Raw genomic sequence first — 56,288 nt, 5'->3', positions numbered from 1 at the left:
GGCAGCCAAGCGGACACTGACCCGCAAGTCACCGCTGGTCGAGACGGTGCTCGCCGCGATGGCCGAGCACATCGGCGTGCTGCAGCACCGCGAGCAGGACGTCGCCGTCGACGCCCCGGATGCCGTGCACAAGGCCCGGGTGGCCTCCCGTCGGCTGCGCAGCATCCTCAAGACCTTCGCCCCGCTCTTCGACGCCAACTCCGTCACCCGGCTGCGCGAGGAGCTCAAATGGTTCGCCACCCGGCTCGGCTACGCCCGCGATGCCGAAGTGCAGCTCGAACGGCTCCCGCGCCTTCTCGACGACCTGCCTGCCGAGGCGATCACCGACGGGGTGGCCGAGCACATGACGCAGATGCTCACCGCCCATCACCGCAAATCGGTCTCCAACGTCAAGCGCACCCTGTCGACAGCGCGCTACCGCAAGCTGCTCGCCTCCCTCCAGCACTGGCTGGAGGACCCGCCGTTCAACCCCGGCTGGGACGCGACCGCACCGACCGGCAAGGCCTATCGGCCGATGCTCGACGAGGCGATCGCCAAGGTGCGCCGACAGCAGCGCAAGGTGCGCTCCACCTCGGGCGCGGAGCAGCTCGTCCACCGGCACGAAGTGCGCAAGAAGGCCAAGGTCGTCCGCTACGTCTGCGAGGCGCTGTCACTGGCACTCGGCACACCTGCCGCCGAGGCAGCCGAGGCGTGGGAGGCGGTCACCGAGCACTACGGTGAGCTCAACGACGCCGCCGTCGCCCGCGAATGGATCCAGCAGCTGGGGAGCCGGGCCGAGGAGGACGGGCATCCGTCATTCACCTATGGGGTGCTGTTCGGCACTCAGCTGCACCACACCGAGGCATCGCTCAAGGACGCCGACCGGGTGCTCAAGAGGGCATTCGAGACGAAGCTGTGAGCGCTGCGTCCCGGTTCTCGGCAGCCGGTGCCGCAGGCTCGGCGTCGCGGAGTGCTGGGCGGCGGTAGAGGGAGTCGACGGCGACTGTTGTGGCGGCGACCATGAAGCACACGCCGAGCAGGTGGGCTGCGACGAGCAGCTCGGGCAGGCCGGTGAAGTACTGGATGTAGCCGATGACGCCCTGGGCGAGTTCGATGACGAGCAGCACCGTGAAGGCCTTGGCCGGGAAGGTCAGGCCCTGGCGACGGGCCATGAGCACGGCTGCGATCGTGGCCGCCACGAGGATCCAGACCGGGATCGCGTGGAGGCGGGAGATGATGACGGTGTCGAAGCCGTTGCGGGCGCTGAGCGCATCGCCGGCATGCGGGCCGGCACCGGTGACGAGCACGCCGAGGATGACGACGAGGGCGGTGAGCCCGCCGATCGCCCAGCCGATCATCCGCAGACCGGGTGTGCCCAGCGGTGTCGCCGGCCGGCCGGCATCACCGGTGCGCCTGAGCAGGAACGCTGAGATCGCCACGGCGATCGCCGAGGGCACGAAGTGGCTGGCGACGATCCACGGATTGAGCTGCATGCGCACGCTGATGCCGCCGACGACCGCCTGCGAGACGACGATGAGGGCAAGAGCGATGACCGACCAGAAGATCTCCGGGCGGGTTCGGCGCATCCGCCACACCGCGATGAGGGTGAAGATGCAGTACAGGCCGAGGAAGATCGCCAGCACCCGGTTGCCGAACTCGATGTAACCGTGGATGCCCATCTCCGGGGTGTTCGTCAGCGAGTCCTCGGTGCAGCGCGGCCACGTCGGGCAGCCGAGCCCGGAGCCGGTGAGCCTGACCGTGCCGCCGGTCATGATGATCCCGGACTGGGCCAGCAGCATGATCCACGCAACGGCGCGGATGAATCGGTTGGGCTGGCGGGGCATGAACCGGGAGGCGAAGCTGGTGCGCTCTGCCGCCGGCTGTGAGGTCGTGGCGGTCATGTGCCGATTATCTCATTTGGCATCGAAGGAGAAGAACCGGACCCCTGTGACAATACCCACGAGTGTCCAGGCGGCCATGACCGCCAGCGCGGTGACGTCGATACCGCTGGTGAGCACGGCCGTGCGCATCGCATCGCCCAGGGCCCCGGAGGGCAGCCAGGACACGATCGCACCCCAGGTGCCGGGGTGAGTGAGCAGCAGCCCGCCGAGTGAGGCCATGAGCACCCACAGCAGGTTCGCCAGCGCCAGAGTCGCCTCCGCGCGGATGGTTCCGGCCATGACGAGTCCCCACACGAGGAACATCGCCGTGCCGAGGAACGCGGTGAGCACAACACCGAGGATGTGCACCCCACCGCTGGCTCCGAGCACGAGTGCGAGCACGGCGATGAGGGCGAACTGGATGACGACGACGCAGCAGGTGGCGATGAACTTCCCGGCGATGAGCCCGCGCACACCCAGGGGAGTGGTCGCCAGCTGCCGCAGCACCCCATAGCGGCGGTCGAAGGCGGTGGCGATCGCCTGCCCGGTGAACGCACTTGAGCCGATCGCCAGGCTCAGCACCCCGGCGGTGGCGACGTCGACAGGCCGGCGGCCGCCCAGGTCGACGCCGAGCGCCTCGAGGATCGAGGTGGTCGCCAGGCCGAAGAAGATGATCGCTGGCAGGATGATCGAGACGAGCAGCTGTTCACCGTTCTGCAGGAACGTGCGGATCTCGAAAACGGCCTGCGCCCGGACCCGCGCGCTGGCCGGTGCCGGGCCCGAGGCGGTCGTCACCGGGCCCGAGGTGGTGGTCTGGGGTGTCGGATCGGTCACCGCAGGCTCCTTCCGGTCAGGTCGAGGAAGACGTCGTTGAGGGTGCGGCCGGTGACGGCGAACTCCTCGCAGGCGACATCGTGGTCTGCCAGCAGCCTGGTGATCGCAGCGAGGTCGGCAGGTGTGATGTCCCCGCGCAGCAGCGTGGTCGCTGTATCCCCGGGAGCCTGGTCGACGGTGCCGTGGGCTGCGAGTCCGCAGCGCACCTCAGCAGGCAGGGGAGTCTCGGTGACGATGCGCAGCATCCGGTTGCCGCCGCCGTTCATGAGCTGACGCGGTGTGCCGGCGGCGATGACGCGGCCGTGGTCGATGATGGTGATCTCATCGGCCAGCTGCTGGGCGTCGTCCATGTCGTGAGTGGTGAGGACGACGCAGGCACCGGCTCGGCGCTGCTCGTCGATGACTTCGTGGACGACGAGCGCGGCCTGCGGGTCGAGGCCGGCGGTCGGCTCGTCGAGGAACAGCAGGCGCGGCCGGCCGATGAGGGCTGCGGCCAGCCCGACGCGCTGGCGCTGCCCTCCGGATAGGCGCCGGATCGACCGGTCGGAAAACGAGGTGATGCCCAGCCGCTCGGCAAGCTCTGTGACGTCGAGAGGGGAGGCGTACAGGCGTGAGAGGTGCGTGAGCACCGCCAGCGGGCGGGCGGCCATCGGCAGGCCGCCGTCTTGGAGCATGACGCCGGTCAGCCCTGCGGTGAAGGTGTGTTCGGCGACGGGATCGCGGCCGAAGATGCGCACCGTGCCGGCACTCGGCCGGTGCAGTCCGACGGCACAGGCGATGGTCGTCGACTTCCCCGCGCCGTTGGGTCCGAGGATCGCGTGGACGGTCCCGGCATCGGCACGCAGGGAGACCTCGTCGACGGCGCGCTGGCCGGTGCGGTAGGAGAAGGCCAGGCCGTCGATGGTGAGCGGCGCAGGCGATGCAGGGGTGTCAGACACGCGTACCATCGTAGCCGTGCCCGCATGCCGGCACTTTAGGGTGCCCTTTGTTTACATGGAACAATTTAGAACACAATACTGTTGTCTAAAGCAGAGTCACTGGTATCGTCGGCGGAAAGCGGGGTGAAACTCATGGCTGCCCAGCATGCTCCACAGCGCAAGTCGCGCACACACGAAGACGTCAAAACCCGGCACCGGGTGCTGGCCGCTGTCCTCGACCAGGGGCCCGTCAGCGCCTCAGCGGTGGCGAAGTCCATGGATCTCACCGCCGCCGCGATCCGCCGGCACCTCGACGCCCTGGCTGATGAGGGCCTCGTCGAGGTCCGCGACCTGGCCGGGACGAAGATCGGCCGTGGCCGGCCGGCACGCCAGTACGTGGTGACCGCCGAAGGCCACGCTGAGATCAGCCACAGCTACGACGACCTCGCCGTCGACGTGCTCGACTTCCTCGCCCGCAAGGACGGCCGTGAGGCAGTCGCCGAGTACGCCGCCGAATACGTCGAAGGGCTGCGGGCGCGTCTGCGCTCGAGGCTGTCGCAGAACGCCGAGACGATTCCCAGCCGCTCCCGCGAACTGGCCCAAGCGCTCTCCGCCGAGGGATTCGCCGCCTCGGCCACCCCGGTGGCCGTCGGCACCCCGCTGGAGGCGATGCAGCTGTGCCAGGGACACTGCCCGATCCAGAACGTCGCCGAGGCCTACCCCGAGTTCTGCGAACAGGAACTCGAGATGTTCTCCGACTACCTCGGGGTCGATGTCCGCCGCCTGTCGACACTGGCCGGTGGCGGCCACGTCTGCACGACCCACATTCCCACCTCTGTCGTCAACCGCCCGTTGATCGACCAGAACGATCGCACACAAGGAGGCTCAAGGTGACTGACACCACCGAGACCAATCCGATTCTTGAGGCCAATCCTGAGCTTCACGACATCGGCAACTACGCCTACGGCTGGCACGATGAGAACGATGCCGGCGCCACCGCCGAACGCGGCCTGAGCGAAGAGGTCGTCCGCCGGATCTCGGCTCTGAAGGAGGAGCCGGAGTGGATGCTCAACCGCCGCCTCAAGGCCCTGCGCCTGTTCGACAAGAAGCCGATGCCGCACTGGGGTGCTGACCTCACCGACATCAACTTCGACGACATCAAGTACTTCGTCCGCTCCACCGAGGGCCAGGTGCAGTCCTGGGAGGACCTCCCCGAGGACATCAAGAACACCTACGACCGCCTCGGCATCCCCGAGGCTGAGAAGCAGCGCCTGGTGGCAGGCGTGGCAGCCCAGTACGAGTCCGAGGTCGTCTACCACAAGATCAACGAGGAGCTGGAGCGCCAGGGCGTCATCTTCCTCGACACCGACACCGGCCTGCGCGAGCACCCGGAGATCTTCGAAGAGTACTTCGGCTCGGTCATCCCGGCCGGTGACAACAAGTTCTCGGCCCTCAACACCGCAGTGTGGTCCGGTGGATCGTTCATCTACGTGCCCAAGGGCGTCCACGTCGAGATCCCGCTGCAGGCCTACTTCCGCATCAACACCGAGAACATGGGCCAGTTCGAGCGCACGCTCATCATCGCCGACGAAGGCTCCTACGTGCACTACGTCGAGGGCTGCACCGCACCGATCTACAAGTCCGACTCGCTGCACTCGGCTGTCGTCGAGATCATCGCGAAGAAGGACGCCCGCGTGCGCTACACGACCATCCAGAACTGGTCGAACAACGTGTACAACCTCGTCACCAAGCGTGCGATCGCCGAAGAGGGCGCGACGATGGAATGGGTTGACGGCAACATCGGCTCGAAGGTCACCATGAAGTACCCGGCGATCTGGCTGACCGGCCAGCACGCCCGCGGTGAGACCCTGTCGGTGGCATTCGCCGGCGGCGGCCAGCACCAGGACACCGGTGCCAAGATGGTCCACGCCGCACCGAACACCCACTCGTCGATCGTGTCGAAGTCCGTGGCCCGCAACGGCGGCCGCGCCGGCTACCGCGGCCTCGTGCACGTCCACCCGAAGGCCAAGGGCTCGTCGAACACCGTGCTGTGCGACGCCCTGCTCGTCGACAACATCTCACGCTCGGACACCTACCCCTACATCGACATCCGCGAAGACGATGTCTCCCTCGGCCACGAGGCCACCGTCTCCAAGGTCAGCGAGGATCAGCTGTTCTACCTCATGAGCCGCGGCCTCGACGAGACCGAGGCGATGGCGATGATCGTGCGCGGCTTCGTCGAGCCGATCGCCCGTGAGCTGCCGATGGAGTACGCCCTCGAGCTCAACCGCCTCATCGAGCTGCAGATGGAGGGCGCGGTCGGCTGATCGAGCCACCGCACCCATCCAGGCACCCACGTCTCACACAGGAGAGAACACTCAATGACACAGACTCTTGAGAACCCGAGCGAGGTCCAGGTTCCGGCGAAATCCCGCAGTGAACGGACCCGCAGCTTCTCAGTCGCCGACTTCCCGCAGATCACCGGACGGGAAGAGGAATGGCGCTTCACCCCGGTGCGCAAGCTCACCGACCTCCTCGACGACGCCGGCACCGGCCAGTCGCTCAACCTCAGCCAGGATCTGCCGGCAGGGGTCACCCAGGAGGTCATCGACCTGGAGGCCGCCCGCATGATGGGCGTGCTCGAGCCTGAGGATCGCCCGGCTGCGATCGCCGCGAACCAGGCACCCGGCGTGCTCCACTACGATCTGCCCGCCGGCGCCGAGCTCGACAAGCCGGTCATCATCCACGCTGACGGCGTGGACGGCCAGACCGTCCACGGCCACGTCGTCGTCACCGTCGGCGCCAACGCCAAGGCCACCATCGTCGTCGAACACGAGGGCAAGGCCCGCTACTCCGAGCTCGTCTCGCTGCTCATCGGTGAGGGTGCAGAGGTCACCTTCGCTTCCATCCAGCTGTGGGAGGACGGATCGGTCCACCTCGGCCAGCACGACGCGCTCGTCGGCAAGGACGCTCAGTTCAAGCACATCGCCATCTCGCTTGGCGGAGACATCGTGCGCCTGAACTCCAACGTCCGCTACGACGGCCCCGGCGGCGAGGCCGAGCTGCTCGGCCTGTACTTCGCCGACGCCGGCCAGCACCTGGAGCACCGCACCTACATCGACCACAACACGCCGAAGGCGACCTCCAACGTGCTGTACAAGGGCGCGCTGCAGGGCATCGACGCACACAGCGTGTGGATCGGCGATGTGCTCATCCGTCCCGAGGCCCTGGGCATCGACACCTACGAGCTCAACCGCAACCTCATCCTCACCGAGGGCGCACGAGCCGATTCGGTGCCGAACCTGGAGATCGAGACCGGTGACATCGAAGGCGCCGGCCACGCATCGTCGACTGGTCGCTTCGATGAGGAGCACCTGTTCTACCTCATGAGCCGCGGCATCCCGGAGACCGTCGCCCGACGCCTGGTGGTGCGTGGCTTCTTCAACGAGGTCATCCAGCAGATCCGCGTGCCCGAGATCGAGGAAGTCCTCACCGAGCAGATCGAGGACGAGCTGTCGCGGAGCATGATGTGAGTCTGCACGAAGCCTGCAAGGCCAGTGCTGTCCCGGCCGGCGAAGCGCTGCGCGTCGTCATCGACGAACGCGAGATCTGCATCGCCCGCACCGAGGACGGCACCGTCCACGCGATCGACGACCTGTGCACCCACGGCGAGGTCTCACTCGCCGAAGGGGAGATCATGGACTGCTCGATCGAGTGCTGGCTGCACGGCTCCGCCTTCTCACTGACCACCGGACAGCCGCTGACCCCGCCGGCCTTCGAACCGGTCGCCGTGTATCCGTGCGAAGAGCGCGACGGCGTCGTCTACGTCGACCTCACCCCGGCAGCGGCCAACTGATCCTCACCGAACGAACAACACCAAAGGACTGAAACCATGGCAACTCTTTCCATCCGCGACCTGCACGTCAGCGTCCAGACCGAATCCGGCCCCAAGGAGATCCTCAAGGGCGTCGACCTGGAGCTCAACTCCAACGAGACCCACGCGATCATGGGCCCCAACGGCTCGGGCAAGTCGACCCTGGCCTACGCCCTGGCCGGCCACCCGAAGTACGAGATCACCTCCGGCACCGTCACCCTCGACGGAGAGGACATCACCGAGATGTCCCCGGACGAGCGCGCCCGCGCCGGCCTGTTCCTGGCCATGCAGTACCCCGTCGAGGTTCCCGGCGTGACCGTGACGAACTTCCTGCGCTCGGCCAAGACCGCCATCGACGGCGAGGCCCCGAAGCTGCGCACCTGGACCAAGGAGCTCTCCGGCGCGATGAAGGACCTGCGCGTCGACCCGGCGTTCGCCGCCCGCAACGTCAACGAGGGCTTCTCCGGTGGTGAGAAGAAGCGCCACGAGATCCTCCAGATGGAGATGCTCAAGCCGCGCTTCGCGATCCTCGACGAGACCGACTCCGGCCTCGACGTCGACGCCCTGCGCATCGTCTCCGAAGGCGTCAACCGCGCCAAGGAGAAGACCGATGTCGGCATCATGCTCATCACCCACTACACCCGCATCCTGCAGTACATCACCCCGGATCGCGTGCACGTGCTCTACAACGGCCGCGTGGCTGAGTCCGGCGGACCGGAGCTGGCCGAGCGCCTCGAGAACGAGGGCTACGACCGCCTCGCCCTGCAGGACGCCTGATCACCACGCTCACCTCAATGCTCCGCCCTGCTGACATCGACCGCATACGCAACGACTTCCCGATCCTCGATCGGGAAGTCGGCGGGCAGCGGCTGGTGTATCTCGACTCCGGTGCCACCGCGCAGAAGCCGCGCCAGGTCATCGATGCGATCGATGAGTTCTACCAGCGGCGCAACGCCGCGGTGCACCGGGGTGCGCATCAGCTGGCCGTCGAAGCCACTGATGCGTTCGAGGCCGGGCGCGAGGCGGTGGCGGCCTTCGTCGGGGCCGCCGCCGACGAGGTGTGCTGGACGAAGAACGCCACGGAGGCGCTCAACGTCGTCGCCCTCGGCATGGCGCATGCCTCAGCAGGGCTCGGGGGAGCAGAAGCGCAGCGCTTCCGGCTCGGTCCCGGCGACTCGATCGTCGTGACCGAGATGGAGCACCACGCCAATCTCATCCCGTGGCAGCAGACCGCAGCGCTCACCGGCGCCCAGCTGCGCTGGCTGCCGCTGACCGACGACGGCCAGCTCGACCTCACTGAGCTCGACACCATCGTCGATGAGACGACGAAGGTGCTGGCCTTCACCCACGTCTCGAACGTGCTCGGCACCATCAATCCCGTCGAGCGGCTCGTCGAGCGCGCCCGCGCCGTCGGCGCCTACACGGTGCTCGATGCCTGCCAGTCGGTGCCGCACCTGCCGGTCAACCTGCACGACCTCGACGTCGACTTCGCAGCCTTCTCCGGTCACAAGATGCTGGGACCCACCGGCATCGGCGCACTCTACGGCCGCTCTGAGCTGCTCAACGCTCTCCCGCCGGTCATCACCGGCGGCTCGATGATCACGACCGTCGACATGGAATCGGCTGCGTTCATGCCCGCCCCGCAGCGGTTCGAAGCCGGCACCCAGCCGATCGCCGAGATCGTCGGCCTGCATGCCGCAGTCGACTTCCTCGGCTACTACGGCATGGAAGAGCTCGCCGCCCACGAGGCGCAGATCGCCGCCCGGCTCATCGACGGCATTGCCCAGATCCCGGGAATCCGGCGGATCGGCCCGCCAGCTGACGAGGCGAGCATCGCTGCGGTGTCTTTCGACGTCGACGGCGTGCACGCCCACGACGTCGGCCAGGTGCTCGACAGCCGCGGCATCGCCGTGCGCGTCGGCCACCACTGCGCCCAGCCGCTGCACCGCCGCTACGGCCTGACCGCCACTACCCGGGCCAGCGCCTCGGTCTTCACCACGGAGGCCGACTGCGATGCCTTCCTGGCAGCGCTGGCAGAGGTGCGGCCCTTCTTCGGACTGGCATGAGAGAAGCGAGGACACCATGAGCGATCTGCAGCAGCTGTACCAAGAGGTCATTCTCGACCACGCCAAGCGCCGCTGCGGCAATCTGCCGCTGGCCGGCGCACCCGAGAACGGCGACGCACTGTTCGGCTCCTCCCACCAGGTCAACCCGACCTGCGGAGACGAGATCACCGTCGAGGCGCTCTACGACCCTGCCGCCGAGAGCCTGCACATGCGCTGGGACGGCGCCGGCTGCTCGATCTCGATGGCCTCGGCCTCAGTGCTGGCCGAGATGCTCGACGAGCTGGCACCGGACCGGTTCGCCGAGGTGGAAGCCAGCTTCCACGAGCTCATGCACTCCCGTGGGCGCGGGCACGCCGACGAGGATCTCCTCGGCGATGCTGCCGCGTTCGAGGGAGTCTCGAAGTTTCCTGCGCGCATCAAGTGCGCGCTGCTGGCCTGGATGGCATTCAAGGATGCCTTCGTGCAGGCGCAGGCGGCCGCCGAGGGCCGCTGACCCGTATGCTGACAGTACGAGGAGGACACTATGCCTGAAGTGATCGACCAACCGACCAACGCCACACCCGAAGAGGTCATCGACGCGCTCATGGACGTCGTCGACCCGGAGCTCGGCGTCAACATCGTCGACCTGGGACTCGTCTACGGCGCGTCCGTTGAGGACGACGGCACTGCCGTCGTCGAGATGACCCTGACCTCGGCGGCCTGCCCGCTGACCGACGTCATCGAGGACCAGTGCGCCCAGCAGCTCGAGGGCATCGTGCCGGCCTACCGCATCAACTGGGTGTGGATGCCGCCATGGGGCCCCGAGCGCATCACCGAGGACGGCAAGGAGCAGATGCGCGCCCTCGGCTTCAACATCTGAGCCCACCACACGCAAAAGGGGCCGGTGAGCAGTCAGACTGCTCACCGGCCCCCATTTCTGGGCTGATCAGATCCGGCCAGCGGAGAACGTATCGCACGCGGCGGGATCGCCGTCCTCATACCCGCGCATGAACCAGGTCTCGCGCTGTTCGGAGGACCCGTGTGTGAAGTTCTCCGGTGTCACCCGGCCCTGCGCCTTCTCCTGGATCCGGTCATCGCCGACCGCCTCGGCAGCCGAGACCGCCGAGCGGATGTCCGAGGCCGTCAGCGGCTGCAGGTACGGTTCACCAGTCCCGGCGTCCTTCGTCTTCGAGGCATTCGACGCCCACACTCCGGCATAGCAGTCGGCCTGCAGCTCCAGGCGCACCGCCGAAAACTGCGGGCCTGTGTCACCCTGCTGGGCACGGTTGATGTCACCGGTCAGGCGCTGGATGTGGTGGCCGAACTCATGGGCGATGACATACTCCTCAGCCAGCGGACCCTGACCGGCGCCGTACTGGCTGCGCAGCTGGTCGAAGAACCCGACGTCGAAGTAGGCTGTCTCATCAGCCGGGCAGTAGAACGGGCCCATCGCCGAACTGGCCGCGCCGCAGCCGGTCTGCCACGAACCAGACGTCAGTACCACCTCGGGCCGGTGATACCGCACCCCGAGCCGGGAGGCGCCGCCGTCCCAATAGGTGTTGAGCGAATTCACGGTGCCCACGACACGGCACTCGATGTTGCGGTTGGCGTCCTCACCGGTCTGGCACTGCTCGGCCAGTGACTGTCCGCCGTCCTGCTCACCGACCTGCGAGTAGTCGTAACTTGAGCCCTCGCCGAGGCCCTGGTTGATGAAACCGGGGCCGAAGAGAATGACGCCGAGGATGAGCACGGCGATCGAGCCGATGCCACCGCCGACCTTGATGGGACCGCCCATGCCGCCGCCGGAGCGGCGGGAGACCTGGGAGGTGTCGAGCTGACTGCCGGGATTGAAGGTCATGGCAGTAGCATAGTGTGGGCATCGCGCGCCGGGAATAGGCGCTTTCTGGCCTGACCAGCAATTTCGGAAGGACACATACGTGACGATCACTGTCGCCGTCGACGGTTCCGCCCTCGGCAACCCTGGGCCCGCTGGCTGGGCCTGGTACATCGACGACGACTGCTGGGATGCCGGCGGCTGGAAGAAGGCGACGAACAATCGCGGTGAGCTGCAGGCGGTCATCGAGATCCTCAACGCAACTGCGGATGCCGACACGCCGCTGCACATCCTGTGCGACAGCCAGTACGTCATCAACTCGGTGACGAAGTGGATGCCGAACTGGAAGCGCCGCGGCTGGAAGAAGGCCGACGGCAAGGACGTGCAGAACCGCGACCTCATGGAGGCCCTCGACGCCGCGCTGGCTGGCCGGAGTGTCGAGTTCGAATGGGTCAAAGGTCACAGCAACCACACCCTCAACGATGCCGCCGACGAGCGCGCCCGAGCTGCCGCTGCTGCGTATAAAGACGACACGCCCGTGCCCACCGGCCCCGGCTTCACCGGTGCCGCACGTAAGTCACCGGCTGCCCCTGATACTGCGCCTGCCGCTCCCGAGGCGGTGGCCGCCGCGCCTGCGACCGTCCAGGTCTCATGTGAGCTCGAGCGCGATCTCGCTGACCGCATCGTCGCCGCCGCCCGGGCAGCCGAGCGCAGCCCGCAGGACGAACTCGCCCGGCTCATCCGCTCAGGCGCCGAAGCAGCCTACGGAGAGGACACGCGATGATCTCCGTGCACGATCTTGAGGTGATGGTCGGTGCCCGCACGCTCATGACCGAGGTGAGTTTCCGGGTCGACAAGGGCGACCGTGTCGGCCTCGTCGGCCGCAACGGTGCCGGCAAAACCACCCTGACGAAGGTGCTCATGGACGAAGTGCAGCCCAGCGCCGGCACCGTCTCACGCACCGGCACCGTCGGATACCTGCCGCAGGACCCGCGCACCGGCAATCCGAAGGCCACCGCCATCGAACGGATCCTCGCCGCCCGCGAACTCGACGTCATCGCCCGCCGGATGCGCAAAGCCGAAGCGCAGATGTCGGATCCGGACCCCGATGTCATGTCCAAGGCGATTGAGAAGTACCCGCGCATCGAAGCCGAATTCATCGCCGCCGGCGGGTACGCCGCCGAATCGGAGGCGCTGAGCATCGCCGCGAACCTCGGGCTCGAAGAGTCCACCATCCGCCAGGAGCTGCAGACACTCTCGGGCGGTCAGCGCCGCCGCGTCGAACTCGCCCGGATCCTCTTCGAGGCACCGGACACGATGATCCTCGACGAGCCGACCAACCACCTCGACGCCGAATCGGTTGCCTGGCTGCGCGGCTACCTCAAAACGTACTCCGGTGGGCTCATCATCATCTCCCACGACCTCGACCTCATCGACGAAGTCGTCAACACCGTCTTCTTCCTCGACGCCACCCGGCAGTGCATCGACATCTACTCGATGACCTACCAGCAGTACCTCAAGCAGCGCGAAGCCGATGAGCGGCGCCGGCGCCGCGAACGGGCCAATGTCGAGAAGAAAGCCGCGGCACTGTCCGCGCAGGCCGACAAGATGCGAGCCAAGGCCACGAAGGCCGTCGCCGCCCAGCAGATGGCCAAGCGCGCCGAGCGGATGCTCTCGGGTCTGGAGTCCGAACGCCAATCGGAGAAGGTCGCGCATCTGCGCTTCCCGGCACCGACTGCCTGCGGCAGGGTGCCGCTGACGGCTGAGGGACTGTCGAAGAGCTACGGATCGACCGAGGTGTTCACCGGCGTCGACCTGGCCATCGACCGCGGCTCACGGGTCGTCGTGCTCGGCTTCAACGGTGCCGGCAAGACGACCCTGCTGACCCTGCTGGCCGGGCTTGAGAAGCCGGACTCCGGTGAGGTCATCGCCGGCCACGGCCTCAAGCTCGGCTACTACGCCCAGGAGCACGAAACCCTCGATGTCAACAAGACCGTGCTGGAGAACATGGTCGCCCACGCCGATCACCTCGATGACACGGCGGTGCGCAATGTGCTCGGCTCGTTCCTGTTCTCCGGCGACGACGTCTACAAGCCGGCCGGCGTTCTCTCCGGTGGTGAGAAGACCCGCCTGGCGCTGGCCACCCTCGTCGTCTCGAGCGCGAACGTGCTGCTGCTCGATGAGCCGACGAACAACCTCGATCCGGCCAGCCGCGAGGAGATCCTCTCAGCGATCCGCCGCTATGAGGGTGCGATCGTGCTCGTCACCCACGACGTCGGTGCTGTCGAGGCGCTGAATCCCGATCGGGTGCTCCTGCTGCCGGATGGCGATGAGGATCACTGGAGTGCCGACTACCTCGACCTCGTCACCCTCGCCTGAGGCGATCAGAACAGCCGCTCAGAAGCCCTGCTCGTCGAGCAGCGCGTCCTCAGCATCTTCAGCCGAGCCCTGCTTGCGACGCGCTGACACGGTTGTCGCTCCGGCCCGCAGACTGGCGGCTGCTGCGCTGCGGCGGGCAGCAGCTCTGGGCGGGCCGGCGCTGCCATAGCGCGAGGCACGGCCGGCTGGGGTGCTGGCACGCCCGCGGGAACGGCCGGCGGCAATCGTGTCCTTGTCGACGACGACGTACTCCGTGCGCGGAGCCCGGCCAGCCTGCTCGGCGGCTTCGAGATCACGGCTGATGCGCTCCCGGCGAGCGGCGTAGATGACACCGCCGAGAATCATGATCCCGAAGACGATCCACTGGAACGTATACGACAGGTGGGAACCGGGATCGGTGCTCGGCGGAGGCAGGGCTGTCAGGCGCTCAGCCGGGGCCGGGTCCTCGCCTTCGAGCTGGGCATAGGCCCCGGTGTACGGTGCGCTCATGCCCGGCACGATCGCCGGGTCGATGCTGCGGATCGTGTTCTCAGAGGCTGTCTCTCCCGAAGCGTCCTGCGGTGTGCGCAGCCAGCCGGTGATGGTGACTTCCCCAGCTGGGGGAGCAGGCAGGGCTGAGATGTCCGGGGCCTCACCCGTCTGGCCGGTGGGCACCCAGCCGCGCACGACAGCCAGCTCGCCTCCGGCCTCGGTGACCAGCGGCACGAGCACATAGAAACCGGCCTGCCCATCGAGGCTGCGGTTGCGCACGAGGATCGTCGAGGAGGCATCGTAGGTGCCGCGGGTCTCGAAGCGCTTCCAGTCGAGCTCATCGGGCAGTGCGGCATCACGCTGAGGCAGGATCGCTGCCAGCGGTTCGGCCTCGCCGTGGTAGTTCGCATTGATGTGGGCGATCTCAGCGTCGCGGGCCTCACGGCGGTTGTTCTGCCAGTTGGCGAGGAATCCGCAGGCGATCGCAGCGACAACCGCCAAGGCGATGTAGCGCAGCCAGCGGGAGGAGAGGATGAAGCGGTAGGAGCTAGCAGCCATCAGCCAGCCCCTGCTGGGATCTCATCGACCGGCACGTCGTCCTTAAGCAGGCCGCGCAGCTGCAGGTACTCGTGCAGGTAGGTCCGGTGATCATCACAGGCCAACCATACTTTTCGCCTCTCCGGGGTGTGAACCCGGGGGTTGTTCCACAGCATCGCGAAGGCCGCCGGGCGACTGCAGGCCCGGGCAGAGCAGCGCAGCTCACTCACGGGTCTCACCGTCCTCCTCACCGGCAGGCGGAGGAGTACCATCCGCATCGGGTTCGACCACGGTGCCCTCTACAACATCGAGCGCTTCCTCGTCGTCGACCTGCCCGCTGTCATGTGCGGGTGCGGAGGCGCTGCCGGGCGAGACCGTGTATCCGCCGATGACCTCCGCGTCGACGACGTCGGACTCGGCACGCCAGGCGCCTGCCGCCTCGGGACCGGAACCAGCGGCAGCCTCGCTGCGTCCTGCCTGCAGCTCCGGCAGCGGCGGCGCGTCGATCTGCGCCGTCTTCGTCCGGGTGATGTTCTCCTTGCCGGCATTGGCGATCTGCACCGCGATCCACGGGAGGAACACCGCACCGGCCACACACGCCCAGCGCACCCAGCCGGTCGTGACGATGGCCAGGACGAAGCAGGTGATGCGGATGGCCATGGACAGCAGATAGCGGCGGGAGCGGGCGCGGGTGTCGGCTTCGTGAGACTCGTCGGCATCCGTGATGTGCGTGCGTGGTCTCTTCTGTGCCATAGCCTTCCATGACTCGTGCTTTCAGATACAAAAGCCTACCGCCCTATTGTCTCCCAGATACTTAAGGACTTCATCTGTACGTTAGGTTGGAGACATCACACTGCCCGCGCCGTTCCCACGCGGCGATCGCACGAAGAAGGAGCCCCCACACGTGTCTGAATCACGCGTCGTCCTCGTCACCGGCGGCAACCGCGGCATCGGCCGCACCATCGCCGAGGAATTCATCGCCGCAGGCCACAAGGTCGCCGTGACCTCCCGCAACGGCGAGGCGCCCGAGGGTGCGCTGGCCGTTGCCGCCGATGTCACCGACACTGCCTCGATCGACGCGGCCTTCACCAAGGTCGAAGACGAGCTCGGCCCGGTCGAGATCGTCGTCGCCAACGCCGGCATCACCAAGGACAACCTGCTCATGCGCATGGACGACGAGGAGTTCGGTGCCGTCATCGACACCAACCTCACCGGCGCGTTCCGCACCGTCAAGCGCGGCATCACCTCGATGATCCGGGCGAAGTACGGCCGCATCGTCCTCATCTCCTCGGTCTCCGGCCTCCTCGGCGTGGCCGGGCAGGCGAACTACTCGTCCTCGAAGGCCGGCCTGGTCGGCCTGGCCCGCTCGATCACCCGAGAGCTCGGCTCCCGCGGCATCACCGCCAACGTCGTCGCGCCGGGCTTCATCCGCACCGACATGACCGACGAACTGCCGGAGAAGCAGCAGAAGGAATACCTCGCGCAGATCCCGGCCAAGCGGTTCGCCGAGGCCGAGGAGGTCGCTCGCGTGGTGCGCTGGGTCGCCTCCGATGAGGCCGCCTACATCTCCGGGGCCGTCATTCCGGTTGACGGCGGCCTGGGTATGGGACACTGAACAACGGACTGACCACGGCAGCCCGGCGGCAGGACGCGGGCTGCGAGATCTTGAGAAGGATTGGGGAACATGGGAATTCTTGACGGCAAGCGCATTCTCGTCACCGGCGTGCTGACGGAGGCGTCGATCGCCTTCGCCGCCGCCCGCCTGGCACAGGAACAGGGCGCAGAGGTCATCCTGTCGTCGTTCGGACGGCAGATGAAGATCACCTCGATCATCGCCGAACGGCTGCCGAAGCCGGCTGAGGTCATCGAACTCGACGCCACCAACGACGAGGACCTGGCCGCACTGCCCGAGCGCCTCGGCGGCAGCATCGACGGCATCGTCCATGCGATCGCCTTCGCACCGAAGGACGCCCTCGGCGGCGTCTTCCTCGACACCCCGTTCGAGTCGGTCGCCAACGCCATGCAGGTCTCGGCGTTCTCGCTCAAGTCGATCGTGATGGCCGCCAAGCCGGTCATGAACCCCGGCGCCGGCGTCGTCGGCCTGACCTTCGACGCGACCGTCGCATGGCCGGCCTACGACTGGATGGGCGTGTGCAAGGCGGCCCTCGAGTCGACCAGCCGGTACCTCGCCAAGTACCTCGGTGCGGACCAGATCCGCTGCAACCTCGTCTCGGCCGGACCGCTCAAGACCACGGCTGCCAAGTCGATCCCCGGCTTCGACGCCTTCGAAGACGTCTGGGGCGACCGCGCACCGCTCGGTTGGGACCAGACCGACACCGAACCGGCGGGCAAGGCGATCGTCGCACTGCTCTCCGACTGGTTCCCCGCCACCACCGGCGAGATGGTCCACGTCGACGGCGGTCTCCACTCGACCGGCGCCTGATCACACGCTGGCCGGCCGACTGCAACCGGCTCAACGGCAGCGCCCGGAAGGCTCGTGCTCTCCGGGCGCTGTCGCGTGCACAGGCGAGGAGAACTCGCGTACCGTAGGTATCACCTGTTCGTCTGTGAAAGGACACCATGCCGTATCTGGTGATCGGCCGACATGCCAAGGCCGACCGGCCGCCGGTGGACGACTTCGACCGGCCGCTGACCGACGGAGGCTTCGCCGAAGCCGCGCGACTCGGTGAGTTCCTCACCGATTATCCTCTCGACTGCCTCATCAGCTCCGCTGCTCTGCGCACCATGCAGACCGCGCAGGGGGTTGCCGACGCCTTCGCACAGGCCGGCACCCCGCTGGAGGTCCGTGCCGACCGGGCACTCTACGACTCCGACGTCGATGACTGGGTGGAGGTCATCAGCACGATCCCGGCCGATTCGACCGGCGCCTACATCGTCGGGCATGAGCCGACGGTCTCGGAGGTCATCACCGAGCTGTGCGCGGACTTCGAACTGGAGACCAAGTTCCGGCCGTCCTCGATCGCGGTCTTCGATCTTCCGGCCTGGGGAGTGGCCGCCGGCGGCTTCCCGCAGCCGGAGATCCACTGCTTCCGCGACTGAACGGGACCCGGTTCAGTTCATCCGGCCGGTGACCGCTGCCCAGACGGCGTCGAGCCGGCGCACGGACACGGTCGCATCAGCCACCTCGGCCAGGGCCGGTTTGGGGCAGAACGCGATGCCGAGGCCGGCCTGCTGAACCATGAGGGCATCGTTGGCGCCGTCGCCGATCGCCACCGACGCCTCGACCGGCACTCCGGTCTCCTCGCAGAGCAGCCGGAGGAAGCGGCGCTTGAACTTCGCGTCGACGATGCGGCCGTCGACCCTGCCGGTGAGCTTGCCGTTGGAGATATCCAAGGTGTTGGCGGCATAGTCGGTGATCCCGAACTGCTCGGCCAGCGGGGCCAGGATCTGGGTGAAGCCGCCGGAGACCAACCCGACCCGGCCGCCGTTCGACTGCACGAGGCTGACGAGTTCGGCCGCCCCGCCGGTCGGGGTGATGGCTGCTCGGACGTCGTCGAGGACCTTCTCCGGCAGGCCCTTGAGCGTCTTGACGCGGGCGCGCAGGCTGTCCTCGAAGTCGAGTTCGCCGCGCATTGCCTTCTCGGTGACCTTGGCGACTTCCTTCGCCGCCCCGGCCTCGGCGGCCAGCAGATCGATGACCTCGTCTTCGATGAATGTCGAGTCGACGTCCATGACGACGACCTTGGGTGTGGTGCGCGCCAGGGGAGCCGGGACGACAACGACATCAGCGCCGTCGGCGATCTCATGTGCGCGGCTGAGCTGGGCGGGCAGCTGGTCGTCGGTCACAAGCTTGGAGGCAACGGAGAAGGCCGGCTGTGAGCCGCCTGCGACCGTGCGCACGATGCTGATCCTGTGCATGCGCACCAGTCTACGCACGTCACCAGCTCCGCTGTCAGGGAGCCGACCCTTGCCTGGGGGCAGCAGGCTCGGCCGTCACCGCAGTCACCACGTCGACAGCGGCGGCGTGGACGCCGGCCAGTGCGGCACCGAGCTGCGGAGGCTGCACGGCAGCCGGGACGAGCACGCTGCGCATCGCCTCATGGATCTCGAGCGCGGTGATGAGCTGCTGGGCATCGGCCGGGTCGGGTACGAACGTCGCCACCGCCTCGGCGGCGGCCGGTGGGCCGGTGAGCTCGGCCTGCCAGTCCCGCCACTGCCAGTCACCGATCCCAGCCGGCACCTCCGGCAGGGACTCGACGGTCGCCAGCGCCTCCATCGTCGCCTGCCGCAGCTGCCGGGACGCCTCAGCGGAACTGACCGCCCCGAGCCCGGCGGCGCGCACCGGGGCGCACGGGATCACGCGCATCGCCGCCTCAGCGTCGATGACGATGAGCGCGCGTGCCTGACCCGCTGCTTCGGCCACCGCCACCGACTGCGCACCGGCCAGCAGGCGGCGGTGGGCCCGGTCGACCTTCGGGACGGTGATCGGCAGGCTCGGATGGATGAGCACACAGCGGATCCGGTCGATGCCAGCCGCCCGCAGCCGCGGCAGGGTCAGCAGCATCCCAGCCGGCACCTCGGCGCCGGGATCGAGGGCGTCATCGGCGATCAGCAGCGGCACCGGGTGCCCAGATGTGAGGAACGCCTCAGCACAGTCATCAGGGCTCGCCCGCCCGGCCAGCCACGCGCTGGCCGTGAGCGCGAACAGCAGGCTCGGCAGGGTCGCATCGAGTGCGGTGCGGGGGTGAGCGGACATTGTGCACACTGTAGAACATGCCCCTGCAGAGGCGAGGAACGGCAGTGTGTTCTGTACTAAGGTTTGGTCTATGAGCGATGTTCTGGTCCTTGACGATGTCCGTGTCCGCCGTGGGGAGAACCTCCTTCTCGACGGTCTGTCCCTGCACGTGAGCGAAGGGCAGCATTGGACGATCCTCGGCCCCAACGGAGCCGGCAAGACCACCCTGCTCGAACTGGCCTCCGGGCGCATGCACCCCAGCTCGGGCTCTGTCGACATCCTCAGCCACCGCCTCGGGCGCGTCGACGTCTTCGAACTGCGTCCGCGCATCGGGTATGCCTCCCAGCATCTGGCGGCGCGCATGCCCAACTCGGAGAAGGTCATCGACATCATCCTCACCGCCGCCTACGGCGTCCTCGGCCGTTGGACCGAGGCCTATGACGAGGTCGACACCTCCCGGGCCGAGGATCTGCTCGGGGCCTTCGGGATGGAGCGGATGAGCGAGCGTCGCTTCGGCAGCCTGTCCGAAGGTGAGCGCAAGCGCGTGCAGATCGCCCGGGCGCTCATGACCGACCCTGAGCTGCTGCTGCTCGACGAGCCGGCCAGCGGCCTCGACCTGGGCGGGCGCGAGGAGCTGCTCCAGGCGCTGACCGAGATCCTCTCCGCCCGCTACGCCCCGACGACTCTCATGGTCACCCACCATGTCGAGGAGATCCCGCAGGGCATCACGCATGCCCTCCTGCTCAAGGACGGTGACGCGGTGGCCGCCGGGCCGATCGAGGAGACGCTGACGGCGGAGAACCTCTCCGAGACATTCTCGGTCCCTGTGCGCATCGGAGTGGAGGACGGCCGCTACCACGCCCAGGCACGGTACTGAGCCCCGGCATGGAACTGCATCACATCCTGCTGACGCTGCTCGCCGGCGTCGGCGCCGGAGGGATCAATGCGATCGTCGGCTCCGGCACCCTCATCACCTTCCCGGCCCTCGTCGCCTTCGGCGTGCCGCCGGTGACGGCGACGATGAGCAATGCCGTGGGCCTCATCCCCGGCAACATCGCCTCCTCGTTCGGCTATCGCACGGAGCTGGCCGGGCAGAAGAAGCGGATGCTCCAGCTCATCCCCGCCAGCCTGCTCGGCGCGCTCACCGGCGCCTACCTGCTGCTGCACCTGCCGGAGGATGCGTTCATCACGATCGTGCCGGTGCTGCTCGTGCTCGCACTGCTGCTCGTCATCGTCCAGCCGATGCTCCAACGACTGCTGCGCGACCGGGCGATGCGCTCTGCCGAGGAAGCCGTACCGGCACCAGATGATGCGGGGCATACCGGAACGCCGCCGATGTCGATCGGCCGGCATATCGCCGTGTTCATCGCCGTCTACGCCACGGCCGTCTACGGCGGATACTTCGCCGCCGCCCAGGGCATCATCCTCATCGCCCTGCTCGGCATGCTGCTGCCGGAGACCCTGCAGCGCATCAACGGCGCGAAGAACGTCCTGGTCCTGGTCGTCAACACGGTCGCAGCCAGCATCTACGTCATCGTCGGCTTCGACCGCATCAACTGGATGGCCGCCGGTCTCATCGCTGCCGGCTCGCTCATCGGCGGCTACCTCGGAGCGCGGGTGGGCCGGAAGTTCTCACCAGTGCTGCTGCGCAGCGTCATCGTCATCCTCGGCCTGGTGGCGCTGTGGAACATCCTGCAGATGTGAGCCAGAAGCGAGGAACCCCATCATGAACACCCCGCGTAAGGCCGAACCCACCGAAGCTGAGATCCGCGCGCTGGCAGCCGAATGCGGCATCGATGCCGGCCGCCTGCGGTTCTTCGACGATCTCGACGCCCCGGAGCTGGCCGCGTACACGCAGCTGACCGATGTGCGGCTGCGCGCAGCCGCCGAACCCGAATGGGGCATCTATCTGGCCGAGAGCACGAAGATCATCCGCCGCGCCCTGGCCGCCGGGCATCAGCCGCAGTCCTTCCTCATGAGCCGCAGATGGTTCGCCGGCATGACCGACATCCTCACCACCACGGACGGGCCGATCTACATCGGCACCGAAGCACAGATCGAAGAACTCACCGGCTTCCACCTGCACCGCGGGGCGCTGGCCGCGATGGCACGCCCGGCACCGCGCACCGCCACCGAGGTGGTCGCTGAGGTGCTCGACGCGGGTGCGCCCAAGTGCCGGATCGCGGTGTTCGAAGGCCTGGTCGACCACACCAACGTGAGTGGTCGTAAACCTCCGCAGCAGCAGGGAGGGCCGTCAGGATCGAAGCGCCGCTCTCGGATCGCGGTCTTCGACAACATCGTGGACCATACGAATCTTGGGGCCGCGTTCAGATCGGCCGCTGCGATCGGCGTGGACGCGGTGCTCATGACGCCGGACTGCGCGGATCCACTCTACCGCCGAGCGATCCGGGTCTCGATGGGGACGGTCTTTCAGGTCCCGTGGGCACGCATCGGCTCGTGGCCTGCGGACATGGACCGCATCAAGGAGCACGGCTACGTCGTGGCCGGCATGACGCTGGGCGAGGGCGCGGTCACGCTCGACGAGCTGGTCGCGGAAAATCATCCGCATTTGGCGCTGGTCTTCGGCAACGAGGGGCACGGTCTGTCGTCTCAGGTCGAGCGCCGGCTCGACAGGCGCGTGACGATCCCGATGATGCATGGGGTGGACTCGTTGAACGTGGCGGCGTCGGCGGCCGTGGCGTTCTATGCGACGCGGTAGACCTGGTCGGAAATGTCAAAGCTAGCGAAAGGATCCAATCTAGTGCGAGGGGCAGACTTCTTCGGCCCGTGGGAGGGCAATCCGGTCACGTCTTGGGAGAGCGCCCTGAGTGAGATCGAGTCAGTTTTCAAGCGAACGGGGCGGCAGCGCGCCGTCGGTTGGCGCGGACAGGTTGATGCTCGTTGGAGCCTCCACAGCGGGCTGTACAGGAGATTGCTCGACGCGCGATCGGCATCGCAACCGGCACCAGAGGAAGATGATCTGCTTCGAGCGGAAGAGAAGATCGCTCACTTTGTGCGGGGAAACTGGCGTTTCGACCAGATGCCCTATCTGGAGTTGCTGGCGAACCTACAACACTTTAGAGGGCCGACACGGATGCTTGATGTCTCGCTCAGTCCGCTGGTCGCTCTCTGGTTCGCCGTCGAGGAGCAGCATGGCGAGTTGGACAGCGCGGACGGGCGAATCTTCGCATTCGACGTCACGAATCGCCGTGTACAACTGGACGAGAAGTGGAATACGTTCGACATTCCTTGGCGTGAGTCAGGCAGAAACACACGTTGGTGCAGAGATCTGCCATTGCTTTGGAGGCCGCCCTCTTACAATGAACGCATCCCTGCGCAGCAGTCTGGCTTCCTGCTCGCGGGAGTGCCGAAGGTCTACGGCGGTCAGAACGCCCGATACAGGAAGGCCCCCGGTACGTCAGGAGAGTTCTGGCGCATCGATGAGGTGCGACGAGCCACTTCTCTCTCCACCAAGATGGTCGATCGCTCCGGGAAGGCTCTACAACAAGATGCCGAGCCCACACTCACGATTCGGATCGCCGCAGAAGCAAAGGCCGGCATTCGTCGCCGACTCGAACGGGACTACGGGTACAACCCCGCAACTATGTACCCCGACCTGTTCGGCATGGCTGCCGAAGTGCGTCGGGCCGTCGACAGTGCCGCGCTCTTGAAGTAAGCCTCGGGTCGGGTCGCTCCGCTGTGGCCGGACAACTGCGTGCCCCTTTTCGACGACCTCGATGGCGGGCGCGCCGCCCACCGCCCGATGACCGGCAAGTGATACAACGCCGATCACGGTCGAATGCCGAGCCGACGACCCCAAGCTCAGGCGGCCTGTCACCAACTAGTAGTACTCCCGGACGTAGCCGAGGGCTTTCTCGAAGACGTCGTTATCGCGAATCTTGAATTGGACGTAGAGGGTCTTCCGAAGTGCTTGGCGCACCTCTTGGTCGCCGCGGATCGTGGACTGCCACCCCTCGAAGCGGACCCCACGGACGACCTCGTCGATCCGGTTGACGACGTTCTCGACGATGATCGGGGTCTGATCGCCCTTGAGAGCGTCGAACAGCTCGGTCAGTGCCGCCTTGCCCTGCTCTTCGCGGGGCACCTCATCGGCTGCTTTCTCGGCAGCAACGGTGTCGCGGGCGAGTTCGAGAAGCTCTCGGAGGAAGTCGAGGCTGGACTGTTGGATGTCGGCGTAGCGCTCGCGCAGGTCGTTGAGTCGCTGGCCGAGTTCGACGAAGACCGGGTTGTGCAGGTGCCGGGCGATGCGTGCGGTGATCTGCTTCTCGATCTCTTCGGCTGGGATGTCACTGCGTCGCCCGGTCATGAGGTCTTCGATCGTCTGAGCGTCGAGCACGATCGTCTCGGTGTTCTGCGGGATCTCGACGGCGACGTGCTCGTTGATCAGGTCGATTGTCTTGGCTCCGAGCGCGTGCCACACGAGTCGCCCCGTGATGTCTGAGGGGCGGACCGACTCGTAGACGTCCGTGAGCCAGCGGTAGTCGTCGCGATGTTCGCTCAGCATGGGGTCCGGGCTGAGTGCCTCCCACAGTTGCGACACCACGCTGTAGGCGGCTCCGAAGGCGTCCTTCGTGACATCGTCGGCGATCGCGGACTGTGCCTGGACGAGGCCTTCGTACCCGCCGACCGTGCGGTCAACACCGGGGAAGAACGCGAGCGCGGCAGCCATGGCCGGCGCGAACTGAGCCTTCAGTTCCTCGATGTTGGAGACGACCTCCCGGACAGCCTGCTCATCGAAGGAGAGGGATCGGGCGACGTCGTCGAAGATACCAAGGTAGTCGACGATCAGGCCGTGGGTCTTGTCCGGCGGGTACACGCGGTTGGTGCGAGTGATCCCCTGGAGCAGAGTGTGCTCCTTCAGCGGCTTATCGAGGTACTGGCAGTAGAGGATCGGAGCGTCGAACCCGGTCAGCAGCTTCGCCGTCACGATGATGATCTTGAGCGGGTCGGTCGGGTCATTGAACCGCGCGACAATCTGCTCCAGCTCCTCGGCACCTGGGGTCCACCTGGCCCAGTCGGGCGAGTCACCTCGGGTCTTCGACATGACGATGGTCGATGCCTCCGGCCCAAGGTGCTTGTCGAGCTCGTCCTTGTACGCGACGCAGGAGGCTTTGTCATACGCTACGACCTGCGCTTTGAAACCCTGCGGCTCCACTTTGGATTGGAAGTGGGCGGCGATGTCGGCAGCGATCTTCGCGATGCGCGAGGGCGTCTTGATGAGTACCTCGATTGAGGCTGCCTTCTTCGAGAGAGTGATCTTGTCGCTCTCGGACAGGTCGCGATCCGTGGCGAGTTCCTCGAACGCCGCGTCGATGGCCTCCTGGTCGATGTGGATTTCTGAGAGGCGTGGTTCGAAGTGCAACGGAAGGGTCGCGCCGTCGCGGATGGAGTCTTGGAAGGAGTACCGCGATAGGTAGCCGCCCTCGTCCTCGGGTGCACCGAACCATTTGAAGGTGTTGCGGTCGCGCCGATTGATCGGCGTGCCCGTCAGACCGAAGAGGTAGGCGTTGGGCAGGGCCTCACGCATCTTCTGCCCGTAGTCGCCCTCCTGCGAGCGATGAGCCTCGTCGACCATGGCGATGATGTTCTGCCGGGCGTCGAGGACGCCGGGTGCTTCGCCGAACTTGTGGATCGTGGTGATGATGATCTTCCGCGCACCCTGACTGAGTAGCGTCTGGAGCTGCGCCCGGGAGTCGGTGGAGACCAGCCCTGGAACATCGGAGGCGTTGAAGGTGCCCGTGATCTGGGTGTCGAGGTCGATGCGGTCGACCACGATCAGGATCGTCGGGTTCGTGAGCTCGGCCATCGCGCGCAGTTTGAGCGCAGTGAAGACCATGAGCAGTGACTTGCCCGATCCCTGGAAGTGCCAGATCAGGCCCTGCTTGACCTTGCCGAGCAGCACTCGGTCGACGATCAGGTTGGTCGCCTGGAACTGCTGGAACCGTGCGATGATCTTGATCTTGCGGTGGTTCTTGTCAGTCGCGTAGAGGGTGAAGAACCGCAGAAAGTCGAGCACTGCACGAGGAGCAAGGACGCCTTCAACGGCTTCTTGCACTGCTACGAGCCCGATCTTCGCCGGCGCATCCTCATCGGTGGGGTCTTCGCGCCAGGGGCCCCAGAGCTCGACCGGCATGCCGATGGTGCCGTATCGGAAGTCCTTGCCCTCGGTTGCGAAGGAGAAGACGTTGGGCACGAAGAACTGTGGGACGCTCTGCTCGTAGTCATCGTGGACCTGCACTGCACCGTCGATCCAGGTGTAAGCCGGCCGAATCGGCGTCTTCGCCTCACCGACGACGAGGGGCAGCCCGTTGCACCACAGCACGAGATCGAACCGTTTCTCAAGCCGACCCTGCTTGAAGGTCACCTCGGTCGAGACGATCCACTGGTTCGACGAGTCATCGTCGAGATGGTCGAAGTCGATCAGCCGGACCGTGGTGTGCTCGCCATTCGGCCCGAACGGCATCGACTTCTGCCCGGTCAGCCACGCCATGAACTCCTCGTTGGCGACCACCGGATGCGGGCTGTTGCGTGCCGCGATCAGGATCGCACGGAGGTTGTAGATGACCTCATCTGCCTTCGCAGGGTCCGCCTCGATCTCCGGGTTGAAGCGGATGAGCGCGCCCTTGAGCACACCTTCCAGCAGCACCTCGTCGGTACGGCGCGGCAGCTCGTTACCCGGCACGAACTGGACGTCGACGGACTTAACAAGGTCGCGGATGAAGTCGCGCACCGAGTTCGCCTCGTTGAACTGCGCCATCAGTTGCCTCCGAAAATCTCACTCAGGAATGCAGTGCGCAGTGCCTCAAGAGCCGAAACCTCGGTCCGCAATGCATCGAGCGCTTCATCAAATGATGCCGTCTCCTCCAGGATTCGGACCTGATCCTTGAGAGGGGGGACAACGAGTTGATGGGACTTGATGTCCTTGCCGTTGATCTTCCAGATCCCATTCGTCGACTTGGCGTTCTCCAATAGCGATGCATGCACGGCTGCGCTGTTCCACTGTTCGGCCGCGAAGGCCGGCAGCATCCGGTCTGGATTGAATCGAAGGCGGATGAGGAGGTCCGGATAGATGCAGCCCACTGGAAGGTCACCTTTGACCAGGCCTCCACGACCGGTCAGCGAGCGGTTGCCATTACCACGCACGACGAGGAAGTCACTTGGCTGAAGGCGGAACGAGCTCACCGAGTCGGGGTCAACCTCGATCCACTTCACAGAGTCTCCGCCACGCACCCCGCCATCGCGCACGGCGCTGATGCTCAAGGTCGGCACGCCGCGCTGCTCGTCGTTAGCGCGGGCAGACTTCCCGTTCGTCGGCCCCGAGGTAACAAGCTCCGATACGGGCTCTAGAGGCCAGCCGCGCTCCTCCGCACCCGAGGCTAGGCGCTCGGCAAGCATCAATGACTTCGCACCTGACACCTCCATTTCGGAACTCAGCGTGTTGACCCGGTGACGCTCGACGGCCCAGAGGAGGTCAGCGATTCGCTTCTGCTCGTCGAGGGGCGGGAGGTCGAACTCCTGGACTTTGAGGTCGCGCCAGTTCACTGTAGGCGAGAGGGAGCCAACCGAGATAGCGATTGCGCGGTCGAGGAAGTAGTCGCTCGAGAGGAACACCGGGAGGAACTCTGGCGAGACGTAATCCTCCCGGGCGCGAAGCACGAGGGCGTGGGCAGAACAGATGCCGTCGAACTCTGCCAGGGCTACCTTCTTCTGATACGCGCGCCGACGGCCGAATATCACGTCGCCCTTCTGGAAGCGCAGCTTTTGTCCTTCGACGACGTCGGGGCTATCCCAGCGCTGGACGGTCATCACCCCTGAGTCGAGGTGCTCTAGTCCGACATAACGATCGACATCGGCCTCCGCGGGGTTGATCCGCTCGGTTACATTTTGGATCGCGTCGCCGAAGGCAACCCGCTTCCAGTGTGACTTGTCGAGGTTGAGGCTCACGCGGGCACCTCCGCTCTCAGCAGTGCGAGAACGTCAGTAATCGCCTGGTCCGAAACCTGCGCGGTAGTTCGCCACTGCGCCACGGCTTCGCTGACATCGATGTGCTCGCCGGCTTCCTTCGCCGAGTCGCCGCCGACGTACAACGGAATTGCGAGACTGTGGCCTTTCCCGGCGATCTCGTCGAGAGTGGCAACTGCAGTGAACCTGTCCTGTGGCTCGAAGGCGCGATAGGCGTCCAAGATCTTTTGTTGGTGCGACTCGCGGAGGAAGGACTGCGCCTGTTCGCGGGCGACCGCTTTCAGGGCGTTGATGAACAGCACCTTGCCCTCGTGTTCGGCGGGCTTGTTGGCGCGGAGCGTGACCACCACGGCCTCCATGGGGCTGTTATAGAAGAGCCCTGCGCCGAGCCCGAGAACGCACTCGATCAGGTCGGACTTCACCAGAGCTTCACGCAGAGCCACCTCTTCACGCCGGAAGAGCACGCCGTGGGGGAAGAGGATCGCAGCGCGGCCCGTATCGGGATCGAGACTCTTGGCGATGTGCTGGAAGAACGCGTAGTCGGCACGTCCCTGCGGCGGCACGCCCCAGACGTTGCGGCCGTACGGGTCCTTGGCGAACGCAGCGCGGTTCCATGCCTTGATGGAGTAGGGCGGATTGGCCAGCACGACATCGAACGTCTGCAGATGACCCTTGCCGTCGAGAAATGCCGGCCGGCTGAGGGTATCGCCGTGGGCGATGTGGCCGTCGGTAATGCCGTGCAGGAACAGATTCATCCGCGCGATGGCAGAGGTCCCGTAGTTGAGCTCCTGGCCGTAGAGGCGCAGATTCCGCCACTCCTTGCCCTGCCTCTTGAGCTCGGCGGCGGTGGAGATGAGCATGCCGCCCGTGCCGCAGGTGGGGTCGTACACCGACTCACCCGGCTGGGGCTCCAGCATCATCGTCATCAGGTGCACGAGGGTGCGATTGGTGTAGAACTCCTGTGCCGTGTGACCGGAGTCGTCGGCGAACTTCTTGATCAGGTACTCGTACCCGTTGCCGAGCTCGTCCTCGGGCAGGTTCGCGATCGAGAGCGTCTTGGTGGAGAAGTGCTCGATGAGGTCGGCCAGCGTCGAGTCCGGGAGCAGGTCCTTGTTGCCCCAGTCGCCGTCGCCGAAGACGCCGGGGAGTGTGTCGGGGTTGGCCTTCTCGATGGAGCGCATGGCATGCAGCAGAGTCGCACCGATGTTCTGAGTGACAGCACGGATGTCGTCCCAGTGGCAGCCGTCGGGGATGGCGAAGCGGTGGTTCTCCGGAAGGTCGGCGAGCTCCTCGTCGTCGTACACCTCCATCGCGGCGGCGTGCTCCTCGTCGTAGACGTCGGAGATCCGCTTCAAGAAGACTAGCGGGAAGATGTACTGCTTGTAGTCGCCGGCGTCAATCAGGCCACGGAGAACGATCGCCGCGCCCCAGAGGTAGTTCTCCAGCTCACGCTGGGTGATTCGGGTGCTCATACGGACAGCCCCCACTTCGCCAGCTCGGCCTCCAGCGCAGCACGCGTCGTGGTCGCCTCGGCGTGGGCCGTTTCGAGATTCGCGAGAGCGTCCGCGAGCGTGAGCTTCTCGCCGGTGTCAGGTGGGGCGACGTACAACGGAATGTTCAAGTTGTAGTCGTTGCTCTCGATCTCGGCCAGGTCGACGACACGGGAGCGGCCCTCGATTTCGGAGTAGAGCTCATAGACGTCGAGGATCTGCTGGGCGTGCTCGGGTTCGAGGGTGTTCTGGTTGCGTCCGCGCTTGAACAGGTCTTCACCGTTGATGAAGAGCACCTTGCCCTTCTCGTCTGGTTGCTTCTCCTGTCGAAGGATGAGCACACAGGCGGCGAGGCCCGTGCCGTAGAACAGGTTGGGAGCCAACCCGATGACCGCGTCGACGAGGTCTGATTTGAGCACGTGGGTGCGGATCCGCGCCTCAGCGCCCTGCCGGAAGAGTGCCCCCTGGGGCAGGACGACGGCGACACGGCCAGTCTTCGGTTTCGCCGAGGTGAGCATGTGCTGGACCCAGGCCCAGTCGGCGTACCCCTTCGGCGGGACTCCACCAAGTGCGTTCCGTCCCCACTTGTCGGTCGCCCACTCGGGCTCGCCCCAGTTCTTGAGCGAGAACGGCGGGTTGGCCACGACGCAGTCGAACTGCGCGAGGTTGTTGCCCGTGTAGAAGGCGGGGCTGCGCAACGTGTCCTCGCGGACGATCTTGAAGTCCTCGACGCCGTGGAGCAGCAGGTTCATCCGTGCGATCGCGGAGGTGGCGAGCACCTTCTCCTGGCCGTAGAGCTTGCCCCACAGGGTCTTGGGGCTGCCGCCGGCATCTTTCACGTGCTCGATGACCTCGATCAGCATGCCGCCGGTGCCGCAAGCCGGGTCGTAGACCGTCTCGCCCTCGGTGGGATCGAGGATGTTGACGAGCAGACCGACCACCGAGCGCGGCGTGTAGTACTCACCGGCCTTCTTGTTCGACTGGTCGGCGAACCGCTTGATGAGGTACTCGTACGCGTTGCCGAACACGTCGGGCGGCACAGCGGCGTTGGTCAGCGCCTTGCTCGAGAAATGCTCGATGAGATCGGCGAGCTTGCGATCGGGCAGCTTGTCCTTGTTGGTCCAGCTTGCGTTGCCGAAGATGCCGTAGAGGGTCTCTGGGTTGGCCTTTTCGATCTCGCGGAACGCGGTCTGCAGCGCGGTGCCGATGTTCTCCGTGTGGCTGCGCACATCACCCCACAGGCTGCCCTCGGGGATCACGAAGCGGTGGTTCTCCGCAAACAGGGCGAACTCGTGGTCGCCCCCGGACTCGTCCAGCGCTTGGGCGTACTCCTCGAGGTAGACGTCGCTAATCCGCTTGAAGAACATCAGCGGAAAGATGTACGCCTTGAAGTCGGCCTGGTCGATACTGCCGCGTAGCAGGTCAGCCGCTGTGGCAAGGTACTGCTCAAGCTCCGCCAGCGTCAGCGGATCGCTCCCACCGTGGGGTGGCAATGCCCGCGCTGCCGCGCGTGCCTCATCCTCGGTCATCCGTCTCCTAGCTATTGCTCCACCACGCGACAAAGGCGCTACCGACTCAGCTCATGGCCGAGGGGACAACGTCCCCTGACTAGGCCCTAGTTGCGTCAGCACGCGGTGGGTGGTTCCGATCGACACGCCAGCGCTTTCGGCGATGCTACGCAACGACTCGCCTCGATCTCTCCTCATCCTAATCTCGAGCTGCGTCTCGTCACTAATGGTGCGTGGTCGACCGTGGCTGACTCCTTGTTCCCGCGCTGCTTGGATGCCGGCCTGGATTCGGGAGCTTTGGAGCTCTCGACGGAGTTGCCGGAGCTCGCGGATGTCAGGGAGGAGTTCCGAGTCTCCGTTGTGCTCGCCCGCGGCGAGGCCCTTGAGGACCTTCACTGTGACCCCTCGGTCAACCAGGTCCAGTAGTGTCTCGAGCCCGTCGACCATGCTCGTGCTCAGGCTTCGTGCGTGGGTCGCGGTAAGCACATCTCCGTCGCCGACCTCCGACATAGCAGCGAGGAGCCCGGGGCGGTTATTGATCAGGCGTCGACGCGATGCTGTCTCCTCGAAGAGACGCGAGCAGATCGGCTCGAGTGCTTGCCGTTGCAACCTCGCGTCCTGAGGGTCTGTCCCGACCCGAACGAGTCCGATGAGCGCCATCAGGCCAGGCTCAGGTCGCCGCTGCGCAGTCCCAGCATGGCAGTGTGTGGGGGCATAGGGTTTATTGAACACTCCTAGCCGGCTGACAATTATGAACGAGTGGCCGTATTTACCTTCTGACCTGCGGAAACGCAATGCTCAGTTCATCGGCGTGTCGACCGGAAGGAACTGAGCTCACGGGTCCGAAACGCTCCAGAACACTCTGTGACTGCATCCAACGTCGGGGCCGCGTTCCGGTCAGCTGCGGCGCTCGGGGTCGATGCCGTGCTGGTGACACCGGAGTGTGCTGATCCGCTGTACCGCCGGTCGATCCGCGTGTCGATGGGCACGGTCTTCCAGATCCCCTGGACGCGCATCGACCCGTGGCCGGCCGGCATCGACCTGCTCAAAGACTCCGGCTTCTACGTCGCCGGCATGTCACTGGGCGAGGGTGCCATCACCCTCGATGAGCTCGTGGCTGCCGAGCATCAACGGCTGGCGCTGGTCTTCGGCACCGAAGGCGATGACCTCAAGCGCGGCACCGACCGCCGCCTCGATGCACGGGTGACGATCCCGATGATGCACGGCGTGGACTCGCTCAATGTCGCGGCCAGTTCAGCCGTGGCGTTCTACGCGACGAAGTGACATCCGGTTCACTGCCGTTGATCTGTGAACGCACTCGGCTCTGCGCTGTCGCTGCTCGCATTGCGGCGGTGTCTGCGGCGAGTCCACAGTGAGTCGGTCACCAGCACACCCACGGCGAGCCCAACGGAGATGAGGACATCCCAGGGTGCGTCGAAGAAGTGGAAGATGATCCTGACGATGACGAATGCCGCAGCAGCGAGGATCAGGGTGTTCAGCCATCGTGGTCGGCGCATGTCAAATCACTCCTCTTCTCCGCACGCTGACGAAGAATCACCGGCGGTGCCATTGACCCAAAGCGGTAGGGAAGGGCGGTCTCAGCGGTACAGTCCGGGGTCTGCCCCAACAGCGCAGTGTTTCGGTAGGCTGAACGCTGGCATCGCTGACAGAGAAGGAGAGACGTCTGTGACCGAGGAGCAGAGTGTGCCTGCAGCCACCGGCAACGTACCCGGACCGCTGTGCGAAGAGCACCCGGATCTGGCTGCCGCACTGGAGGCCGGTCGGATCACCGGCGAGGTCGGCACCCCACGGGAGAACAACCTCTCCCACATCCACCGGTTCCTCGATCAGGAGCGGCAGTTCGACTTCGGCGTCGCACTGACCCAGGAGTGGGACTACGCGAAGGTCTTCGCTCTTATGGTGGAGAAGGTCGGGCTGCGCCCGGATCCGGCGTTCACGGAAGGCGTCGACACGATCTCGACCGAACGCTGCATCGCAGCGCTGGCCCGCTTCGGCGATGTCCTCGGTTCGGCAGTCGCTGCTCAGGCGCGGATCCTGTTCGCCACCGGACACCCCGGCGGGATGCTGCCGGTGCACATGGCCTTCGCTCAGTGGGCCGCCGCGCACGGCGCCGAGGTGATCTCACCTGACGGGTACATCGCGGTCCCGGAGATCGGCGGGGACCTGCGGCGCATCAGCGGTGTGTGGGTGTGGCACCAGCACGGCGGTGTGCCGCATACGCACCTGGCTGAGCCGATGGCCGCGCTGCTCGACGAACTGACCACCAGGGGAGAAGAGGCACCGGACCTCGTCGTCGCCGATCACGGCTGGGCCGGCTGCGCCGGCACCCGCGGGATCCGTTCGATCGGGTTCGCCGACTGCAACGACCCTGCCCTCTTCGTCGCTGAGGCCCAAGGCCAGGTCGAGGTCAGCGTCCCGCTCGATGACGATGTCGTCCCGCAGCTGTACCAGCCGCTCATCGACTTCGTCCTTCAGATCGCGGCAGAACACCTCGACGGCTGAACTGAAAGCCGGACCAGCAGCCGGAATGGTGCGCTGGATTCTCCGGCCAGCTCACACCTCGATCGCGAGGTCTTCGATCACCTCGGCGCCGGGCAGCGCCGCCAGCGCCTGACCGGACAGGATGATCTTCGAACCGCGGATGCCCGATCCGATCACCACCTCGGGTTCGGTGACGATGCGTGAGTCGATGAGGATCCGGTAGCCGGCCGGCAGACCGAAGGGTCCGATGCCGCCGTACTCCATGCCCGATTCGGCGCATGCCCGCTCCTGGTCCATGAACGAGGCCTTGCGCACATCGAGCAGCTTGCGCACTCGTTTGTTGACATCAGCGCGAGTGTGGGCGAGGACCATGCAGGCGGCGATGCGCTCCTCACCGGCCCGGGAGCCTGCGACGATGACGCAGTTGGCCGAATGCTGATCCTTAAGCCCATACGCTTCGGTCAGCGCGGCAGTGTCAGCCAGATCCGGGTCGATGGCGAACACGTCGACCGGATGCTCAGCTGGGAACCCGGCCACCGCCTCGGCGGTGGGAGCGGCGAGCAGCTCGGGGTGCTCGCGGGCCGGAACCGTCTCGACAGGTGCAGGGGCATGGGAGAGGATCGTCCAGGATGACATGGCTCCATGACAGCACACCGCCGGAGGGGGCCGGATCGCCGACCGCAGTGCGGACATCCTGCTTCTACTGGGCTGAATCGCGTCCGGTGGCCGCGACCTGTATAGTTGGCTGGTGGCTCATTTCGGAGTCGCACGTGAATTTGGGCACTGGCAGGCGGGGGCAGCTCCGCATCAGGGGCCCTGACGAATTCAAACAAAGGACATCTCATGAAGAAGGACATCCACCCGGAGTACCGCACGGTCGTCTTCAACGACCTTGCCTCGGGCACCAAGTTCGTCACCCGCTCCACCGTTGAGAGCGAGAAGACCATCGAGTGGGAAGACGGCAACACCTACCCGCTCATCGACGTCGAGATCTCCTCGGCCTCGCACCCGTTCTACACCGGCAAGCAGCGCATCCTCGACTCCGCCGGCCGCGTGGAGAAGTTCAAGGACCGCTACAAGGGCTTCGGCAAGCGCCGCTGAGTGCGCGATGCGCTCCAGGGCGCATCCTGCAGCACCATCGGTGATTGCGCTACGACTTCTGGCCCGTGACGTTCTGTCACGGGCCAGAAGTGTTTTCAGAGGCTTTCAGCCGGGCTGGGAGCCGGCAGGCATGCGCAAGGCGGGCCGTCAGTGACTGACGGCCCGCCTTTGCAATGCTTTATAGAGTTCTTACTGACTCAGTGCTGTTCGATGACGATGCCCTCATGCCGGTAGCAGCGGGCGGCCGGGTGCAGCAGTGAGCCGACGCCGGTGGCGTTCGGAACGGCGGCAGCGATGCCGTGGGCGACGGTCTCCTTGGACTTGCGCACCGCCTCGGGCACGGACAGGCCGGTGGCCAGGCCGGCGGCGATCGCTGCGGCGAAGGAGCAGCCGGCACCGTTGACGAGGTCATTGGTGATCTTCTGGCTGCTGAAGGTCGTCAGGGTCTGCCCGTCGTATAGGACGTCGATGGCCTCGTCGGTGTCCAGACGCGCCCCGCCCTTGACGACGACGTTATCAGCGCCCATCGCGTGGATCGCCTTGGCCGCCTCTGCCATCTCATCGACGTTCGTAAGCTCAGCGGCCCCGACGAGGGTTGCGGCCTCTTCGAGGTTCGGGGTGATGACGGTGGCCAGGGGCACGAGGTTCTCGATGAACAGGTCCTTGAGGTCGACCATCGAGCCCGTTCCCTTGCACACGAGCACGGGATCGAAGACGTAGGGCAGGTGGTTGTTCTTCAGCCGGTCGGCGAGCACGAGGGCGGAGTCGACAGAGCCGACCATGCCGGACTTGATGACGTCGTAGTCGTGGATCGCCAGGGTCGAGTCGAGCTGCTGACGGATGAAGTCGGCGTCCTGGAACTCAGCGGAATGGTAGAAGCCGTTGTCCGGGTCGAAGGTCACCACGCAGGTGATGACCGCTGCGCTGAAGACGCCGTATTCCTCGAACATCTTCATATCGGCGCCGAGGCCGGCGCCGCCGGAGACATCGAGTCCGGCCACCGTCAGGCCGCGAGGTGCTGTCATTGGGGTTCCTTTCCATCGGCCGCAGCCCCTGTCATGGCGGCTCCGGCGTATCCGTGCTGTCTCCATGCCTCGTACATCGCAACCGAAGCCGAGTTCGCCAGGTTGAGCGACCGGCGGGCCGGCAGCATCGGGATTCTGACCTGCTGTGCGATATGCGGATCGGCTAGCACCTCGTCATCGAGGCCGGTCGACTCCTTGCCGAACAGGAGCACATCGCCGTCAGTGTAGGCGATCTCACCGAAACCGGTCTGTGCGTGCGTGGTGAAGGCGATGACCCGGCGGTCGCCGAGGTGCTCCCACAGGTGCGCGAGATCCGGGTGGACGGTGACGTGCGCGAGGTCGTGGTAGTCGAGTCCGGCCCGGCGCAGCTTGGTATCGGAGAGGTCGAATCCGAGGGGTTCGACCAGGTGCAGATGCGCTCCGGTGACCGCTGCCAGGCGGATGGCGTTTCCCGTGTTTCCCGGGATCTCCGGGGTGTGGAAGACGATGTCGATGTTCATGGCGTTCCAAGCTTAGCGGCTCAGTAGGCCGGTGCTGTGCACCCGTTCGAACAGCATTGCTCACATTCGAATAGGTGTTCTATAGTTGTGATTATGTCCGTCCACCATGCCGTCGCCGCCGACCCGCAGGCGCTGAGAGAGCAGCTCAGTCGCCTGCCGGGTGTCACGACTGCGCGCGAGCTCTTCACCGGCCCTGAACCGCTGCCGGTGGACGGCATGCTGGCCCCGGTCTTCGCCCGCGGCGGGCTGCCGCGCGGGGAGATCCTCAGCGTCACCGGCACGCTCGCGCTGTCCTTCGCGTGTGCGGCAGCGGCGAAGTCCACCCGCGAACAGCACTGGTGCGCAGCCGTCGACACCCCGGAGCTGGCCGTCGCCGGGCTGGCCGACCTTGGCATCGACTTGGAGCACTTCGTGCATGTGCGCACCCCGCCTGCGGACTGGCAGCGGGTCGTGTCGATCCTGCTGGAGACCTTCGACCTGCTCATCATCGCCCCGCCGGCTGCCCCGAGTCCACAGGAGCGTCAGCGCTTAGCCGCCAAGGTCCGCGAACGCCGCGCCAGTCTCATCGCCCTCGGCCCGATGCCCGGCAGCAGCGAAAGCTGCGAGGTCTCCGTCGCCGGCTGGGACGGCCTGCATGCAGGCACCGGACGGCTGCGGGCCTGCACCGCGCGGGTGCGCCATCCGCGCACCGGCGAGCACCTGCTCACCTGGCCGATCACCCCCGGTGCACCCAGCGTGCAGCACCTGCCCACCGCCTCGGGCGCGGAGGCTGTGGCCAGCCGGCCGGCACACCCGCAGATCCAGGTGATCGACGGTGCTGGCTGAGACCCAGCGGACCCTCGTGCTCACGGTCCCGGACTGGTCGGCGACCGCTGCAGCCGAAGCGCACGGCTGGGCGGCCCACGAACCGGTCGCCGTGCTGCGCGGCGGGCGGATCGTCTCCTGCAATGCCGCCGCCCGGGCTGCCGGCATCACGACCGGGATCAACAAGCGCGCCGCCCAGCTGCGCTGCCCGCAGGTGCGCATCACCGGCTGGGATGAGGACCTCGACCAGCGGATCTTCGCCACCGGGCTTGATGTGCTCGAGGCCAGCATCGCCCGCTTCACCGTGCTGACCCCGGGAGAGGTGAGCATCCCGCTGACCGCACTGGCGCGCACCTACCCGAGCGAGGACGCCGCGGTCGAGGAACTGCTCACGAGAGTCACCGACGCCACCGGCTGGGAGTTCTTCGCCGGCATCGCCGATTCGGTCTTCGCCGCGATGCTCGCCGCCCGCACCGCCACCCGGGTGCTGCCCGGGCAGACCGCCGACTTCCTCGCCACCCAGCCGACGACCGCGCTGGCCTATGCCGATGCCCACACCTACGGTGAGCTCGTCACCGTCTTCGAACGCCTCGGCCTCGACACGCTCGGATCGCTGGCGCAGCTGGGCGAGGGGCAGATGCGCACCCGGTTCGGCGCCCTCGGTGTGCAGGCCCACCGGCTGGCTCGCGGGCTGCCGGTCCACCGGCCGGTCGACCACGTCCGCCAGCGCGAGCACCTCATCGAGGTGCCGATCAGCCCACCGAGCTCGCGTGGCGATGAGCTGTCCTTCCACGCCCGTGCCGCTGCCGCTGAGCTGTTCACCGGGATCCGGTCAGCCGGGCTCGTGTGCCCGAGCCTGACGATCGAGCTCGTCGCCGCCGGCGGGCAGCGCAGCCAGCGGACCTGGCGGCTGGAGCTCATGGACGAGAACCTCGTCGCCGACCGGGTGCGCTGGCAGGCCGAAGGCTGGCTGGCCGGACAGTCAGCACCCGCCGCTGCCGAACCGGTCGATGAGGGGCTGGCGGAAGCCGATGGTGTCTGCGCGCTGGCGCTGACCGCGGCTGAGCTGCTCGCCCCGCTGGAGGCCCACACCTCGCTGTTCGCCCAGCGTTCGGGCTATGTCACCCACACCCTGGAACGGCTGCAGGGCCTCTACGGGCCCGAGGCGGTGCGCGTGCCCCAGCTGCAGGGCGGCCGGGAGCCTGCGGAGACGAACCTGTGGACGCCGTGGCAGCAGCAGCCCCGCCCTGAGCGCAGCGCGTCTGCCCCATGGCCGGGCCGGCTGCCGGCCCCGCACCCGATGATCGTCGACCGCGCGCCTGTCGAGCTGCTCGATCGGCAGGGGATGAGCGTCATCGCCCGGCCCAGCGGACTCGACAGCACCCCGGTGCTCCTACGGCTGGAGTCCGGCGCCGAGTTCAGCATCGTCGATCATTCCTCGGCCTGGCCGGTCGAGGCCGGCTGGTGGGATCCGGCCCGCGCCCAGTACCGGGTGCGGCTGCAGGTGCTCACCGACTGCGGGCAGGCCTTCCTGCTGTGCAAGGAGCACGGCCGCTGGCACATCACCGGACGCTACGCCTAGAAGGAGGACCTGATGGGATACTGCAATCCGCCGATCCCGTGGTCGGAGCTCGAACGCCGGCTGTCCTCCCGCACCGCCGCCGAGGCGGTCCCTGAGCCGCTGCAGCTGCGTCCCCCCGACCTGCGGGCCGGTGGGACAGGTGCCGGTGACGCTGGGAGGCAAGCGCCACCTCGGCGCCGGGGCCGGCCGTGGGCAGAGCTGCACGTGCATTCGACGATGAGCTTCCTCGACGGAGCCTCAGAACCCGAAGAGCTCATCGACGCTGCCGTCGACGCCGGGCTCGAGGCGATCGCGCTGACCGATCACAACGGCCTCTACGGGGCCGCCCGCTTCGCCCAGGCAGCCGCCGGACGGGGGATCGGCACCGTGTACGGTGCGGAGATCTCCCTGGGCTTGAGAGCGAAGATCCCCGGCCAGATCGACCCGGAGGCCGCCCACGCCCTCGTCCTCGCCCGCGGGGTGCCCGGCTACCGGCACCTCTCGGCCACACTGACGCAGGCGCATATGGCCGGGACGAAGAACAAACCGGTCATCGACCTCGAAGGCCTGGCCGCGGCGGCCGAGCAGGGCGGCGACTGGTATGTGCTCACCGGCTGCCGCAAGGGACTGCTCATCCCGCACCTGAGCGATCCCGACGGCGGACTGGGCCGGCTGCGCCGGCTGGTGGCGATGTTCGGCCGCGAGAGGCTCGTCGTCGAGCTCACCCGCACCGGGCTGCCCGAAGACGATGAGCGCATCCGCCATCTGTGCGAACTCGCTGCGCGGGCTGGGGTGCGCACGGCGGCGACGAACCAGGTCCACTATGCCAGCCGGGAGCAGTTCCATGATGCGCAGGTGCGGGCGGCGGTGCGTGCGAACTCCAGCCTCGACGAGGTCGCCGGCTGGCTGCCGCCTGCAGCCCTGCAGCGCATCCACACCGGGGCGGAGATGGCTGGCCGGTTCCCAGCTGAGGCACTCGATACGGCCGTCGAGATCGCCGCTGACTGCGCCTTCGAGCTGCGTGCCGCCCGGGCCGGCCTGCCGCAGGCACCCGTGCCTGCCGGGCTGAGCGATGCCGAATTTCTGCGTCAGCTCGTCACCGCCGGCGGGCTCAGGCTCTACGGCACCCGCGAGCAGCGCCCGGATGCCTGGGAGCTGCTGGATCGCGAGCTGGCCACGATCGAGCAGATGGGCTTCTGCGGGTACTTCCTCATCGTCTACGACATCGCCCGGTTCTGCCGGGATAACGACATCTTCTGCCAGGGCCGGGGGTCGGCTGCGAACTCCGCGGTCTGCTACGTCCTCGGCATCACCGCCGTCGATGCGGTGCGCTTCGGGCTGCTGTTCGACAGGTTCCTCGCCCCTGAGCGCGAGGGCTATCCCGATATCGACGTCGACATCGAATCCGGCCGCCGCGAGGAGGTCATCCAGTACGTCTACGACCACTACGGCCGCGATCGGGCCGCCCAGGTCGCCAATGTCATCACCTACCGGGCCAAGTCCGCCGTCCGCGATGCCGCAGCCGCCCTCGGCTACGAGCCCGGCCAGCAGGACGCGTTCTCCAAAGGACTCGAGCGCTGGTCGCGGCTGCCCGAAGACGACGATGACGACGACAGCAGTGGGGGAGCAGGCGGTCAGCAGGGGGTGCCCGGCCCGGTCATCATCGCCGCCCGCGGGCTGCTCGGCACACCCCGCCACCTGGGCATCCACTCCGGGGGCATGATCTTAGCCGACCGGCCGATCGGCGAGGTCGTGCCGATCGAACCGGCGACGATGGAGCGGCGCACCGTCGTGCAGTGGGACAAGGATGACTGCGCACATATGGACCTGGTGAAGTTCGATCTGCTCGGCCTGGGCATGCTCACCGCCCTGCACGAGATGGTCGACCTCATCGCCGTCCACACCGGTGAGCGCATCGAGCGGGCGCTGCTGCCGCAGGAGGACCCGGAGGTCTTCGACATGCTGTGCGCAGGCGATGCGATCGGCGTCTTCCAGGTCGAATCTCGCGCCCAGATGGCCACCCTGCCGCGGATGCTGCCGCGCTGCTTCTACGATCTGGCCGTCCAGGTCGCACTCATCCGGCCTGGGCCCATCCAGGGCGGGTCGGTCCATCCCTACATCCGCCGCCGGCAGGGACTCGAAGCCCCGGACTACCTGCATCCGCTGACCCGCTCGGCACTGGAGAAGACGCTGGGGGTGCCGCTGTTCCAGGAACAGCTCATGCAGCTGGCCATCGATGTTGCCGGGTTCTCCGGCGGGGATGCCGACCAGCTGCGCCGGGCGATGGGTGCCAAACGGTCGAAGGAGCGGATGCGCCAGCTGGCCGACCGATTCCATGCCGGGGCGGCGGCCCGCGGGGTCGATGCGCAGACCTCGCAGGTGATCTTCGACAAGATCGCCGCCTTCGCCAACTACGGGTTCCCCGAAAGCCACGCGATCAGCTTCGCCAACCTCGTCTACGACTCCGCCTGGTTCAAGCGCTACCACCATGCCGCGTTCACCGCCGGGCTGCTGCGCGCCCAGCCGATGGGCTTCTACTCCGCTCAGTCGCTCATCGCCGATGCCCGCAGGCATGGGGTGCGGATCTTGCCGGTCGATGTGCAGGCCTCCAGCGCGCAGGCTGACCTGGAGGCTGATGCGGATTCGACTGGCGGGTTCGCCGTCCGCATCGGGCTCTCAGCGGTCCGCGGGGCCGATTCCGCTGCCGAGGCGATCGTCGCCGCGCGCGAGGCCGACGGCCCCTTCACCTCGGTCGGGGACCTCGCCCAGCGCACCGGCGTCGATGTCACCGTGCTCGAAAGCCTCGCCACCGCAGGCGCGTTCGCCTGCTTCGGCCTCGACCGCCGGCAGGCGCTGTGGGTCGCCGGCTCCCAGGGCGGGTCAGGCCCGGGCATGCTGCCGGGCACCGCCCCGGTCGCCGAGGCCCCGGCTCTGCCGCTCATGAACAGCTTCGACATCACCCTTGCCGAACTGTTCTCCACCGGCCTGACCGTCGACGGCTACCCGACCGAGCAGCTGCGCGGCAGGCTGCGCGAACGCGGCTACGCCTCGACCGCCGATGCCCAGCAGGCCGTCGACGGCCAGACGATCACCGTCGCCGGGCTGGTGACGCACCGGCAGCGGCCCGGCACCGCCTCAGGTGTGACGTTCATGAACCTCGAAGACGAGTTCGGAATGCTCAACATCGCCTGCTCACCAGGACTCATGCGCCGCTACCGGCCGATCTCCTACAGCCACAACGTCCTCGTCATCCGCGGCCGGGTGCAGCGGGCCGGCACGGTCGTCAGCGTCACAGCCGACAAGCTCATCCCACTCGACGTCAAGATGCCGGTGAAGTCACGGAACTTCCAGTGAGACAGGCGCTGCATGCCCCCTGTATGACGTCATATGACGACACATGACAGACAGATGACGAAAGCAGCCCACCCGGTGAGCCGGGCTCCCTAGCGTGGTGGACACCACGACCGACCTGTACCCGCTTGAAGGAGCACCCCATGAGCGAACTGAGCTTCGAGACCCGCCAGATCCACGCCGGCCAGTCACCGGATACGGCCACCGGCGCCCGCGCCCTGCCGATCTACCAGACCACCTCGTACGTCTTCGACAGCGCCGAGACCGCCGCCAACCGCTTCGCGCTGGCCGACCTCGGCCCGATCTACACCCGCATCGGCAACCCGACGGTCGCCGCCGTCGAAGACCGCATCGCCGACCTCGAAGGCGGAGTGCAGGGCCTGCTCGTGGCCTCCGGCCAGTCCGCGGAGTTCCTGGCCATCATCAACATCGCTGAAGCCGGCGATCACGTCGTGGCCAGCCCCAGCTTGTACGGCGGCACCTACAACCTCCTCGACGTCACCCTGCGCAAGCTCGGCATCGAGACGACCTTCGTCTCCGATCCCGGCGATGTCGAGGCATGGAAGGCAGCTGTCAAGCCCAACACCAAGCTGTTCTTCGCCGAAACCGTGGCCAACCCCCGCTCCGACGTCCTCGACATCGCAGCCGTAGCGGAAACGGCACATGCCGCAGGAGTCCCGCTCATCATCGACAACACGCTGGCCACCCCCTACCTCGTGCGCCCGATCGAACACGGCGCTGACGTCGTCATCCACTCAGCGACGAAGTACCTTGGCGGCCACGGCACCTCGATCGCCGGAATCATCGTCGACAGCGGCAACTTCGACTACAGTGCCGAGCCTGAGCGCTTCCCCGGCTTCAACCAGCCCGACGCCTCCTACAACGGCCTCGTCTACGCCCGCGACCTCGGCCCGGATTCACCGTTCGGCGCGAACGTCTCCTACGGCATCAAGGCCCGCGTGCAGCTGCTGCGCGACCTCGGACCGGCCGCCTCGCCGTTCAACGCCTTCCTCATCGCCCAGGGCCTGGAGACCCTCAGCCTGCGCATCGAACGCCATGTCGCCAACGCCCAGCGGGTCGCGGAGTTCCTGGAGAGCCACGCCCAGGTCGACAAGGTCCACTTCGCCGGCCTGCCCTCAAGCCCGTGGTACGAGCTCGGCCAGAAGTACCTGCCTAAGGGTGTCGGCTCCGTGCTCGGCTTCGAGATCGCAGACGGCTACGACGCTGCTGTGAAGTTCGTCGACGCCCTCGAGCTGCACTCGCATGTCGCCAACATCGGCGATGTCCGCTCGCTGGTCATCCACCCGGCGTCGACGACCCACAGTCAGCTCGACGAGGACGCCCAGCGCGCCGCCGGTGTCAGCCCGGCCTTCGTCCGCCTGGCCGTCGGCATCGAGGGCATCGATGACATCATCGCCGATCTGGAGAAGGGATTCGCCGCAGCCCGCGGCTGATGCACGATGCAGGTCGCCAGCCGCACAGCCGTCGCCGAGTTCCACGATGTCGTGCTCGAATCCGGGTACGTCTTCGAGCAGCTGCACATCGCCTATGAGACCTATGGGCAGCTGAACGCGGAGAAGTCCAACGCCGTGCTCATCGAGCATGCGCTCACCGGGGATCCGCATGTCAGCTCCGGGGTGGCCAACCCGGCGGCGGCTGAGTCACCGCGGTCCTTCGCCCCCGGCTGGTGGGAAGACGTCGTCGGGCCGGGCAAGGCGATCGACACGAACGAGTTCTTCGTCGTGTGCGCCAATGCCATCGGCGGCTGCAACGGCTCGACGGGCCCGACCTCCCCGTCAGCCGATGGGCTGGCGCACGGCTCCCGGTTCCCGGCCGTGTCGATCCGCGATATGGCTGCAGCCGAGGTGCTGCTGAGCGACCGGCTCGGCATCCCGGCCTGGCATGCGGTCATCGGCGGGTCGATGGGCGGGGCGCGGGCGCTTGAGTTCGCGCTCGTGGCTCCCGAGCGGGTCAATCGCGCCACGATCCTGGCCGCGCCGGCGTTCTCGGATGCCGACCAGATCGCCTGGGCCTACACCCAGATCCAGGCGATCGAGCTCGATCCGGACTTCTGCGGCGGGGACTATGCCGTCATCGGCCGGTTCCCGCGCCGCGGCCTCGGTCTGGCCCGGCAGATCGCCCACCTGACCTACCGGGCGGACTCCGAGCTCAACGAGCGCTTCGCCAACACCCGCCAGGAGCAGTGGACCGACCTCGCCCACCGGCCGCGGCCGGCCTCGGCAGGCGATGCCTACTACGCCATCCAGAGCTATCTCGACTACCAGGCGACCAAGCTCGTCGACCGGTTCGATGCGCAGTCCTACCGGATACTGACGCAGGCGCTGCGCGATCACGATGTGCGCCGCGGCCGCTCGACGAACCTCGCCGAGGCGCTGTCGGCAGCGCAGGCGAAGTTCCAGGTCATCAGCGTCTCCAGCGACCGCCTCTACCCGCCGGCCCAGGTGGCCCAGCTCGCCGCCGCGCTGCCGGGCGAGGTCGAGACCCATGTGCTCGACTCGTGGGCAGGTCACGACGGGTTCCTCACCGAAGGCGCCCAGCTCTCACCGCACCTGCGCCGCTTCCTCACGTGATCAGCCGGCCACCCCATGCGGGGCGGCCGGCTGATCCGGTGCTCTCACCGGGCCCGAGGCGGTGGGCCCGCTGGCATCAACCGCGCTTGGCCTTCTTCTCCTGGGCCTTGCGCTGCTTGTACAGGTGCCGCTCATCGACCGGGAAGTCGCGCTGGGCGCGGGCATTGCGGTAGTAGTCCATCGCCTCCTGCTGACGCTTCGCCTCGATGCCCTCGGCGATCGTGGCCCTGCGGTGCTTGGGCCCGTATCCGAAGGACTCGCAGATATCACCGGCGTTGGCAGCCAGCTTTGCACACAGGCTGTCGATGGTCGGCCCGATCTGGCGGGCCCGCGACATCGACAGGCGGCCGTACATGATGTGCCAGCCGATGTTGTCCTCGATGAGGCTCAGGCCGTAGAGGTCGCGGATGCGGCGCAGCAGCTTGGCCTCCTCCTCATGACCGGAGCGCTTCTGCACCTCGTGCATCGCATCGTTGAGAGCCTCCCACTTGAGCGCCTCGATGTAGGCACGAGCGGCCTCGATGAGCTGATGCTGCACACTGTTGAACACCTCGGCGGCCTTCGCCGGCGGCATCGAGGCGGCCGGGCGCAGGGTGCCGGCGAGGTCGGCGACCATGACCTCGACGCGATTGTGCAGCATCGCCTGCTGCACATGGCCTGAGCGCACCCGCTTGTTATTCAGCGCCGGAGTGAAGATGTCGCCGATGGTGCGCCCGACGTTGGCCAGACCGGAGCGGTACAGCGAGTGCTCGGCGGCCTGGGTGCCGATGTAGCGGGCAACACCGCCGAGGTCGATGTCCTTGAGTTCGGCGGCGTAGTCGCTCAGCAGGCGCTTGGCGACCAGCTGCAGCAGGACGGTGTTGTCGCCTTCGAACGTGACGTAGACGTCGAGGTCGCCGTAGAGGCCGACGAGTCGGTTCTCCCACATGTAGCCGGCGCCGCCGCAGGCCTCACGGCATTCCTGGATCGTGCACAGCGCATCCCAGGTGGTGATCGCCTTGAAACCGGCGGCCTGGGTCTCGAGTCGCTGGCGGGCCTCATCGGAGTCGTCCTCGCCGCCGAAGACCAGCTGGAAGGACTCCAGCAGCTGATCGTGGGCCACCGCATTGGCGAACACGCGGGCGACCAGGGGCATGAGGCGGCGCTGGTGCTGCTGGTAGTCCATCAGCACCTCCTCGACGGCGTCGTCCCCACCGGTGAACTGGCGGCGCTCGAGCCCGTAGCGCATGGCGATGTCGAGAGCGAGCTTCGCTGCAGTGACACCGGAGCCGTCGAGTGAGACACGGCCCTGGACGAGGGTGCCGAGCATCGTGAAGAAGCGCCGGCCCGGGGATTCGATGTCCGAGGAGTAGGTGCCGTCGGCTGCGACGTCGCCGTAGCGGTTGAGCAGGTTGGTGCGCGGCACGCGCACGTTGTCGAAGGACAGGCGGCCGTTGTCGATGCCGAGCAGTCCGCCCTTGCGGCCGTCGTCCTCCGGGGTGACGCCGGGCAGCGGCTCACCCGCAGCGCCGTCGCGGATCGGGACGAAGAAGCAGTGCACGCCGTGGTTGACGCCGTTGGTGATGAGCTGGGCGAACACGACGGCGGCCTCACCGTGGACGGCGGCATTGCCGAGGTATTCCTTCGTCGCTGCCCGGAAGGGGGTGTTGATGACGAAGGTCTCATCGGATGGATCGTAGGTGGCCGTGGTGCCGATCGAGGCGACGTCGGAGCCGTGGCCGATCTCGGTCATCGCGAAGGCGCCGAGCAGCTCGCCGCGGACGGCGGGCTTGAGCCACTTGTCATGCTGTTCGGCATTGCCCAGATGCTGGATCGCCCCGGCGAAGAGCCCGAACTGCACACCGGCCTTGATCTGGATGCTCGGCTCTGCGGTCACGAGCTCCTCGAACGCGGCGACGTAGCCTGCGTGGTTGTTCTGACCGCCTTCGGATTCGGGCAGCGGCAGACCGGAGATGCCGGTGTCGATGAGCGCCTTGACTCCGGCGAGGGTCTCCTCGCGCAGCTGCTCGAGGTCACCGGTCTCGCTGAGCACGGCGTGTTCGCTGTCGATGAAGCTGCGGCCGATGTAGCGCTGCTCGGCCCACCGCCCGTCGAGGACGGCGCCGATGCGGGCGGGGTCGACGGACAGCTGGTGTTTCTTGCTCATGGTCACTCCTTGGTCTCGGAATTCGGGGCGGGTGCGGTCGTGCGGGAGGACGCGCCCGAGGTGGTCTGGGCTGGCTCGGTGGTGTCGGTCATGTCGGCACTGCGGGAGTTCCACAGCCAGGTGGTCAGCTGGTCGACGAATGCCTCCTGGTCAGTCGGCCGCAGCAGCCAGCGCTCGGTGCTGGCGCGGACGAATCCGATGGCCCCGTAGGCCCACTGCACTTCGGCATCGCCGGAGAGCTGGAGCCTGCGGCACAGCAGCGCGGTGATGCCCTGGAAGAAGGTGTCGTAGTCGTTGTCGGCCTTCGGATCTGCGGTGCTGATCACCGCGGCGTCGCAGAACCGGTAGACATTCGGGGCGCGCGCGGCGAGGTCGACGAACGCTGAGATCATCGCGCGCAGCGACGCGCGCGGGGTGTGCGGGCTGTAGTCAGCCCGGTCAAGCGAGCGTGTGATGACTTTCATCGCCCACTCGCCCATGGCGCGCTGCAACCCGCCCCGGTCGCCGAAGTACCGGTACAGCACCGTCTTCGTCGTCTGCGCCTGCACCGAAAGCTGCTCCATGGAGATCTCGGGTCCGTGGTGGGCCACGGCATGGCGCACAGTGCGCAGGAGCATCTTGCGACGCTCGCGGCGATGGGCGTCCCAGCGTGCGCTTCGGCCATCCTGAGTGACGGGTTTCATATGACGAACAGTATCAGGTACTGTCAGTAACAGGTATTCACGGTGCGCTCGCATCGACCTGACAACCACGACCCCCGGAGGAATCACATGACGCAGCGCAGAGCCGCAGTCCTGGGAGGCAACCGCATCCCGTTCGCCCGCAGCAACAAGCAGTACGCCCACGCCTCGAACCAGGACATGCTCACCAGCGCACTCGACGGTCTCGTCGCCCGCTACGGCATGGCCGGCGAACTCCTCGGCGAGGTCGCAGGCGGCGCCGTGCTCAAACACAGCAAGGACATCAACCTCACCCGCGAGGCGGTCCTCGGCTCCGCACTCGACCCCCACACCCCGGCTTTCGACATCGGACAGGCCTGCGCCACCGGCCTGGAGACTGTCGTATCGATCAGCCACAAGGTCATGCACGGCCAGATCGAATCCGGCATCGCCTGCGGTGTCGACTCCGCATCCGATGCCCCGATCGTCGTGACCGAAGAGCTGCGTTCGATCCTGCTGGACCTCTCGCGCGCGAAGTCGAACGGTCAGCGCCTCAAGACTCTGGCTCGGCTGCGGCCGCAGCACCTGGCTCCGCAGGCGCCGAGCACCGGCGAGGCCCGCACCGGCATGTCGATGGGCGATCACCAGGCCATCAGCACCGCAGTCTGGGGCATCAGCCGCGAAGACCAGGACGCACTGGCTGTGGAGTCGCACCGCAACCTCGCTGCCGCCTGGGACCGAGGATTCTTCGACGACCTCGTCACCTCCTACCAGGGTGTGAGCGTCGATACGAACCTGCGCCCGGACTCGACGATGGAGAAGCTCGCCGAGCTCAAGCCGGTCTTCGGCCGCAACCTGCCGGAGCCTGCCACGATGACGGCAGGCAATTCGACTCCGCTGACCGACGGCGCGTCTGCCGTGCTCATCGGCAGCGACGAGTACGCCGCCGCCCACGGTCTGGAGCCGCTGGCATACTTCCGCGACGCTGAGGCGGCCGCCGTTGACTTCGTCCACGGGGGAGAGGGACTGCTCATGGCTCCGGCCTACGCCGTTCCGCGTCTGCTGGCCCGCAACGGCCTGACGTTTGCCGACTTCGACTTCTTCGAGATCCACGAGGCCTTCGCCTCGACCGTGCTGTGCCACCTGGCGGCATGGGAATCAGAGGAGTTCTGCCGTGAGCGCCTCGGCCTCGACGGCGCACTCGGCTCGATCGACCGCACCAAGCTCAACCCCAACGGCTCGTCGCTGGCAGCCGGGCACCCGTTCGCCGCAACCGGCGGGCGCATCATCGCCACCGCAGCCAAGCACCTGAAGGAGACCGGCGGCACGCGCGCACTCATCTCGATCTGCGCTGCCGGCGGTCAGGGACTCACCGCGATCCTGGAGGCATGACCATGAACGACAAGTACATCTCGCTGGCCAACGGGCCGCTGAAGAAGATCGTCAAGACCCTCGGACTGCCGGCACCTGTGCCGCTGCGCCGCTTCGACCCGGCCGACAGCTCCCACGGCTACCTCAGCGAGCCGATCCTCGTGCTCGGTGAGACCAGCGGGGCCGACGCACTCAGCCAGCTGCTGCTCGACAACGGCTTCAGCGTCCACCGCACCCCGAACCCGGGTCTGCGCTACCAGGCGATCATCGCCGCCTACGACGGCCTGACCCACCCCGACCAGCTGCAGGACACGACCCTGGCCATCGGCTCGGCGCTGCGCCAGCTGACGGAATGCGGTCGGGTCATCACCGTCGCCGACGCCGGCGTCGTCTTCCCGCACACCACCGATGCCGACCCGGCGCTCAACGCCGTCCGCAACGCCGTCACCGGCATCACCCGCTCGCTTGCACACGAGATGCGCGCCGGCTCGACCGCCAACGGCATCGTCCTCGACGGCGTGCAGGCCACCGCTCCATCGGCTGTAGCCGCCCTGTGGTTCCTGCTTTCGGCGAAGTCCGCTTACGTCTCCGGGCAGTTCCTCACCGTCTCCAGCGACCGCGGAACCACCACCTCGGCCGCGGAGTTCGCCGCCACCGGCCAGACCGGACCGCTCAACGGTGCAGTCGCTGTCGTCACCGGTGCCGCCCGCGGCATCGGCGCAGAGATCGCCCGTGTGCTCCACCGGGATGGGGCACAGGTCTACGGTGTCGATGTTCCGCAGGCCGGGCAGGCCCTGGCGCAGACGATGAACAGCATCGGCGGTGTCGCCATCCAGCTCGACATCACCGCCGAGGACACCGGCCAGCAGATCATGGAGCGCGTCGGTGCCCCGATCGACATCCTCATTCACAACGCCGGCATCACACGCGACAAGCTGCTGGCGAACATGGACGAATCCCGCTGGGCCTCAGCCATCGCTGTCAACATCTCCTCCCAGCTGCGCATCAACGAGACGATCACCGCTGCCAACGGCTGGGGTGAGGCTCCTCGTGTCGTGTCGCTGGCCTCGATCGCCGGTCTTGCCGGCAACCGCGGACAGACGAACTACTCGGCTTCGAAGGCCGCTGTCGTGGGAATGGTCGCGGCTGCCGCAGAGGACTTCGCTGCGCGCAGCGGCACGATCAACGCCGTGGCACCGGGCTTCATCGAAACGGATATGACGGCTGCGATGCCGATGGTCCCGCGTGAGCTCGGCCGGCGCCTGTCGAGCCTGCAGCAGGGTGGCAAGCCGCGCGACGTCGCCGAGGCGATCGCGTTCTTCGCTCAGCCGGCCGCCGGCGGCATCAACGGCAAGACGCTGCGCGTATGCGGCCAGAGCCTGCTGGGGGCGTGATGACGAAATTCACTCGCGGCGTACCGCAGCCCATCAACACCGGTGCAGTGCTCGGCAAGACCCTGCTGCGCCAGTTCAAGAAGCGCCCCCACAACTCTGCTCATATGCCGACCCGCTCGGTGGAATCGACCACCACGCTCGATCCCGTCGAGGTGGCAGCGTTCCACCGCGTCGTTGAGGCACCGGTGACCGATGCGGTGCATCCGGGATACCTGCACAAGCTCGGCTTCCCGCTGGCGATGCAGCTCATGACCGACCCGGGCTTCCCGCTGCCCCTGCTGGGCCTGGTGCACATCGTCAACCGGTTCAGCCTGCACCGGCCGGTCCTCATCGGAGAAACCGTGACGACCTCGGTGCGGATCGGGCAGGCACGCAAGCACCGCAAGGGCACCGAGTTCGACGTGCTCGTCACGGGGGACGTCGACGGTGGGACGGTCTTCGAGGAGACCGCCACGTATCTGGCCGTCGGCAAGCACCTCAGCAGCGCCGAGGCCGAGCGCGAGGAGGCGCGCAGCGAGTTCGAGGCGCCTGGAGTGCCGTCTTCGATCTGGAAGCTGCCGCGCTCGATCGGCCCGACGTATGCGAAGGTCTCAGGGGACTACAACCCGATCCACCTGAATCCGCTGGCCGCCAAGGCCTTCGGGTTCCCGGCATCGATCGCCCACGGCATGTACACCGCCTCGCGTGCGCTCTCGGCCGCCCAGGCCCCGGCCGGCGGCTACGTGTGGGGGGCGCAGTTCGCCAAGCCGGTCATCCTGCCGGCGCGAGTGGGCTTCGGTGTCTTCGACGATCACGAAGGCGCTGCTCGCCGCTATGCGGTGTGGAGCGTCAAGAACGGCAAGCCGCACGTGCTCGGAAGCATCGCGCCGCTGTCGTGAATGGAGTGTCTGAACGCCGCCTGACCTGCGTGGATGCCCGCATTCACGCAGGTTGGTGCGGCGTTCGTCACAGAGGGCGAATCCGATTTTGCAATCGGGTTCAGAGCATGTAATGTGTTCTCTGTTGCCCGCGCGGGTGGCGGAATTGGTAGACGCGCTAGCTTGAGGTGCTAGTGCCCACTATATCGGGCGTGGGGGTTCAAGTCCCCCCTCGCGCACAACCGGCTCAGGCCGTTGAAAGCCCCGGAACCATTGAGGTTCCGGGGCTTTCTGCATGTCGGCCGAGCCTCCGTCTGCACGGGATTCTGTGACATACTCGCCGGTGAGGATGCAGCCCATCCGAACCGTGTTCCCGGCAAGACAAGGAAGTCATCAGTGCCCTCTACGCGAAGTGAGCTCGTCACTGCCGCTGTCCACTATCTCTACGCGCTGTCACAGAACCTGACACCGGCAGAGGAGATCAGCGGTGCGGTCGAGTCCGAGGCTGCCGCGGAACTCGAAGAGGTCCTGCATGAGCAGGGCAGGACCCGTGCTGAAGTGCTCAACGTCTTCGCACTCATCGCTGCCACCCGCGCCGAGCTCACAGCAGGTTCGGCGGTGCCGTTCTCCAAGGACGCCTACGATGCCGCGCGTGCCCGCGCGGTGCGCGGTCTGGAGTTCGCGGGCCAGGCTGGGCACCAGATCTGGCCGCCGACGAGCCAGACAGTGCGCAAGCGGCTGGGCACGAACTTCTGGAACGACGCTCTGAGCTCGCTGGGCTTCCCCACCTCGGGCGGGGGCCGCAGACGGGGCGCCTTCCACTACTCACCTGAAGCATTCCGCAGCGCGGTCAGCGATTTCCTCACTGATGCGCACGCAGCCGGGGGAGCGGAGAGCTTCAGCCGCTATGAGGCATGGGCCAAGGACGAACGGGCCGCCGGCCGGGCCAGGCCGTCAGGCGCCTCGGTGCGCAATCACTTCGGCAGCTGGAACGACGCCAAGGCCGCAGCTGAGCAGGTTTGACCTCGGCTCGGTCAGGTTGCGCGCGGCATCGGCCGGCCGAACGTCTTGATCCGCCAGCGCGGGGGCACATAGTCCGACCAGTGCCGCTCGATGGCCAGCTCGTAGCTTTCGACGAGCTTCTCAGTCGCCGCCCGCCAGCTGTGCTGCTCCATCTCGGCCTGCCCGCCGGCGGCCAGTGCCGAGCGCAGGCTCTCATCTGCCAGCAGACGGTTGACCTGAGCTGACATGTCCTCACTCGAATGGGGTTCGCACAGCAGCCCGCCGACACCGTCGGGCACGGCGAACGGGATGCCGCCTGCCCGCGCAGCGACGACCGGCACGCCTGAGGCCATCGACTCCAGCGCCACCAGCCCTAAGGTCTCAGTGGTCGAAGGGAAGACGAACACGTCGGCTGAGGCGTAGGCCTCGGCCAGCTCCTGACCGCTCATGTAGCCGGTGAACAGCGTCGGGGTGCCGGCGAACTCAGCCTCCAGCTGCTTGAGATGCGGTCCCGAGCCGACCATCGCCAGCCGGGTTCCCTCCGGTGCGCGGGCGATGACGCCTCGCAGCACGTCGAGATCCTTCTCCTTCGACATCCGCCCGACATAGACGAGCAGCCGGTCCTCCGGGTGCCCGTCGGTGAGCCGCTCGCGCATCCGCTGCGAGTAGTTGCCCGGATGGTAGGTCTGCGTGTCGACGGCCCGCGGCCACAGGTCGAGGTTCTTGATCCCAGCCGCCGCGGCCTGCTCGATCATCGGCTGCGAGGTGCACAGGTTGACCTCGGCGAGGTTGTGGATCCACGTGATCCACCGCTCGGTCGTGTCGGTGATCCACTCGAGCCCGAGCCGCTGCGTGTACTCCGGCACATTCGTATGGAAGGACGCGAGCATCGGCAGATCGCGCCGCTTCGAGGACATCGTGCCGTAGGCGGCCAGCCAGATTGGGTTGACCGCATGGACGACATGCGGGTGGAAGCGCTCCATCGTCTTGGCGATGTTCGACGTCGGCAGGCCGACCCGCAGCTCGGGGTACCACGGCTTGAAGGACACAGATCGCACCGGCACCACCCGGAACCCGGCATAGCGGGCCGGTGGGTGGCCTGGGGCGAACACGACGACCTCATGGCCCATATCGGCCAGGTGGTCGAGGGTGCCCATGAGCCGGGTGACGACTCCGTCGATCTTCGGCAGGAAGACTTCTGTGAAGAGGGCGATGCGCATCAGCTGCCGGATACCGCCGCCGTCTCGTCGTGGTCACCTCTGGCCTGCGCATCGGCCAGGCCCGAGGTGTCGGCCGGGACGGTGGGCACACCCGGCTGCTGGTGCTTGGTCCAGACCGAGGACGCCGGGATCTTCGACAGGTCTGCCCGGTGGGCGTAGCGCTTGGCGGTCTCATTGACCTCCATGAGCAGCCCGTCGGACAGAGTCGTCGGCTTGAGCCCGAGTGCCAGGAACGTCGCGTTCGAGGCGTGCAGGTCGTTCTCTGCCGATTCGTGGCGCGGGTTGGGCACGTTCTCCAGGCGGGCGCCGGTGATCGAGCAGATGAGCTCGGCGAGTTCGCGCACCCGGTGGGTCTCGGTCAGCTGGTTGAAGATCTTGACCCGCTCACCGGCCTCAGGGGGATTGTCCACCGCGATCTCCACACAGCGGACCATGTCCTGGATGTGGATGAATGCGCGTGTCTGCCCGCCGGTGCCGTGGACGGTCAGCGGGTAGCCGACCGCCGACTGCATGAGGAACCGGTTGAGCACGGTGCCGTAGTCGCCGTCGTAGTCAAAGCGGTTGACCAGGCGCTCATCGAGCTTGGTCTCTGCGGTGTTCGTACCCCAGATGATGCCCTGGTGCAGGTCGGTGATGCGCAGCGCATCGTTCTTGGCGTAGTAGGCGAACAGGTGCTGATCGAGCACCTTCGTCATGTGGTAGATCGAACCCGGGTTCGTCGGGTACAGGATCTGCTGTTCGACCTGGTACGGCTCGCACGGCCGTCCCTCGGCATCCTTGTCGGCGGTGACCTGCACATCGAGGTAGCCCTCGGGGATCTCCATGCCGGCGGTCCCGTAGCCGTAGACGCCCATCGTGCCCAGGTGCACGAGGTGGATGTCGGAGCCGTTCTCGACGATCGCAGCGAGCAGGTTGTGGGTGGCGTTGACGTTGTTGTCGACGGTGTAGCGCTTGTGCGCCGGGGACTTCATCGAGTACGGCGCTGCCCGCTGTTCGGCGAAGTGGATGACGGTGTCGGGTGCGTACTCGCCGAGCAGGCGCAGCACGGCTTCGTAGTCCTGCGCCAGGTCGATCTGGGCGAAGCCGATCCGCTTGCCGGTCAGCTCCTCCCAGGCGTCGAGCCGTTCTTCGATCGAGGCGATCGGGGTCAGCGACTCCGCACCGAGCTCCTCGTCGATCGCCCGGCGGGACAGATTGTCGAGGATGACAACGTCGTGGCCTCGCGCTGAGAGATGCAGGGCTGTCGGCCAGCCGCAGAATCCGTCTCCACCGCAGACAACAGTCTTCATCTTGCTCCTCCTCGATCGACGACGGCGCGCTCGCGCCGGGACACTTAGTCGTAGTCTGTCATATGCACACGCCGCCCACACACGCGGGGACGCGCCGGAGGGCCCCGGCTTCGAAGGCGTTACGGGGTATTCATCTGCGGTTCGCCGATTTCCGGATGACGAACGCTCGCGAACATGCTTGCGCTTCCGGTGTACGCTCGGCTCAGGCCGGCCCGGCCGCACCGCCGCGAGTGAGAATGGAGAGTGCCGATGAGTCATCAGTTCGCCAGCGCCGAGGCAGAGGTCACCCGCCTGTGCCAGGAGCTCATCCGCATCGACACGCAGAACTGGGGCAACAACAAGTGCAATCCCGAGCGTCCGGTCGCTGACCAGATCGCCGCCTGGTTCGCCGAGGTCGGCCTGGAGTCCCAAATCTACGAGTCCGCTCCCGGCCGCGCGACGCTGGTGACCCGGGTGCCGGGCACCGATCCCGAGGCGCCGGCGCTCGTCGTGCACGGTCACACCGATGTGGTTCCCGCCGATGCCTCCGAATGGTCTGTCGACCCGTTCGCCGGGGAGATCCGCGACGGTCTCGTCTGGGGTCGTGGAGCCGTTGACATGAAGGACATGGACGCGATGATCATCGCGGTCGTGCGTACGATGATGCGCGAGAATCTGCGCCCGCTCCGCGATCTCATCATCGTCTTCTTCGCTGATGAGGAGGCAGGCGGGCTCTACGGTTCGCAGTGGATGGCCAAGAACCATCCCGAGGTGTTCGACGGCGCCACCGAGGCGATCTCCGAGGTCGGCGGTTACTCCGTCGATATCCGCGGCCAGCGCGTGTATCTCGTCCAGACTGCGGAGAAGGGCATCGCCTGGCTCAAGCTCATCGCCCGCGGCACGGCCGGGCACGGCTCGCAGATCAACCGCGACAACCCGGTCACCAAGCTCGCCGAGGCGGTCGCGCGGATCGGCGCGTACGAGTGGCCTGAGCAGATGCCGCAGGCCACCCGCGACCTCCTCGTCGGCGTGTCCGAGCTCACCGGGATCCCCTTCAGTGCAGAGACCTACGGCGAGCTGCTCGACGAGCTCGGCTCGGTGGCCAAGTTCGTCGGCGCGACGTTCGCCAACACCTCGAACCCGTCGATGCTCGAAGCCGGGTATAAGCACAACGTCATCCCCTCGACCGCCTCGGCCTACATCGACTGCCGGCACCTGCCCGGTCAGTACGAGGACCTCAAGCTCAAGCTCAAGGAGCTCGCCGGCGAGGGTGTCGACATCGAAGAGGAGATCGTGGCCACCGCGCTCGAATCGCCCTTCGGCGGACGGCTCGTCGACACGATGGTCGCCTCCCTGCAGGAGGAGGACCCGGATGCCACAGTGCTGCCGTACACGCTCTCAGGCGGCACCGACAACAAGGCGCTCTCGCTGCTGGGGATCACCGGCTACGGCTTCGCACCGCTGCGCCTGACCCCGGATCTCGACTTCCCGGCGATGTTCCACGGTGTCGACGAGCGGGTGCCGGTCTCAGCTCTGGAATTCGGTGCCAGGGTGCTCGGCCGGTTCCTCATGGACGCCTGAGCCATCCGCACCTGTTCTCACTGCGGCAGCTGTCGCGGTGTCAGTCGTCGTCCTCCAGCCAGCGCTGACGGCGCTGGATGGAGGCGACGACGACGCCGAGGAGCACAAGCCCGATCGCGATGAACGTCTGCGGGCCGATCGGCGCAGCCCCGACGGGGAAGAGCAGGTCGCTGACGAGTGAGCCGAGCAGATTGCCGAACAGCGCCAGCAGGCTGATGAGCAGCACCCCCAGCCGGCCGACGGCCACGGTGGAGAAGCCGATGTACATGACGCCGAGCACACCGCCGATGAGCATCCACCACTGACCCGGCAGCTGCGGGAACCCGCTGATCGGCACGCCGGACAGGCGCACGAGGACAGCTGCGGCGAAGAGGAACAGCGAACCGACGAGGAAGTTCGTGAACGTCGCTGCGAATGCCGAGCGGGAGGCGGTGTTGAGGTTGCCGTTGAAGGCCTGCTGGAATGCCGTGAGCGCACCGGAGGTCAGCGGCAGCAGCGGCGCCCACAGGGGAACGCCGTGCGACAGTGCCCCGGAGGAGGACACGACGACGCCGAGGAGGACGATGATGACGCCGGCGACGCGGGGGACGCTCGGTGCCCTGCGTCCGCCTGGGCTCAGGTGGGTGTTGTCGACGATGATCCCGCCGAGCAGCTGACCGCACACGAACGACATGATGAATGTCGCCACGCCGAACAGCGGGACCGTCAGCGACTGGGCGATGACGACAGAGGCGCCGCCGATGCCGCCGGTGAACATCCACCACGGGAACTCGCGGCGGCGCACGAGCTGCCAGGCGCGTCCGAGTCCACGTCGGGCGGCGGGGGCGAACGGAATGGCGAGGCACAGGACGACGAAGCCGCCGGTGAAGGAGATGAACGCGGAATACAGGCCGTGGCCGAGGGCGGCGGCGAGGTGGCCGTTGGTGGT

Annotated in this window: 52 protein-coding genes, 1 tRNA gene and 1 pseudogene (2 of these 54 cut by a window edge); 32 read left to right on the top strand and 22 right to left on the bottom strand. The window is 66.8% G+C overall.

The window, feature by feature from the left end; genetic code table 11:
• Window positions 1-898, top strand: partial view of a CYTH and CHAD domain-containing protein gene (locus B4E96_RS02390; RefSeq protein ID WP_286956268.1) — the 3' portion only. It extends 719 nt beyond the left edge of the window; the window shows 898 of its 1,617 coding nt (coding positions 720-1,617); the start codon falls outside the window, past its left edge; its stop codon occupies window positions 896-898.
• On the opposite strand, the gene B4E96_RS02385 is transcribed toward B4E96_RS02390, so the two are convergent.
• Genes B4E96_RS02385 through B4E96_RS02375 form a run of 3 tightly spaced genes read right to left on the bottom strand, consistent with a single transcriptional unit; the run spans window position 870 to window position 3,631 of the window.
• Window positions 870-1,880 (bottom strand): COX15/CtaA family protein, encoded by a 1,011-nt coding sequence (locus B4E96_RS02385; RefSeq protein WP_259856066.1) that lies wholly within the window; start codon window positions 1,878-1,880, stop codon window positions 870-872. The genes B4E96_RS02390 and B4E96_RS02385 overlap by 29 nt on opposite strands.
• A 12-nt stretch (window positions 1,881-1,892) precedes the next feature.
• Entirely contained in the window at window positions 1,893-2,693 is an 801-nt protein-coding gene (locus B4E96_RS02380) for an ABC transporter permease (protein WP_243743527.1), read from the bottom strand.
• Window positions 2,690-3,631 carry an ABC transporter ATP-binding protein gene (locus B4E96_RS02375; RefSeq protein WP_257994987.1) on the bottom strand — a complete coding sequence of 314 codons (942 nt, stop codon included), beginning with the start codon at window positions 3,629-3,631 and terminating at the stop codon, window positions 2,690-2,692. Before B4E96_RS02375 ends, B4E96_RS02380 begins: the two co-directional genes overlap by 4 nt.
• A gap of 132 nt (window positions 3,632-3,763) precedes the next feature.
• Here B4E96_RS02375 and B4E96_RS02370 point away from each other — a divergent pair, with 132 nt between their 5' ends.
• Genes B4E96_RS02370 through B4E96_RS02335 form a run of 8 tightly spaced genes read left to right on the top strand, consistent with a single transcriptional unit; the run spans window position 3,764 to window position 10,409 of the window.
• Window positions 3,764-4,504, top strand: coding sequence for a helix-turn-helix transcriptional regulator (locus tag B4E96_RS02370; protein WP_102160720.1), 741 nt, complete (start codon window positions 3,764-3,766; stop codon window positions 4,502-4,504).
• Window positions 4,501-5,937, top strand: a complete 1,437-nt coding sequence (gene sufB, locus B4E96_RS02365; protein WP_102160206.1) for a Fe-S cluster assembly protein SufB — start codon at window positions 4,501-4,503, stop codon at window positions 5,935-5,937. The genes B4E96_RS02370 and sufB overlap by 4 nt, the downstream gene beginning before the upstream one ends.
• Window positions 5,938-5,991: 54 nt before the next feature.
• Window positions 5,992-7,143, top strand: a complete 1,152-nt coding sequence (gene sufD, locus B4E96_RS02360) for a Fe-S cluster assembly protein SufD (protein ID WP_286956267.1) — start codon at window positions 5,992-5,994, stop codon at window positions 7,141-7,143.
• Window positions 7,140-7,466 (top strand): non-heme iron oxygenase ferredoxin subunit, encoded by a 327-nt coding sequence (locus B4E96_RS02355; protein WP_102160202.1) that lies wholly within the window; start codon window positions 7,140-7,142, stop codon window positions 7,464-7,466. The genes sufD and B4E96_RS02355 overlap by 4 nt, the downstream gene beginning before the upstream one ends.
• A gap of 36 nt (window positions 7,467-7,502) precedes the next feature.
• Complete coding sequence (gene sufC, locus B4E96_RS02350; RefSeq protein ID WP_102160200.1) at window positions 7,503-8,261, top strand: Fe-S cluster assembly ATPase SufC; 759 nt, start codon at window positions 7,503-7,505, stop codon at window positions 8,259-8,261.
• Window positions 8,262-8,278: 17 nt separating this feature from the next.
• A complete protein-coding gene (locus B4E96_RS02345) occupies window positions 8,279-9,550 on the top strand; it encodes a SufS family cysteine desulfurase (RefSeq protein WP_286956265.1) in 1,272 nt (423 codons plus the stop codon).
• A gap of 16 nt (window positions 9,551-9,566) precedes the next feature.
• The gene (gene sufU / locus B4E96_RS02340; protein WP_259856061.1) at window positions 9,567-10,043 is read left to right on the top strand and encodes a Fe-S cluster assembly sulfur transfer protein SufU; all 477 of its coding nucleotides are present in this window, start codon (window positions 9,567-9,569) and stop codon (window positions 10,041-10,043) included.
• Between the two features lie 30 nt (window positions 10,044-10,073).
• On the top strand, window positions 10,074-10,409 hold the full coding sequence (locus B4E96_RS02335) for a metal-sulfur cluster assembly factor (RefSeq protein WP_102160193.1): 336 nt from the start codon (window positions 10,074-10,076) through the stop codon (window positions 10,407-10,409).
• 66 nt (window positions 10,410-10,475) lie between these two features.
• On the opposite strand, the gene ypfJ is transcribed toward B4E96_RS02335, so the two are convergent.
• On the bottom strand, window positions 10,476-11,387 hold the full coding sequence (gene ypfJ / locus B4E96_RS02330; protein WP_286956264.1) for a KPN_02809 family neutral zinc metallopeptidase: 912 nt from the start codon (window positions 11,385-11,387) through the stop codon (window positions 10,476-10,478).
• A gap of 79 nt (window positions 11,388-11,466) precedes the next feature.
• Between ypfJ and B4E96_RS13310 the strand changes: the two genes are divergently transcribed.
• Both B4E96_RS13310 and B4E96_RS02320 read left to right on the top strand, forming a co-directional pair.
• Complete coding sequence (locus B4E96_RS13310; protein ID WP_102160189.1) at window positions 11,467-12,147, top strand: ribonuclease H family protein; 681 nt, start codon at window positions 11,467-11,469, stop codon at window positions 12,145-12,147.
• The gene (locus tag B4E96_RS02320) at window positions 12,144-13,742 is read left to right on the top strand and encodes an ABC-F family ATP-binding cassette domain-containing protein (protein WP_102160187.1); all 1,599 of its coding nucleotides are present in this window, start codon (window positions 12,144-12,146) and stop codon (window positions 13,740-13,742) included. The genes B4E96_RS13310 and B4E96_RS02320 overlap by 4 nt, the downstream gene beginning before the upstream one ends.
• An 18-nt stretch (window positions 13,743-13,760) precedes the next feature.
• Here B4E96_RS02320 and B4E96_RS02315 read toward each other — a convergent pair whose 3' ends face one another.
• Window positions 13,761-14,771: an SURF1 family protein gene (locus tag B4E96_RS02315; RefSeq protein ID WP_286956262.1), complete on the bottom strand. Its 1,011-nt coding sequence runs from the start codon at window positions 14,769-14,771 to the stop codon at window positions 13,761-13,763.
• Between the two features lie 201 nt (window positions 14,772-14,972).
• The gene (locus tag B4E96_RS02305) at window positions 14,973-15,503 is read right to left on the bottom strand and encodes a DUF3099 domain-containing protein (protein WP_286956261.1); all 531 of its coding nucleotides are present in this window, start codon (window positions 15,501-15,503) and stop codon (window positions 14,973-14,975) included.
• A gap of 151 nt (window positions 15,504-15,654) precedes the next feature.
• On the opposite strand from B4E96_RS02305, the gene B4E96_RS02300 reads away from it, so the two are divergent.
• The 3 genes from B4E96_RS02300 (at window position 15,655) to B4E96_RS02290 (ending at window position 17,810) form a co-directional block, all read left to right on the top strand.
• Window positions 15,655-16,365, top strand: a complete 711-nt coding sequence (locus B4E96_RS02300) for a beta-ketoacyl-ACP reductase (protein WP_175294761.1) — start codon at window positions 15,655-15,657, stop codon at window positions 16,363-16,365.
• A gap of 69 nt (window positions 16,366-16,434) precedes the next feature.
• The gene (gene fabI / locus B4E96_RS02295) at window positions 16,435-17,193 is read left to right on the top strand and encodes an enoyl-ACP reductase FabI (protein ID WP_175294760.1); all 759 of its coding nucleotides are present in this window, start codon (window positions 16,435-16,437) and stop codon (window positions 17,191-17,193) included.
• Between the two features lie 137 nt (window positions 17,194-17,330).
• Window positions 17,331-17,810, top strand: coding sequence for a SixA phosphatase family protein (locus B4E96_RS02290; RefSeq protein WP_175294759.1), 480 nt, complete (start codon window positions 17,331-17,333; stop codon window positions 17,808-17,810).
• Window positions 17,811-17,822: 12 nt separating this feature from the next.
• Here B4E96_RS02290 and serB read toward each other — a convergent pair whose 3' ends face one another.
• The gene (gene serB / locus B4E96_RS02285; RefSeq protein ID WP_286956257.1) at window positions 17,823-18,629 is read right to left on the bottom strand and encodes a phosphoserine phosphatase SerB; all 807 of its coding nucleotides are present in this window, start codon (window positions 18,627-18,629) and stop codon (window positions 17,823-17,825) included.
• Window positions 18,630-18,663: 34 nt separating this feature from the next.
• Window positions 18,664-19,467, bottom strand: coding sequence for a hypothetical protein (locus tag B4E96_RS02280; RefSeq protein ID WP_286956256.1), 804 nt, complete (start codon window positions 19,465-19,467; stop codon window positions 18,664-18,666).
• 70 nt (window positions 19,468-19,537) lie between these two features.
• Between B4E96_RS02280 and B4E96_RS02275 the strand changes: the two genes are divergently transcribed.
• From B4E96_RS02275 to B4E96_RS02260, 4 genes are read left to right on the top strand one after another with little or no spacing between them, the layout of a single operon-like run.
• A complete protein-coding gene (locus tag B4E96_RS02275; RefSeq protein ID WP_286956255.1) occupies window positions 19,538-20,323 on the top strand; it encodes an ABC transporter ATP-binding protein in 786 nt (261 codons plus the stop codon).
• A gap of 8 nt (window positions 20,324-20,331) precedes the next feature.
• Entirely contained in the window at window positions 20,332-21,150 is an 819-nt protein-coding gene (locus B4E96_RS02270; RefSeq protein WP_286956253.1) for a sulfite exporter TauE/SafE family protein, read from the top strand.
• A gap of 22 nt (window positions 21,151-21,172) precedes the next feature.
• Complete coding sequence (locus B4E96_RS02265; protein WP_286956252.1) at window positions 21,173-22,165, top strand: TrmH family RNA methyltransferase; 993 nt, start codon at window positions 21,173-21,175, stop codon at window positions 22,163-22,165.
• A 42-nt stretch (window positions 22,166-22,207) separates the two neighbouring features.
• A complete protein-coding gene (locus B4E96_RS02260; RefSeq protein WP_286956251.1) occupies window positions 22,208-23,122 on the top strand; it encodes an FRG domain-containing protein in 915 nt (304 codons plus the stop codon).
• A gap of 165 nt (window positions 23,123-23,287) precedes the next feature.
• On the opposite strand, the gene B4E96_RS02255 is transcribed toward B4E96_RS02260, so the two are convergent.
• Genes B4E96_RS02255 through B4E96_RS13350 form a run of 5 tightly spaced genes read right to left on the bottom strand, consistent with a single transcriptional unit; the run spans window position 23,288 to window position 31,087 of the window.
• On the bottom strand, window positions 23,288-26,224 hold the full coding sequence (locus B4E96_RS02255) for a type I restriction endonuclease subunit R (RefSeq protein WP_286956250.1): 2,937 nt from the start codon (window positions 26,222-26,224) through the stop codon (window positions 23,288-23,290).
• Window positions 26,224-27,411: a restriction endonuclease subunit S gene (locus B4E96_RS02250; protein WP_180964672.1), complete on the bottom strand. Its 1,188-nt coding sequence runs from the start codon at window positions 27,409-27,411 to the stop codon at window positions 26,224-26,226. The genes B4E96_RS02255 and B4E96_RS02250 overlap by 1 nt, the downstream gene beginning before the upstream one ends.
• The gene (locus B4E96_RS02245) at window positions 27,408-28,901 is read right to left on the bottom strand and encodes a type I restriction-modification system subunit M (protein ID WP_286956249.1); all 1,494 of its coding nucleotides are present in this window, start codon (window positions 28,899-28,901) and stop codon (window positions 27,408-27,410) included. Before B4E96_RS02245 ends, B4E96_RS02250 begins: the two co-directional genes overlap by 4 nt.
• Window positions 28,898-30,448 carry a type I restriction-modification system subunit M gene (locus B4E96_RS02240; protein WP_286956248.1) on the bottom strand — a complete coding sequence of 517 codons (1,551 nt, stop codon included), beginning with the start codon at window positions 30,446-30,448 and terminating at the stop codon, window positions 28,898-28,900. The genes B4E96_RS02245 and B4E96_RS02240 overlap by 4 nt, the downstream gene beginning before the upstream one ends.
• 51 nt (window positions 30,449-30,499) lie before the next feature.
• Window positions 30,500-31,087 carry a recombinase family protein gene (locus B4E96_RS13350; protein WP_102160157.1) on the bottom strand — a complete coding sequence of 196 codons (588 nt, stop codon included), beginning with the start codon at window positions 31,085-31,087 and terminating at the stop codon, window positions 30,500-30,502.
• 210 nt (window positions 31,088-31,297) lie between these two features.
• Between B4E96_RS13350 and B4E96_RS02230 the strand changes: the two are divergent.
• A pseudogene (locus B4E96_RS02230) lies at window positions 31,298-31,711 on the top strand (TrmH family RNA methyltransferase); the annotation flags it as partial.
• Window positions 31,712-31,719: 8 nt separating this feature from the next.
• Here B4E96_RS02230 and B4E96_RS02225 read toward each other — a convergent pair.
• Window positions 31,720-31,944 carry a hypothetical protein gene (locus tag B4E96_RS02225; RefSeq protein ID WP_102160155.1) on the bottom strand — a complete coding sequence of 75 codons (225 nt, stop codon included), beginning with the start codon at window positions 31,942-31,944 and terminating at the stop codon, window positions 31,720-31,722.
• Between the two features lie 169 nt (window positions 31,945-32,113).
• Between B4E96_RS02225 and B4E96_RS02220 the strand changes: the two genes are divergently transcribed.
• Window positions 32,114-32,950, top strand: coding sequence for a phosphatase (locus tag B4E96_RS02220; protein ID WP_414632656.1), 837 nt, complete (start codon window positions 32,114-32,116; stop codon window positions 32,948-32,950).
• A gap of 51 nt (window positions 32,951-33,001) precedes the next feature.
• On the opposite strand, the gene B4E96_RS02215 is transcribed toward B4E96_RS02220, so the two are convergent.
• Window positions 33,002-33,565, bottom strand: a complete 564-nt coding sequence (locus tag B4E96_RS02215) for a YbaK/EbsC family protein (RefSeq protein WP_286956247.1) — start codon at window positions 33,563-33,565, stop codon at window positions 33,002-33,004.
• Between the two features lie 207 nt (window positions 33,566-33,772).
• On the opposite strand from B4E96_RS02215, the gene B4E96_RS02210 reads away from it, so the two are divergent.
• Window positions 33,773-34,030 (top strand): type B 50S ribosomal protein L31, encoded by a 258-nt coding sequence (locus B4E96_RS02210; RefSeq protein WP_102160149.1) that lies wholly within the window; start codon window positions 33,773-33,775, stop codon window positions 34,028-34,030.
• A 197-nt stretch (window positions 34,031-34,227) separates the two neighbouring features.
• Here B4E96_RS02210 and B4E96_RS02205 read toward each other — a convergent pair whose 3' ends face one another.
• Window positions 34,228-35,055 (bottom strand): hydroxymethylpyrimidine/phosphomethylpyrimidine kinase, encoded by an 828-nt coding sequence (locus B4E96_RS02205; RefSeq protein WP_286956246.1) that lies wholly within the window; start codon window positions 35,053-35,055, stop codon window positions 34,228-34,230.
• Entirely contained in the window at window positions 35,052-35,555 is a 504-nt protein-coding gene (locus B4E96_RS02200) for a tRNA (cytidine(34)-2'-O)-methyltransferase (protein ID WP_286956244.1), read from the bottom strand. Before B4E96_RS02200 ends, B4E96_RS02205 begins: the two co-directional genes overlap by 4 nt.
• A gap of 93 nt (window positions 35,556-35,648) precedes the next feature.
• On the opposite strand from B4E96_RS02200, the gene B4E96_RS02195 reads away from it, so the two are divergent.
• The 5 genes from B4E96_RS02195 to metX all read left to right on the top strand — a co-directional run bounded on the left by B4E96_RS02195 (window position 35,649) and on the right by metX (window position 43,862).
• Window positions 35,649-36,380 carry a porin gene (locus B4E96_RS02195; protein WP_286956243.1) on the top strand — a complete coding sequence of 244 codons (732 nt, stop codon included), beginning with the start codon at window positions 35,649-35,651 and terminating at the stop codon, window positions 36,378-36,380.
• Window positions 36,370-37,941, top strand: coding sequence for a DNA polymerase Y family protein (locus B4E96_RS02190; RefSeq protein ID WP_286956242.1), 1,572 nt, complete (start codon window positions 36,370-36,372; stop codon window positions 37,939-37,941). The genes B4E96_RS02195 and B4E96_RS02190 overlap by 11 nt, the downstream gene beginning before the upstream one ends.
• A 12-nt stretch (window positions 37,942-37,953) precedes the next feature.
• A complete protein-coding gene (locus B4E96_RS02185) occupies window positions 37,954-41,274 on the top strand; it encodes an error-prone DNA polymerase (RefSeq protein ID WP_286956240.1) in 3,321 nt (1,106 codons plus the stop codon).
• 140 nt (window positions 41,275-41,414) lie between these two features.
• Complete coding sequence (locus B4E96_RS02180) at window positions 41,415-42,725, top strand: bifunctional o-acetylhomoserine/o-acetylserine sulfhydrylase (protein WP_259855241.1); 1,311 nt, start codon at window positions 41,415-41,417, stop codon at window positions 42,723-42,725.
• Between the two features lie 6 nt (window positions 42,726-42,731).
• Window positions 42,732-43,862: a homoserine O-acetyltransferase MetX gene (gene metX / locus B4E96_RS02175; protein WP_286956239.1), complete on the top strand. Its 1,131-nt coding sequence runs from the start codon at window positions 42,732-42,734 to the stop codon at window positions 43,860-43,862.
• Window positions 43,863-43,938: 76 nt separating this feature from the next.
• Here the strand turns inward: metX and B4E96_RS02170 are convergent, their stop codons facing one another.
• Both B4E96_RS02170 and B4E96_RS02165 read right to left on the bottom strand, forming a co-directional pair.
• Window positions 43,939-46,008 (bottom strand): acyl-CoA dehydrogenase family protein, encoded by a 2,070-nt coding sequence (locus B4E96_RS02170; protein ID WP_286956238.1) that lies wholly within the window; start codon window positions 46,006-46,008, stop codon window positions 43,939-43,941.
• Window positions 46,009-46,010: 2 nt separating this feature from the next.
• Window positions 46,011-46,691: a TetR/AcrR family transcriptional regulator gene (locus B4E96_RS02165; RefSeq protein WP_286956237.1), complete on the bottom strand. Its 681-nt coding sequence runs from the start codon at window positions 46,689-46,691 to the stop codon at window positions 46,011-46,013.
• A gap of 87 nt (window positions 46,692-46,778) precedes the next feature.
• On the opposite strand from B4E96_RS02165, the gene B4E96_RS02160 reads away from it, so the two are divergent.
• The 5 genes from B4E96_RS02160 (at window position 46,779) to B4E96_RS02140 (ending at window position 51,312) form a co-directional block, all read left to right on the top strand.
• Window positions 46,779-48,059, top strand: a complete 1,281-nt coding sequence (locus B4E96_RS02160; RefSeq protein ID WP_165882928.1) for an acetyl-CoA C-acetyltransferase — start codon at window positions 46,779-46,781, stop codon at window positions 48,057-48,059.
• Between the two features lie 2 nt (window positions 48,060-48,061).
• Window positions 48,062-49,432: a 3-oxoacyl-ACP reductase gene (locus B4E96_RS02155; RefSeq protein WP_286956435.1), complete on the top strand. Its 1,371-nt coding sequence runs from the start codon at window positions 48,062-48,064 to the stop codon at window positions 49,430-49,432.
• Window positions 49,432-50,310, top strand: coding sequence for a MaoC/PaaZ C-terminal domain-containing protein (locus B4E96_RS02150; RefSeq protein WP_286956235.1), 879 nt, complete (start codon window positions 49,432-49,434; stop codon window positions 50,308-50,310). Before B4E96_RS02155 ends, B4E96_RS02150 begins: the two co-directional genes overlap by 1 nt.
• 130 nt (window positions 50,311-50,440) lie before the next feature.
• Window positions 50,441-50,528 (top strand) — tRNA-Leu (locus tag B4E96_RS02145).
• Window positions 50,529-50,685: 157 nt separating this feature from the next.
• The gene (locus B4E96_RS02140) at window positions 50,686-51,312 is read left to right on the top strand and encodes a hypothetical protein (RefSeq protein ID WP_165882930.1); all 627 of its coding nucleotides are present in this window, start codon (window positions 50,686-50,688) and stop codon (window positions 51,310-51,312) included.
• An 11-nt stretch (window positions 51,313-51,323) separates the two neighbouring features.
• On the opposite strand, the gene B4E96_RS02135 is transcribed toward B4E96_RS02140, so the two are convergent.
• Window positions 51,324-52,511, bottom strand: a complete 1,188-nt coding sequence (locus B4E96_RS02135) for a glycosyltransferase family 4 protein (RefSeq protein WP_102160119.1) — start codon at window positions 52,509-52,511, stop codon at window positions 51,324-51,326.
• Window positions 52,511-53,800, bottom strand: coding sequence for an NAD-dependent epimerase/dehydratase family protein (locus tag B4E96_RS02130; RefSeq protein ID WP_259844461.1), 1,290 nt, complete (start codon window positions 53,798-53,800; stop codon window positions 52,511-52,513). The genes B4E96_RS02135 and B4E96_RS02130 overlap by 1 nt, the downstream gene beginning before the upstream one ends.
• 249 nt (window positions 53,801-54,049) lie before the next feature.
• On the opposite strand from B4E96_RS02130, the gene B4E96_RS02125 reads away from it, so the two are divergent.
• Window positions 54,050-55,360, top strand: a complete 1,311-nt coding sequence (locus B4E96_RS02125; protein WP_286956234.1) for a M20/M25/M40 family metallo-hydrolase — start codon at window positions 54,050-54,052, stop codon at window positions 55,358-55,360.
• 40 nt (window positions 55,361-55,400) lie between these two features.
• On the opposite strand, the gene B4E96_RS02120 is transcribed toward B4E96_RS02125, so the two are convergent.
• Window positions 55,401-56,288: the 3' portion of a DMT family transporter gene (locus B4E96_RS02120; RefSeq protein ID WP_259844463.1), read on the bottom strand. It continues 84 nt past the right edge of the window; 888 of the gene's 972 nt are visible here — the last part of the coding sequence; its start codon lies off the right edge, out of view; the stop codon is at window positions 55,401-55,403.

Source organism: Brevibacterium sp. UBA7493 (assembly GCF_002479565.1).
In the GTDB taxonomy this organism is placed as follows: Bacteria; Actinomycetota; Actinomycetes; order Actinomycetales; family Brevibacteriaceae; genus Brevibacterium; species Brevibacterium luteolum.
Note: the sequence above shows the minus strand (reverse complement) of the source record. Positions and strands in the feature narration are given on the sequence as shown.

Excerpts from the sequence above, each read along its gene's own strand:
- B4E96_RS02305 (WP_286956261.1), bottom strand. The coding sequence starts at position 15,503 with ATGGCACAGAAGAGACCACGCACGCACATCACGGATGCCGACGAGTCT.
- B4E96_RS02270 (WP_286956253.1), top strand. The coding sequence starts at position 20,332 with ATGGAACTGCATCACATCCTGCTGACGCTGCTCGCCGGCGTCGGCGCC.
- ypfJ (WP_286956264.1), bottom strand. The coding sequence starts at position 11,387 with ATGACCTTCAATCCCGGCAGTCAGCTCGACACCTCCCAGGTCTCCCGC.
- B4E96_RS02205 (WP_286956246.1), bottom strand. The coding sequence starts at position 35,055 with ATGACAGCACCTCGCGGCCTGACGGTGGCCGGACTCGATGTCTCCGGC.
- B4E96_RS02130 (WP_259844461.1), bottom strand. The coding sequence starts at position 53,800 with ATGAAGACTGTTGTCTGCGGTGGAGACGGATTCTGCGGCTGGCCGACA.
- B4E96_RS02290 (WP_175294759.1), top strand. The coding sequence starts at position 17,331 with ATGCCGTATCTGGTGATCGGCCGACATGCCAAGGCCGACCGGCCGCCG.
- B4E96_RS02135 (WP_102160119.1), bottom strand. The coding sequence starts at position 52,511 with ATGCGCATCGCCCTCTTCACAGAAGTCTTCCTGCCGAAGATCGACGGA.
- B4E96_RS02185 (WP_286956240.1), top strand. The coding sequence starts at position 37,954 with ATGGGATACTGCAATCCGCCGATCCCGTGGTCGGAGCTCGAACGCCGG.
- B4E96_RS13350 (WP_102160157.1), bottom strand. The coding sequence starts at position 31,087 with ATGGCGCTCATCGGACTCGTTCGGGTCGGGACAGACCCTCAGGACGCG.
- serB (WP_286956257.1), bottom strand. The coding sequence starts at position 18,629 with ATGCACAGGATCAGCATCGTGCGCACGGTCGCAGGCGGCTCACAGCCG.
- B4E96_RS02200 (WP_286956244.1), bottom strand. The coding sequence starts at position 35,555 with ATGAACATCGACATCGTCTTCCACACCCCGGAGATCCCGGGAAACACG.
- B4E96_RS02210 (WP_102160149.1), top strand. The coding sequence starts at position 33,773 with ATGAAGAAGGACATCCACCCGGAGTACCGCACGGTCGTCTTCAACGAC.
- B4E96_RS02170 (WP_286956238.1), bottom strand. The coding sequence starts at position 46,008 with ATGAGCAAGAAACACCAGCTGTCCGTCGACCCCGCCCGCATCGGCGCC.
- B4E96_RS02155 (WP_286956435.1), top strand. The coding sequence starts at position 48,062 with ATGAACGACAAGTACATCTCGCTGGCCAACGGGCCGCTGAAGAAGATC.
- fabI (WP_175294760.1), top strand. The coding sequence starts at position 16,435 with ATGGGAATTCTTGACGGCAAGCGCATTCTCGTCACCGGCGTGCTGACG.
- B4E96_RS02345 (WP_286956265.1), top strand. The coding sequence starts at position 8,279 with ATGCTCCGCCCTGCTGACATCGACCGCATACGCAACGACTTCCCGATC.
- sufC (WP_102160200.1), top strand. The coding sequence starts at position 7,503 with ATGGCAACTCTTTCCATCCGCGACCTGCACGTCAGCGTCCAGACCGAA.
- B4E96_RS02180 (WP_259855241.1), top strand. The coding sequence starts at position 41,415 with ATGAGCGAACTGAGCTTCGAGACCCGCCAGATCCACGCCGGCCAGTCA.
- B4E96_RS02315 (WP_286956262.1), bottom strand. The coding sequence starts at position 14,771 with ATGGCTGCTAGCTCCTACCGCTTCATCCTCTCCTCCCGCTGGCTGCGC.
- B4E96_RS02335 (WP_102160193.1), top strand. The coding sequence starts at position 10,074 with ATGCCTGAAGTGATCGACCAACCGACCAACGCCACACCCGAAGAGGTC.
- B4E96_RS02160 (WP_165882928.1), top strand. The coding sequence starts at position 46,779 with ATGACGCAGCGCAGAGCCGCAGTCCTGGGAGGCAACCGCATCCCGTTC.
- sufD (WP_286956267.1), top strand. The coding sequence starts at position 5,992 with ATGACACAGACTCTTGAGAACCCGAGCGAGGTCCAGGTTCCGGCGAAA.
- sufU (WP_259856061.1), top strand. The coding sequence starts at position 9,567 with ATGAGCGATCTGCAGCAGCTGTACCAAGAGGTCATTCTCGACCACGCC.
- B4E96_RS02275 (WP_286956255.1), top strand. The coding sequence starts at position 19,538 with ATGAGCGATGTTCTGGTCCTTGACGATGTCCGTGTCCGCCGTGGGGAG.
- B4E96_RS02150 (WP_286956235.1), top strand. The coding sequence starts at position 49,432 with ATGACGAAATTCACTCGCGGCGTACCGCAGCCCATCAACACCGGTGCA.
- B4E96_RS02385 (WP_259856066.1), bottom strand. The coding sequence starts at position 1,880 with ATGACCGCCACGACCTCACAGCCGGCGGCAGAGCGCACCAGCTTCGCC.
- B4E96_RS02320 (WP_102160187.1), top strand. The coding sequence starts at position 12,144 with ATGATCTCCGTGCACGATCTTGAGGTGATGGTCGGTGCCCGCACGCTC.
- B4E96_RS02280 (WP_286956256.1), bottom strand. The coding sequence starts at position 19,467 with ATGTCCGCTCACCCCCGCACCGCACTCGATGCGACCCTGCCGAGCCTG.
- B4E96_RS02370 (WP_102160720.1), top strand. The coding sequence starts at position 3,764 with ATGGCTGCCCAGCATGCTCCACAGCGCAAGTCGCGCACACACGAAGAC.
- metX (WP_286956239.1), top strand. The coding sequence starts at position 42,732 with ATGCAGGTCGCCAGCCGCACAGCCGTCGCCGAGTTCCACGATGTCGTG.
- B4E96_RS02225 (WP_102160155.1), bottom strand. The coding sequence starts at position 31,944 with ATGCGCCGACCACGATGGCTGAACACCCTGATCCTCGCTGCTGCGGCA.
- B4E96_RS02245 (WP_286956249.1), bottom strand. The coding sequence starts at position 28,901 with ATGAGCACCCGAATCACCCAGCGTGAGCTGGAGAACTACCTCTGGGGC.
- B4E96_RS02240 (WP_286956248.1), bottom strand. The coding sequence starts at position 30,448 with ATGACCGAGGATGAGGCACGCGCGGCAGCGCGGGCATTGCCACCCCAC.
- B4E96_RS02125 (WP_286956234.1), top strand. The coding sequence starts at position 54,050 with ATGAGTCATCAGTTCGCCAGCGCCGAGGCAGAGGTCACCCGCCTGTGC.
- B4E96_RS02215 (WP_286956247.1), bottom strand. The coding sequence starts at position 33,565 with ATGTCATCCTGGACGATCCTCTCCCATGCCCCTGCACCTGTCGAGACG.
- B4E96_RS02265 (WP_286956252.1), top strand. The coding sequence starts at position 21,173 with ATGAACACCCCGCGTAAGGCCGAACCCACCGAAGCTGAGATCCGCGCG.
- B4E96_RS02255 (WP_286956250.1), bottom strand. The coding sequence starts at position 26,224 with ATGGCGCAGTTCAACGAGGCGAACTCGGTGCGCGACTTCATCCGCGAC.
- B4E96_RS02195 (WP_286956243.1), top strand. The coding sequence starts at position 35,649 with ATGTCCGTCCACCATGCCGTCGCCGCCGACCCGCAGGCGCTGAGAGAG.
- B4E96_RS02165 (WP_286956237.1), bottom strand. The coding sequence starts at position 46,691 with ATGAAACCCGTCACTCAGGATGGCCGAAGCGCACGCTGGGACGCCCAT.